53 protein-coding genes (1 of these 53 running past the window's edge) are annotated in these 55,448 nt (G+C 66.2%); 23 read left to right on the forward strand and 30 right to left on the reverse strand.

The genetic code is table 11. The annotated features are described in order from the left end of the window. Positions 1–122 precede the first annotated feature (122 nt). A complete protein-coding gene (locus ASE61_RS05750) occupies positions 123–554 on the reverse strand; it encodes a helix-turn-helix domain-containing protein (RefSeq protein WP_082617240.1) in 432 nt (143 codons plus the stop codon). Positions 555–880: 326 nt separating this feature from the next. Between ASE61_RS05750 and ASE61_RS05755 the strand changes: the two genes are divergently transcribed. After that, positions 881–1,684 (forward strand): DUF72 domain-containing protein, encoded by an 804-nt coding sequence (locus ASE61_RS05755; protein ID WP_061965669.1) that lies wholly within the window; start codon positions 881–883, stop codon positions 1,682–1,684. 3 nt (positions 1,685–1,687) lie between these two features. Here the strand turns inward: ASE61_RS05755 and ASE61_RS05760 are convergent, their stop codons facing one another. The 6 genes from ASE61_RS05760 to ASE61_RS05785 form a co-directional block, all read right to left on the reverse strand. Next, positions 1,688–2,176 carry a YbaK/EbsC family protein gene (locus ASE61_RS05760; protein WP_061965671.1) on the reverse strand — a complete coding sequence of 163 codons (489 nt, stop codon included), beginning with the start codon at positions 2,174–2,176 and terminating at the stop codon, positions 1,688–1,690. Further along, complete coding sequence (locus tag ASE61_RS05765; RefSeq protein WP_061965673.1) at positions 2,173–2,451, reverse strand: hypothetical protein; 279 nt, start codon at positions 2,449–2,451, stop codon at positions 2,173–2,175. Before ASE61_RS05765 ends, ASE61_RS05760 begins: the two co-directional genes overlap by 4 nt. A gap of 470 nt (positions 2,452–2,921) precedes the next feature. Continuing rightward, complete coding sequence (locus ASE61_RS05770) at positions 2,922–3,641, reverse strand: SDR family NAD(P)-dependent oxidoreductase (protein ID WP_061965675.1); 720 nt, start codon at positions 3,639–3,641, stop codon at positions 2,922–2,924. Positions 3,642–3,685: 44 nt separating this feature from the next. Next, on the reverse strand, positions 3,686–4,270 hold the full coding sequence (locus ASE61_RS05775) for a DUF6647 family protein (protein WP_156406995.1): 585 nt from the start codon (positions 4,268–4,270) through the stop codon (positions 3,686–3,688). A gap of 74 nt (positions 4,271–4,344) precedes the next feature. Continuing rightward, positions 4,345–4,605, reverse strand: coding sequence for a hypothetical protein (locus ASE61_RS05780; protein ID WP_156406996.1), 261 nt, complete (start codon positions 4,603–4,605; stop codon positions 4,345–4,347). Between the two features lie 538 nt (positions 4,606–5,143). Then, positions 5,144–6,214 (reverse strand): helix-turn-helix domain-containing protein, encoded by a 1,071-nt coding sequence (locus ASE61_RS05785; protein ID WP_061965681.1) that lies wholly within the window; start codon positions 6,212–6,214, stop codon positions 5,144–5,146. A 978-nt stretch (positions 6,215–7,192) separates the two neighbouring features. Here ASE61_RS05785 and ASE61_RS25870 point away from each other — a divergent pair. Then, positions 7,193–8,176: a winged helix-turn-helix domain-containing protein gene (locus ASE61_RS25870; RefSeq protein WP_082617241.1), complete on the forward strand. Its 984-nt coding sequence runs from the start codon at positions 7,193–7,195 to the stop codon at positions 8,174–8,176. A gap of 120 nt (positions 8,177–8,296) precedes the next feature. Then, a complete protein-coding gene (locus ASE61_RS05800; RefSeq protein ID WP_061965688.1) occupies positions 8,297–9,265 on the forward strand; it encodes an NADPH:quinone reductase in 969 nt (322 codons plus the stop codon). Between the two features lie 151 nt (positions 9,266–9,416). On the opposite strand, the gene ASE61_RS05805 is transcribed toward ASE61_RS05800, so the two are convergent. The 6 genes from ASE61_RS05805 to htpX all read right to left on the reverse strand — a co-directional run bounded on the left by ASE61_RS05805 (position 9,417) and on the right by htpX (position 16,775). Beyond that, on the reverse strand, positions 9,417–9,635 hold the full coding sequence (locus ASE61_RS05805; RefSeq protein ID WP_082617242.1) for a helix-turn-helix domain-containing protein: 219 nt from the start codon (positions 9,633–9,635) through the stop codon (positions 9,417–9,419). Positions 9,636–9,729: 94 nt separating this feature from the next. Further along, positions 9,730–10,908, reverse strand: coding sequence for a low temperature requirement protein A (locus ASE61_RS05810; protein WP_061965690.1), 1,179 nt, complete (start codon positions 10,906–10,908; stop codon positions 9,730–9,732). 74 nt (positions 10,909–10,982) lie between these two features. After that, entirely contained in the window at positions 10,983–12,575 is a 1,593-nt protein-coding gene (gene purH, locus ASE61_RS05815; RefSeq protein ID WP_061965692.1) for a bifunctional phosphoribosylaminoimidazolecarboxamide formyltransferase/IMP cyclohydrolase, read from the reverse strand. A 101-nt stretch (positions 12,576–12,676) separates the two neighbouring features. Continuing rightward, positions 12,677–14,395, reverse strand: a complete 1,719-nt coding sequence (locus ASE61_RS05820) for a heparinase II/III family protein (RefSeq protein ID WP_244492731.1) — start codon at positions 14,393–14,395, stop codon at positions 12,677–12,679. 84 nt (positions 14,396–14,479) lie between these two features. After that, positions 14,480–15,844 carry an RsmB/NOP family class I SAM-dependent RNA methyltransferase gene (locus tag ASE61_RS05825; protein WP_082617244.1) on the reverse strand — a complete coding sequence of 455 codons (1,365 nt, stop codon included), beginning with the start codon at positions 15,842–15,844 and terminating at the stop codon, positions 14,480–14,482. Between the two features lies 1 nt (position 15,845). Beyond that, positions 15,846–16,775, reverse strand: a complete 930-nt coding sequence (htpX, locus tag ASE61_RS05830; protein WP_061965694.1) for a zinc metalloprotease HtpX — start codon at positions 16,773–16,775, stop codon at positions 15,846–15,848. A gap of 116 nt (positions 16,776–16,891) precedes the next feature. Here htpX and ASE61_RS05835 point away from each other — a divergent pair, with 116 nt between their 5' ends. Next, positions 16,892–17,113, forward strand: a complete 222-nt coding sequence (locus ASE61_RS05835; RefSeq protein ID WP_061965696.1) for a DUF1674 domain-containing protein — start codon at positions 16,892–16,894, stop codon at positions 17,111–17,113. 84 nt (positions 17,114–17,197) lie between these two features. Further along, the gene (locus tag ASE61_RS05840) at positions 17,198–18,502 is read left to right on the forward strand and encodes a class I SAM-dependent methyltransferase (RefSeq protein ID WP_061966033.1); all 1,305 of its coding nucleotides are present in this window, start codon (positions 17,198–17,200) and stop codon (positions 18,500–18,502) included. Between the two features lie 83 nt (positions 18,503–18,585). Here the strand turns inward: ASE61_RS05840 and ASE61_RS05845 are convergent, their stop codons facing one another. Continuing rightward, complete coding sequence (locus tag ASE61_RS05845) at positions 18,586–18,903, reverse strand: DUF2853 family protein (protein WP_061965698.1); 318 nt, start codon at positions 18,901–18,903, stop codon at positions 18,586–18,588. Positions 18,904–19,143: 240 nt separating this feature from the next. On the opposite strand from ASE61_RS05845, the gene ASE61_RS05850 reads away from it, so the two are divergent. Next, positions 19,144–20,091 carry a 2-hydroxyacid dehydrogenase gene (locus ASE61_RS05850; RefSeq protein WP_061966035.1) on the forward strand — a complete coding sequence of 316 codons (948 nt, stop codon included), beginning with the start codon at positions 19,144–19,146 and terminating at the stop codon, positions 20,089–20,091. Between the two features lie 4 nt (positions 20,092–20,095). On the opposite strand, the gene ASE61_RS05855 is transcribed toward ASE61_RS05850, so the two are convergent. From ASE61_RS05855 to ASE61_RS05870, 4 genes are all read right to left on the reverse strand, one after another. Then, the gene (locus tag ASE61_RS05855) at positions 20,096–20,608 is read right to left on the reverse strand and encodes a L,D-transpeptidase (protein WP_061965700.1); all 513 of its coding nucleotides are present in this window, start codon (positions 20,606–20,608) and stop codon (positions 20,096–20,098) included. Between the two features lie 110 nt (positions 20,609–20,718). Beyond that, on the reverse strand, positions 20,719–21,543 hold the full coding sequence (locus tag ASE61_RS05860) for a heme ABC transporter ATP-binding protein (protein WP_061965703.1): 825 nt from the start codon (positions 21,541–21,543) through the stop codon (positions 20,719–20,721). Next, on the reverse strand, positions 21,536–22,615 hold the full coding sequence (locus ASE61_RS05865) for a FecCD family ABC transporter permease (RefSeq protein WP_061965705.1): 1,080 nt from the start codon (positions 22,613–22,615) through the stop codon (positions 21,536–21,538). The genes ASE61_RS05860 and ASE61_RS05865 overlap by 8 nt, the downstream gene beginning before the upstream one ends. Positions 22,616–22,638: 23 nt before the next feature. Beyond that, the gene (locus tag ASE61_RS05870; RefSeq protein ID WP_244492732.1) at positions 22,639–23,598 is read right to left on the reverse strand and encodes a heme/hemin ABC transporter substrate-binding protein; all 960 of its coding nucleotides are present in this window, start codon (positions 23,596–23,598) and stop codon (positions 22,639–22,641) included. A gap of 360 nt (positions 23,599–23,958) precedes the next feature. Between ASE61_RS05870 and ASE61_RS05875 the strand changes: the two genes are divergently transcribed. From ASE61_RS05875 to ASE61_RS05885, 3 genes are all read left to right on the forward strand, one after another. Further along, a complete protein-coding gene (locus ASE61_RS05875) occupies positions 23,959–24,306 on the forward strand; it encodes an antibiotic biosynthesis monooxygenase family protein (protein ID WP_061965707.1) in 348 nt (115 codons plus the stop codon). A gap of 10 nt (positions 24,307–24,316) precedes the next feature. Further along, on the forward strand, positions 24,317–24,838 hold the full coding sequence (gene hutX, locus ASE61_RS05880; RefSeq protein ID WP_061965709.1) for a heme utilization cystosolic carrier protein HutX: 522 nt from the start codon (positions 24,317–24,319) through the stop codon (positions 24,836–24,838). Positions 24,839–24,978: 140 nt separating this feature from the next. Then, complete coding sequence (locus ASE61_RS05885) at positions 24,979–26,436, forward strand: hypothetical protein (protein WP_061965711.1); 1,458 nt, start codon at positions 24,979–24,981, stop codon at positions 26,434–26,436. A gap of 3 nt (positions 26,437–26,439) precedes the next feature. Here the strand turns inward: ASE61_RS05885 and ASE61_RS05890 are convergent, their stop codons facing one another. Then, complete coding sequence (locus tag ASE61_RS05890; RefSeq protein WP_061965713.1) at positions 26,440–27,162, reverse strand: fused DSP-PTPase phosphatase/NAD kinase-like protein; 723 nt, start codon at positions 27,160–27,162, stop codon at positions 26,440–26,442. A 166-nt stretch (positions 27,163–27,328) separates the two neighbouring features. Between ASE61_RS05890 and ppa the strand changes: the two genes are divergently transcribed. Then, positions 27,329–27,865, forward strand: a complete 537-nt coding sequence (ppa, locus tag ASE61_RS05895; protein WP_061965715.1) for an inorganic diphosphatase — start codon at positions 27,329–27,331, stop codon at positions 27,863–27,865. A gap of 54 nt (positions 27,866–27,919) precedes the next feature. Here ppa and ASE61_RS05900 read toward each other — a convergent pair whose 3' ends face one another. Further along, positions 27,920–28,795: an HpcH/HpaI aldolase/citrate lyase family protein gene (locus tag ASE61_RS05900; protein WP_061965717.1), complete on the reverse strand. Its 876-nt coding sequence runs from the start codon at positions 28,793–28,795 to the stop codon at positions 27,920–27,922. Between the two features lie 91 nt (positions 28,796–28,886). On the opposite strand from ASE61_RS05900, the gene ASE61_RS27470 reads away from it, so the two are divergent. The 6 genes from ASE61_RS27470 (at position 28,887) to ASE61_RS05930 (ending at position 35,324) form a co-directional block, all read left to right on the forward strand. After that, positions 28,887–30,599, forward strand: a complete 1,713-nt coding sequence (locus tag ASE61_RS27470) for a serine/threonine dehydratase (protein ID WP_082617245.1) — start codon at positions 28,887–28,889, stop codon at positions 30,597–30,599. 74 nt (positions 30,600–30,673) lie between these two features. After that, positions 30,674–31,735 (forward strand): MaoC family dehydratase, encoded by a 1,062-nt coding sequence (locus ASE61_RS05910; protein WP_061965719.1) that lies wholly within the window; start codon positions 30,674–30,676, stop codon positions 31,733–31,735. A 154-nt stretch (positions 31,736–31,889) separates the two neighbouring features. Next, entirely contained in the window at positions 31,890–32,288 is a 399-nt protein-coding gene (gene sdhC / locus ASE61_RS05915; RefSeq protein ID WP_244492746.1) for a succinate dehydrogenase, cytochrome b556 subunit, read from the forward strand. 11 nt (positions 32,289–32,299) lie between these two features. Then, entirely contained in the window at positions 32,300–32,692 is a 393-nt protein-coding gene (gene sdhD / locus ASE61_RS05920) for a succinate dehydrogenase, hydrophobic membrane anchor protein (RefSeq protein WP_061965723.1), read from the forward strand. A gap of 4 nt (positions 32,693–32,696) precedes the next feature. Next, positions 32,697–34,529, forward strand: a complete 1,833-nt coding sequence (sdhA, locus tag ASE61_RS05925; protein ID WP_061965725.1) for a succinate dehydrogenase flavoprotein subunit — start codon at positions 32,697–32,699, stop codon at positions 34,527–34,529. Positions 34,530–34,538: 9 nt separating this feature from the next. After that, the gene (locus ASE61_RS05930; protein WP_061965726.1) at positions 34,539–35,324 is read left to right on the forward strand and encodes a succinate dehydrogenase iron-sulfur subunit; all 786 of its coding nucleotides are present in this window, start codon (positions 34,539–34,541) and stop codon (positions 35,322–35,324) included. A gap of 175 nt (positions 35,325–35,499) precedes the next feature. On the opposite strand, the gene ASE61_RS05935 is transcribed toward ASE61_RS05930, so the two are convergent. Together ASE61_RS05935 and ASE61_RS05940 are read right to left on the reverse strand one after the other, a co-directional pair. Further along, on the reverse strand, positions 35,500–36,741 hold the full coding sequence (locus ASE61_RS05935; protein ID WP_244492733.1) for an NAD(P)/FAD-dependent oxidoreductase: 1,242 nt from the start codon (positions 36,739–36,741) through the stop codon (positions 35,500–35,502). After that, a complete protein-coding gene (locus tag ASE61_RS05940) occupies positions 36,738–37,541 on the reverse strand; it encodes a glutamine amidotransferase (RefSeq protein WP_082617262.1) in 804 nt (267 codons plus the stop codon). Before ASE61_RS05940 ends, ASE61_RS05935 begins: the two co-directional genes overlap by 4 nt. Positions 37,542–37,790: 249 nt before the next feature. Here ASE61_RS05940 and ASE61_RS26765 point away from each other — a divergent pair, with 249 nt between their 5' ends. From ASE61_RS26765 to ASE61_RS05955, 3 genes are all read left to right on the forward strand, one after another. After that, positions 37,791–38,429: a TetR/AcrR family transcriptional regulator gene (locus tag ASE61_RS26765; protein WP_061965728.1), complete on the forward strand. Its 639-nt coding sequence runs from the start codon at positions 37,791–37,793 to the stop codon at positions 38,427–38,429. 65 nt (positions 38,430–38,494) lie between these two features. Continuing rightward, a complete protein-coding gene (locus ASE61_RS05950) occupies positions 38,495–39,676 on the forward strand; it encodes an efflux RND transporter periplasmic adaptor subunit (protein ID WP_061965730.1) in 1,182 nt (393 codons plus the stop codon). 11 nt (positions 39,677–39,687) lie between these two features. Then, a complete protein-coding gene (locus tag ASE61_RS05955; protein ID WP_061965732.1) occupies positions 39,688–42,909 on the forward strand; it encodes an efflux RND transporter permease subunit in 3,222 nt (1,073 codons plus the stop codon). Position 42,910: 1 nt separating this feature from the next. Here the strand turns inward: ASE61_RS05955 and ASE61_RS05960 are convergent, their stop codons facing one another. Continuing rightward, positions 42,911–43,429, reverse strand: coding sequence for a winged helix-turn-helix transcriptional regulator (locus ASE61_RS05960; RefSeq protein WP_061965734.1), 519 nt, complete (start codon positions 43,427–43,429; stop codon positions 42,911–42,913). Between the two features lie 100 nt (positions 43,430–43,529). Here ASE61_RS05960 and ASE61_RS05965 point away from each other — a divergent pair, with 100 nt between their 5' ends. Beyond that, positions 43,530–44,090, forward strand: coding sequence for a dihydrofolate reductase family protein (locus ASE61_RS05965; RefSeq protein WP_061965736.1), 561 nt, complete (start codon positions 43,530–43,532; stop codon positions 44,088–44,090). A gap of 9 nt (positions 44,091–44,099) precedes the next feature. On the opposite strand, the gene ASE61_RS05970 is transcribed toward ASE61_RS05965, so the two are convergent. Then, positions 44,100–45,002 carry a DMT family transporter gene (locus ASE61_RS05970; protein ID WP_061965738.1) on the reverse strand — a complete coding sequence of 301 codons (903 nt, stop codon included), beginning with the start codon at positions 45,000–45,002 and terminating at the stop codon, positions 44,100–44,102. Positions 45,003–45,168: 166 nt separating this feature from the next. On the opposite strand from ASE61_RS05970, the gene ASE61_RS05975 reads away from it, so the two are divergent. After that, complete coding sequence (locus ASE61_RS05975; protein WP_061965740.1) at positions 45,169–46,035, forward strand: LysR family transcriptional regulator; 867 nt, start codon at positions 45,169–45,171, stop codon at positions 46,033–46,035. Positions 46,036–46,079: 44 nt separating this feature from the next. Then, positions 46,080–47,123, forward strand: a complete 1,044-nt coding sequence (gene obgE / locus ASE61_RS05980) for a GTPase ObgE (RefSeq protein ID WP_061965742.1) — start codon at positions 46,080–46,082, stop codon at positions 47,121–47,123. Between the two features lie 15 nt (positions 47,124–47,138). Here the strand turns inward: obgE and ASE61_RS05985 are convergent, their stop codons facing one another. Beyond that, complete coding sequence (locus ASE61_RS05985; protein WP_061965744.1) at positions 47,139–47,915, reverse strand: hypothetical protein; 777 nt, start codon at positions 47,913–47,915, stop codon at positions 47,139–47,141. A gap of 7 nt (positions 47,916–47,922) precedes the next feature. Next, on the reverse strand, positions 47,923–49,059 hold the full coding sequence (locus tag ASE61_RS05990; protein WP_061965746.1) for a DSD1 family PLP-dependent enzyme: 1,137 nt from the start codon (positions 49,057–49,059) through the stop codon (positions 47,923–47,925). A 120-nt stretch (positions 49,060–49,179) separates the two neighbouring features. On the opposite strand from ASE61_RS05990, the gene ASE61_RS05995 reads away from it, so the two are divergent. Further along, the gene (locus ASE61_RS05995) at positions 49,180–51,000 is read left to right on the forward strand and encodes an ABC transporter ATP-binding protein (RefSeq protein ID WP_061965749.1); all 1,821 of its coding nucleotides are present in this window, start codon (positions 49,180–49,182) and stop codon (positions 50,998–51,000) included. 26 nt (positions 51,001–51,026) lie between these two features. On the opposite strand, the gene surE is transcribed toward ASE61_RS05995, so the two are convergent. The 4 genes in view from surE to ASE61_RS06015 are tightly spaced (at most 10 nt apart) and all read right to left on the reverse strand, a layout consistent with a single transcriptional unit that may run on beyond the window. Continuing rightward, on the reverse strand, positions 51,027–51,773 hold the full coding sequence (gene surE, locus ASE61_RS06000) for a 5'/3'-nucleotidase SurE (RefSeq protein ID WP_061965751.1): 747 nt from the start codon (positions 51,771–51,773) through the stop codon (positions 51,027–51,029). A gap of 2 nt (positions 51,774–51,775) precedes the next feature. Then, entirely contained in the window at positions 51,776–52,921 is a 1,146-nt protein-coding gene (locus tag ASE61_RS06005) for an MBL fold metallo-hydrolase (RefSeq protein WP_061965753.1), read from the reverse strand. A 10-nt stretch (positions 52,922–52,931) separates the two neighbouring features. Continuing rightward, on the reverse strand, positions 52,932–54,023 hold the full coding sequence (locus ASE61_RS06010; protein ID WP_061965755.1) for an ABC transporter ATP-binding protein: 1,092 nt from the start codon (positions 54,021–54,023) through the stop codon (positions 52,932–52,934). Continuing rightward, positions 54,011–55,448, reverse strand: partial view of an ABC transporter permease gene (locus ASE61_RS06015; RefSeq protein WP_061965757.1) — the 3' portion only. 275 nt of this gene lie beyond the right edge of the window; 1,438 of the gene's 1,713 nt are visible here — the last part of the coding sequence; its start codon lies off the right edge, out of view — the gene reads right to left on this strand; the stop codon is at positions 54,011–54,013. Before ASE61_RS06015 ends, ASE61_RS06010 begins: the two co-directional genes overlap by 13 nt.

Below are 55,448 nucleotides of genomic sequence, written 5' to 3' on the forward strand. Positions count from 1 at the left end.
AGCTCGTCAGGCTCATAACCTGAAGGTCGTCAGTTCAAATCTGGCCCCCGCAACCAAACACAAAAGCCCCGTCGCAATCGCGGCGGGGCTTTCGTGTTCGGGGTGCTGCCCTTCGGGAAAGGCTACTCCTTCCTCTGCTTTCTCAGCATCTTCGCATACTGGGCCTGCAGACTTTTCCGATCCATCGGATCGTGAAGCTTCCCGAGGTCGAGAAACATCCCCCGTTTCTGCCGTATGGCTAAGTCATCCGCGATCTCTGGGGTGCTTTGCGCCGTGTAGGGCACCTGGCTCTTAGCCTCGAAGCCGCTTCGTTCAAAAGGCGATGGCAACTCGGGCTGCCCAAATTCTTCGAAGCCCATTCCAGCAAGAGCTCCAACTTTCTCCAGTATCTCGCGTGGAACGCTGCTCATATTTTTTTCGTACTTCGAGATCTGCTGCTGACTAACGCCAACCAGGAGACCGAGCTCTGTTTGGGATAGCGTCAACGTCTCGCGGCAAGCCACGAGAAAGGCGCTTGCTCTTCGATCGCTTGGCCCCTTTCCAATCCGCGGCATGCTCCCCCCAACCGTTGCGGATTGAATGGATCGTGTGCGGCCGGTAAAGGTCTACGAGCTGCAGGTGGTCCGGACAGATCCCATCAATCTTGGGTTGCTCTTGCGGTGTCGTTGCCACCTGCGCCTGTTGCGCAGGAGATAGGGATCGCCGCATCATCAGGCCGTTCCTGGCCCAAGCCCGGTACCGAAGCTTCCGGGTTGGATCGTTCGGCGGTTCTCCTGACATTCGGCTGTCTCTTATCGGGCTAATGTCCATATCTGCCGAAAACGGGTGGCGCTGGACTGGTCGCTGCCGCCAATATCGGCACGGAAGAACGGAGCGAACCATGGTCCGCGAAGCAGGCAAGATCCATATCGGCATCGGCGGCTGGGTGTTCGAGCCTTGGCGCGGGGCGTTCTACCCGGACGGGCTGCCGCAGAAGCGAGAGCTGGAATATGCCGCGAGCAAACTCACCTCGATCGAGATCAACGGCACCTACTACGGCTCGCAGAAGCCGGAGAGCTTCGCCAGATGGCGCGAAGAGACACCCGACGATTTCGTCTTCGCCCTGAAAGGCTCGCGCTTCTGCACGAACCGTCGGGTGCTGGCCGAAGCGGGACCTTCGGTCGAGAAATTCCTGACCAGCGGTCTGACCGAGCTCAAGCACAAGCTCGGGCCGATCAATTGGCAGTTCATGCCGACGAAGCAGTTCGATCCCGCCGATTTCGAGGCCTTCCTTAAGCTCCTGCCGAAGGAGCTGGACGGGATCAAGCTGCGCCATGCCGTTGAGGTCCGACATGACAGTTTCCGCTCGCCGGATTTCATCGCGTTGCTGCGCGGCTATGGCGTGGCCGTCATCACCTCGGCCGATGCGGACTACACCCAGATCGCCGATGTGACCGCGCCCTTCGTCTATGCGCGGATCATGGGGACCAAGGAGGCGGAGCCGAAGGGCTATTCCGAGGCCGGGCTCGATCGCTGGGTCAAGGCCGCGCAGGTCTGGGCCCAGGGCGGCGTGCCGGACGACTTGGAGACGGTCGGTCCGGCTGCCAAGGCCGAGAAACGCGACGTCTTCCTCTATGTGATCAGCGGGGACAAGGTGCGCAATCCCGCGGCGGCGATGGAATTGATCGCCCGGACCCAGGGCTGAGCTTCACTCTGCTGCTGCGGCCGCCTGCACGGCCTCCTGGCAGGTATCGACCCATTCGGCCTGTGTCAGTTCGGCCATGCGCTGCGGCGCGATCCGCAGCGCGCTATGGGTCGAGCCTGCGGCCGGCACGACGATGTCAAAGGCCTTCAGCGAGACATCGCAATAGACCTTGAGCGGCGTCGCGAGCCCGAACGGGCAGACACCGCCCACGGGGTGGCCGGTCAGGGCCTCGACCTCTTCCTGGCCTAGCATGCGCGGCTTGCCGCCGAGCGCGGCCTTGGCCTTCCTGTTGTCGAGCCGGGCATCGCCGCGGGTGACGACGAGCACGACTTCGTCGCCGATACGCAAGGAGAGCGTCTTGGCGATCTGGCCGGGCTCCACGCCATGGGCGGCGGCGGCGAGCGGCACGGTCGCGCTGCTGTCATCGGTGACGATGACGGCGATGTCGGGTGCGTGCTGGGCGAAGAAGGCGCGGACGGATTCGAGGCTCATCGGGCAATTCGGGAGGTCAGCCACAGGATCAGCAGGCTGGCGACCGCCGGCACGCCGAAGACGACGAGGAAGATCGGCGCTTCCTCCATCACGGTATAGCCTGCGCTGATGACGCCGATCCAGAGATTGATCAGCGCGCCGGCGAACCAGAGCGGCAGGAAGAGTTTCACCGCGAAGGGGATCGGCCGCCCAGCGGAGATCGAGAGGCGCGGCGCCAGCACGAGCAGGATGCCGAGCAAGGCGAAGCCGATGCCGATGACCTTGATGGTATGCATGGACTAAACCTCAATCTCTCAGAAAGCGATTTATAATCAATTGATTACAGTTGAATCAATCCGACATAATCGACCTAAATCTACAAAGCAGCTACAGCTTTTCGCTCATGGCTGAAGTGCAGAGGACTGCTCGCGGTCACATGACGCCTGCCGGCATCACGCCGGATCTGATCCCGACACCGCCTCAGGATTAGAGAGGGCTTCGATTTGATCGTACTTCTGATCACGCCCAATGAGCTTTTGGCGGCGCTGGGGCTTTTCCTGATGCTCTTCGCGATAGCGGCCAACTGCCTAATCAGGGAATTCGGGGATCAATGACTGGCCTAGAACCAGGGGGCACCCTCGCGAATTGCGGGAGGGGGCCGTTCGCACGGAATTGAAAAACCGAGCTGACTTGAACCACCGTCGACCGTCCAACTCGACCCATAGCTGACTTTCGACGCGTCCGGTTCCGGGCAGCCAAGGCAGCCCTAGTATCTGGCCCGCCCGCCGGACATATCGAAGACGGCACCCGTATTGAACGCGCTTGCATCGGAGCAAAGCCACAATACTAGAGCCGCCACCTCCACTGGGTCGCCCAGCCGGCTGAGCGGGCTGGCGGCAACCATGGCGTCGACTGTCTCATTGCCCAAATCCCGGATCATTCGCGTGTCGATGGGTCCCGGCGCCACGCAGTTGACGCGGATGCCGGTATCATTGACTTCGCGGGAAAGCGCTTTCGTAAAGGCGATGACGCCCGCACTCGCGGCGGAATAGACGGCGAGGTTCGGCAATCCTTCCTTGCCCGCAAGCGAGCCCATGTTGACGATCCGCCCTTTGCCCGCAGCCCGCATCAACGGCAGAATCTGGTGTGTGACTTCTAGCATCCCAACGAGGTTCACTTGCAGGATTTGCTGCCACTCAGCCGGTTCTAAGCTCTCAAATGGCTGATAACGCCCGAGATGCCCCGCATCATTCACGAGAACGTCGACGCTTCTGCCTTCCAGAAGCGCCAGCCCGCTGGCGATCTTATCACGTTTGGTCACATCGACGGTAACGGACTGCGCTCCGGCAAGTTCGACGGGCTCGACGTCCCAGATCCAGACGTCGGCTCCACTTGCCACGAAGCTGGCCGCGATGGCTCTGCCGATCCCACGGGCACCACCCGTCACAATGACGGTCTGTTGTGAGAAATCGTATGTGACTTGCACCGCAGCCCCCTAATTCCCGAGAGGCGTTAACGAGCTGAAAGCTCTTACATTCCGCAGGATGTTCTTACCAGGAGCGTGAATGGGTCGATCTGGAACTCTTTCTCAAGCGACCCCCCAAATAATTTCAGCCACGTTTCCTGCAATTCGAAAGCCTTGGCTTCGCGTGCCGCGTCACATTCAAATTTGGATTGATGTGCCTCCTGAAAATGATGAACTAGCTCGTGCACGAGAACCGACAAATCAGCTGCCGTTGCGCCGGTCCATGTGTCCGCCAGATAAATGATCTTCTCGCGGGAATCGTAGATCGACAGGATATCTGGCCGACCGTGTTGCTGTATGATTTCGGACGCGTATTGCTTGAGCCGTAAAGCGGAAACTTGGCCAACCGGCTTGAATACGAGTTTCGGCAAGGACGTGGGTATCGACTGTCCCAGCTTCGCTCCGACCCACATAGCGAGGGCCTCCAGTAGCCGCCCTCCCGGATCAGGGTGGCTCTCCCCTATGACGATTTCGAAGCCGGAGCCGAGACGCAGGCGCTCTATTGTCTCGTCACGCGCAGGCGCTTCGAAATTCAGGGTCGCCGTAAGTAATGTTGCCCCAAAGAATAGATATCGACTGAGTGTTCTCATGGAACTAACCTGCATAAGCTGCAGATAACGGTAGAATCTATAGAATTCCTAGATTATATTGAACTAAGCGTGCATCAATCTCCGTGTACTTGATTTTTACTGAATGATTCGACCTCATCAGCTTCGTCGTCATAGAGAAGCTTCGTGAGCATGACATAGCGATTGAGGGACGCCATGCTAATGTCACGAGCACATCGCTCCCGCAGCTTGAAGGCTTCAACGCGAATGCCGTCACGCAGCTCTGCGGTGTTGAGGCTGAATAACTCGCTCCGCTCAAGCATCCGCGCGAGTTCCCTGTCCCAGGCAACACAGGCCCGAGCCTGACGCGTCGTCAATTGCGCGCCCTCCGCGAGGCCGCCCCACAGGATGCAGGCGCATATAGCGAACACTGAAGACCGTCCCATTTGCGCCTCTTTGAGTGCAGGCGTTTGGATTGAGTGGGCCCGGGTTTGTCCCGCCCGTTGCCGGTTAGCCTTCGTAGCAACGAAATTTTCGTTAGGTCATGATGGAGAAGCGATCGAATGCCGATATTTCGCCGATAGCTGTGTCATGCTGGGCGACAGGGGAGAAATTCTTTCGGTAATGAGCGAAGGTTCGTCGCCGAATTTGTCGAACCGCTGCCGAATTTGTCCATATCGCGCGAAATCTTGCAGTCGAAGCTGACGCGGAGAAGCTCCTCACTAAAGATATTTGGGTATCGTTAGCGAGCGGGACGTGGGAGATGTGGACGGAGATTCTGAGGACTCCGCCGGATAGTAAGCTGGATTCTTAAAGAGACGCTTGTCTCGATTATTTCTTTGAGAGCTTTGCCGGCCGGCGAATGGCTGGCCGCCAGCCCTTGCGCGCTGCCAGGATCGATCAAACCGCAACCGGTCATTCGTCTTTTGCAGGATCGTCGGAGGCCGGCGCCGTCCGTATGGACGCATATCGGGCGATTTCAATAGGAGTCTCACCGAATCGGCGATGAAAGGCGGTTCTAAAGCGTGCCGTGTTAGTGAAGCCGTATCGGCGGGCGACGGTAGCGACCGAGGCGTCGCGTATGCCCCGAGCCAGATCGGCATGCGCTAGATCAAGCCGGACAGCATGCAATGCAGCCAAAGGGGTGCTGCCGCGAAAATGCCTGAACACAGCCGTCAAGGTTCGCAAGCTGCAGCCTGCGGCCGCAGCGATATGTGACATACGGATAGGCTCCGCGCCGTGGGCGCGCATGAAGTCTTCCGCGCGTCGAACATAGGCCGGAATTGGGTTTCCGGCTGCATTTGCGAGTCGATCAGAGTAATTATGAGTGGTGCCACGCAAAATCAGCGAGACGAGTAGGTCCGTCAGCGACGCAAGTGCGACTGGGTTATTGGCAACACCGTCCCGCCGTTGAAATTCCTGTGTAACGAAATCGAGTTGGCTTTTCAGGCTGGCTGTAAGCCCGGTGCCCCAATCGAGGCTGGGCTCGAAAATCAGCGGCCGACGCAACCGCTCATCCAGCATGTGTTCAAGCGTGCTCTCGATATCCGCAGCCTTCAAGAAAACATTGGTGCGCGCGTTATCGTCGCTGATTAAAAGGCGACCGCCGGGACCGGGCCTCCAAGTGAGACCGGTTTGTTGTGTGGCTGTCGTGGATCTTCCCTTCTGTTCCAAGGTTATATGGCCCGCGAGCATCGTCGTGAAACAATACAGGCTCCCTTCATCGCCATCGACGGTGACCTCGGTGCTAAAACTGCTCGCGACAAAACTCGTCAGAAGAGAGCCGGCGCCACGTGTCGCAAGGGTAAAAATCGGCGGCTCGAAGCGTGGGTGCCAAAGAGCACGATCCTGCAATTGGTAGGTGTAGGTGCGGTTTGAGTGTGCGGCCCGTTCAATCACGCGAATCTTGCCGCTCGAATCCTCCAGAGCTTCGGCTCGGACAACGTCGAACATTGTCAGCACAGGGGTGCTCGTGCCCGCGGCCATAGGCGTCTCCGTCCAGCTTTCTTACTGTGACGCAAGCAATTTTAGACAAATTCGGCAACGGTCCGACAAATTCGGCGGCGCACTTGGAGCGTAGTTGAAAGCGTCGTTCCCCACCGCAGCAAACTTAGCACATATGGGTGACGCAGCGTTAGCGTCTTCCGCGCCACGGCTCCGCCTCAAGCTTAACCAGCTCAAATCCGACGAATAAGAATGTTAATGTAACTGGAGTTTTTGAAATGCTGGAGTTGATCGTGATCGTCGCTGGCTTCTTTCCTGCACTCGGAGAGATTTCCCGCCCTGTCTTGACGCAGGCTGCCCCGGCGAAATGCGTCGATCTGTCCTCTCGAACTGCTCCGCAGAATTCACGCCGTGGTGAGTTCGTCAACCAGATCGGTCCTGCGGGCTGCGACAGGGGCATCGTCATGCCGATCACAGCAAGGTCATCATGGCGAGCCGCAGGGAACTCCTCGTCCAGGGACCGGCTTTGAACAAAGCGCCGAGCAGGCCTCAGATCGCACAGGAAACGGTTGGCGTTCCATCCTGATGCCCGGCAATGCGCAAAATCCGCGACAGACAGGCGAAGGCCCGGACCGCACTGCAGAGCGTGAGCGCCGCCGTGATGAATTTGGCGGTGCTCATCGTCGCCTGCCGGCCGCGTAGCCGTTGTGATCAAGCCGCCTTCATTGCCCTGATTGCAATCAACTCGAGGCTCTGCTCGGCGAAATATCGCCGTGTCTGCTTAAAAATGCAGCGAACTGCCGCGCCAGATCGTCGATCGCGTGCTTGCTGGGGCGATACCATTCCGGCGACCAGTTCATCACCCCAAGGATGACGAGGCGCCCCGCCGCCAACCTCCGAAGTCGTTAATAGCGAAGAGCATTCCGTTTGGTCACGGTCAATGGGTGACGGAATGCCGATATTTCGCCTATAGTCGGCGGACGCAGTTCATCGAGCGGGCTAGGGTGGGAGCTAAGCACCATGGACCCGGCGCTTCCGAAACTTCTACAGTTCGACCGATTTGCGCTGGATTTGACGCGCGAACGCCTAAGAGCGGGCGATCAGGAGATTGCACTACGGCCCAAGGCGTTCGAGGTTCTCCGTCACCTTGCCGAGAATGCTGGACGGCTGGTGTCGAAGCGGGAACTGTTTGAGGTCGTATGGCCAAATGTCGCTGTCACGGATGACTCGCTCGTTCAGTGCATTCGCGAGCTGCGAGACAAGCTGGGTGACACCGATCATCTCCTGATCGAAACCGTACCCCGTCGCGGATACCTGCTGAACGTTGGCCACCCCCGCGCGGCCAAAGAGCACGACTCGCTGCCGCCACCCGAGCGATCTCAAACCCCGATTGTCGGGTCACCTGGTCGTCGCCTCGTTTTATGGTCGCCTGTACAGCGCAAACGGGCGTCTCTGGCGACGGCCGCCATTACCATCTGCTGCCTGGCTGCAGCTGGATATCTTACAGCCCACCTGTGGTTGCCATCGTCAGCCAACGCTCTCTTCACAGAAGACGACGCGCGGCGGATTACGGCAATTGCAGCAGAGAAGGAGCTTCCGCTTCCGCCATTCCAGATCAGCCGGATCGGGCGTGGTGTTCTCCCTGAACATCGCCGCTTCGTCGGCATCTGGGTCAGCAGCACCGGGTTCGTTAATTCGAACCGCCAATTCATGCTGGTCATCACCGGAGCCGAACCTTCCGGCATCGTGACGGGCTTTACAGTTCGGGGGCCTCCTCGGGCCCTGAGCCTTGTCGTCAAGCCGGCTGGCGCGACCCATTTTAAGGCCCGCGTCCTCGGCGATTCCTTTCGCTACAGTGGTCCAAACAGCGAGCGCGAGGTGGTGATGACAGCCGACCGGCGGCTTGAATTCAACGAGGTCTTCGACACGGGAGTGATCGTGCGTGTCGCTCTCGATCCGGTGTGGGCACTGGTTGAGGCCGAGCAAAAAGCTGCTCTGTGGTAGCCGGCGCGGCACAGCGAGCTCCATTGTCGCTATGGTCCGTCCGGCTGTCACTAGCGCTTGGCCGGGCCGCACAGAGCTATCGTTCTTCCAGGCTCTCACATTGCTGAGGGATACTGATCGATGCGTGCAGTATTCTATGAGACCAACGGGCCAGCGCGCGATGTGCTGCGCATCGGAGACGTTGAAACTCCAAGCCCGGGAGTTGGGGAGGTTCGCGTGCGCTTGTACGCGTCGGGGGTCAATCCATCCGATGTCAAAAGCCGCGGACACCGAAAGTCGCCGTTCCCGCTGATCATCCCACATAGCGACGGTGCTGGAGAAATCGAATCCATTGGTCCTGGCGTTGCGAAGTCACGCCTCGGCGAGCGGGTCTGGATCTGGAACGGGCAGTGGCAGCGCCCATTTGGAACAGCCGCCGAGTTCATTGCACTGCCGGCCGCGCAGGCCGTTCCCTTGCCAGCTGCACTTAGCTTCGAGGAGGGCGCCGCTCTCGGCATCCCTGCGCTGACGGCCTACCACGCTGTCGAGCTTGCCGGGGTCGGTCAGGGCACAACCTTGCTCGTATCCGGCGGCGCAGGGGCGGTGAGCCAGTTCGCCATTCAATTCGCCAAGGCTCGGGGCGCGACCGTGATCAGCACGATCTCATCGCCGGACAAGGCGATGGCAGCGCGCGAAGCCGGCGCCGACCATTGCATCGACTATAAGCGTGAAAATGTGGGCGACCGTATTGCTGATATCACGGGGAGACGCGGCGTCGACGCTATCACCGAGATGGACCTATCGGCCAACGCCGGTCTGATTCCGGCGGTACTCCAACCAAAGGGAAAGGTCATTGTTTACGGCACGGGAGCCGAAGCGACGATTCCTGCCTTTGCCTTCCTCGCCAATTCGATCCAGTTGAACTTCTTCCTGATCTATCAATTGGACGCGCAGCAGCGAGAACGTGCAGTGGCTGGCGTCACGCGCGCTCTTGCTCAGGGCGAAGCGATTGCCCGTATCGGACCGACATTCCCGCTCAGCGAAACCGCCGCCGCGCACGAAGCAGTTGAGGGCGGAACGATTGGCAATGTCATCGTCAAAATCGAGTAATCGCAGCGTGGCTAGGCGATCTCTTGCGCCTTCGATCCTTCGGCCCCTTCCTGATTGTCGAAGAGTTCCTATCGGTGTCGCCTACATTGGTTAGATTACCCGGCGCAGCCTCCCATGCGGCCTGTCGATTGCGATCCCACGTCGCGCGGCGTTAGAGGAGCCGCGATATCGTGCTCGGGCTTACATTGTAGCTACGGGCGATCTCTCGAACAGGTTCGCCGGCAGCTTTCCTAGCCAGGGCCTCTTGCCGCTGATGGTGGGTCATCCCGAACGGCCGGCCGAGTTTCACGCCTCGGGCCTTAGCGCGGCTAAGGCCCTCGCTGGTTCGCGCCAAAATCAACGAGCGCTCGAACTCTGCGAACCCGGCCATGATTGTTGTGACGAGGCGGCCATGAGGCGTTTCCCATCCATGTGCTCTAAAGGGCTCTTTCCGATTATCCAATGAAATTGATGGCGTGCATGGATCAGGCCTCCTTGGCCCGCAGCGAGACCGCTTCCCAGGCGGCGACCAGGACCAGGATCGCGGTCGCAGCCAGGCTGAAGCCCAGCGGTGGCAACACCGTCCAGGCCGGTGTCAGCACGGCGAGTAAGCCGAGGCCGACCAGATGGGACAGCGGATACCAGCCGGCCGTGATGCGTTTGAACAGCAGGTTGCCGAGCAGATAGAAGGCCGGGCCGGCCAGGACCGCGATCGCCGTTCTGCCATCGGTATGGCCGGTGGGATGGGCGATGACCAGTTCGTCGCCGACGGCGACCAGGATGATGCCGGCGACCAGCAGCACGTGCAGATAGGTATAGGCGATGCGTGCGATCCGGCCGGGGTCGTCGGAGCGTGCGATGTGATGGCTCGCCCGTTCGGCACCGATATGGAAATAAATCCACCACATCGCGACCGAGCTCAGGAAGGAATTGAGGAAGGCTGTCAGGTTGACGGCCGTCACCGGCAGCTTCGCGGCGGTCGCGCCCGTCATCAGAACGGATTCACCGAGCGCGATGATGATGAAGAGGGCGCAGCGCTCGGAGAGATGCCCGCCTTCGACATTCCAGTCGCTGGTGCGGGAGTGCCCAAGGCCCGGAACGCGGAAGCCGGCGGCCGGGCCGACATATTCGATGCCGAGCGCGACCAGCCAGAGGCCGAAGCGCAGGGGACCTTCGCTCAAGCCACCGGCGATCCAGAATGCGCCGGAGCAGACGAGCCAGATCGTGATGCGCTGGAAGTTGCGGTAATTGGCGGGCGAGGCGTCCTTGAGGCTCACCATCGTGAAGATCGAGCGGACGAGCTGGGCGGCGACATAGGCGCCGGCGAAGGCAAGGCCGTTCGCACCGAAGGCCTCGGGCAAGGCGCAGGACATCACCAGGCCGAGAAACATCAGGACGAAGAGCAGGATCCTGACCGGGGGGCGCTCGGGATCGAGCCAGTTCGTGACCCAGCTCGTATAGACCCAGATCCACCAGACGGCGCCGAGCAGAAAGGCGGCCTGCGCGACGCCGAGCGGGCTGAAATGCTCCAGCAGCGTGTGCGAAATCTGGGTGATCGCGAAGACGAAGACCAGGTCGAAGAACAGCTCGACGTAGGAGACCCTCGCATGCTGGTGTTCGACGCGCTCCCTGAGCAGCGCGCCGGGTTTGTGAGCTTTGGCCATGCAGACCCCTATCCCCTGCTGCGCGCTTTCGCGCGCAACCCGTCAGCGAGGGTGTCCTGCGGCCCGTGCCGCCGTCAATGGCGGAAGTGGCGGTGCCCGGTGAAGACCATGGCGAGGCCGGCTTCGTCGGCCGCCTTGATGACCTCGTCGTCGCGCATCGAACCGCCGGGCTGGATCACCGCGGTGGCACCGGCATCGGCCGCCGCCAGCAGGCCGTCGGCGAAGGGGAAGAAGGCGTCGGAGGCGACGACGGAGCCCTTGGCGAGCGTCTCGGGCAGGCCTGCCGCCTTCGCGGCCTCTGCGGCCTTCCAGGCGGCGATGCGAGAGGAATCGACGCGGCTCATCTGGCCGGCGCCGATGCCGACCGTGGCGAGGTCCTTGGCATAGACGATGGCGTTCGACTTGACGTGCTTGGCGACGCGGAAGGCGAAGCGCAGATCGGCGAGTTCACGCTCGCTCGGTTGGCGCTTCGTCATGACCTTCAGCTCCATGTCGTCGACGACGGCGTTGTCGCGCGACTGGGCGAGGAAGCCGCCGGAGACGGTGCGCAGCGACAGGCCGGGCGAGCGGACATCCGGCAGGCCGCCGGTCAGCAGCAGGCGCAGGTTCTTCTTGGCGGCGATCATGGCGATCGCCTCCTCGTCGGCGTCGGGCGCGATGATGACTTCGGTGAAGACCTCGACGATCTTCTTCGCTGCGGTCGCGTCGAGCTTGCGGTTCAGCGCGACGATGCCGCCGAAGGCCGAGACGGGGTCGCAGGCCAGCGCGCGCTCATAGGCTTCGAGCAGCGAGCCGCCGGCGGCGACGCCGCAGGGGTTGGCGTGCTTGACGATGACGCAGGCGGCCGAAGCCTCGGGGACGAACTCGGCGACGCATTCGAAGGCGGCGTCGGTGTCGTTGATGTTGTTGTAGGAGAGCTGCTTGCCCTGGACCTGACGCGCGGTCGAGACGCCCGGCCGGTTCTCCGGGGTGCGGTAGAAGGCGGCCCATTGATGCGGGTTCTCGCCATAGCGCATGGTTTCGGCCAGCGCGCCGCCGAGCGCGCGGAAATGCGGGGCGGTGTCGCCGAGCTCGTTCGCGAACCAGTTCGAGATCGCCGCGTCATAGGCCGCGGTGCGGGCATAGGCCTTCTGGGCGAGCTTGCGACGCAAAGTCAGCGTGGTCGCGCCCTTCTGGGCCTCGAGATCGGCGAGGACGGACGGATAGTCCGCCGGCTCGACCACGACCGCGACGTCATGATGGTTCTTGGCGGCGGCGCGGATCATTGCCGGGCCGCCGATATCGATGTTCTCGATGCAGTCGTCATAGGCCTTGCCGGCCGCGACGGTGGCTTCGAACGGGTAGAGGTTCACGACGAGCAGGTCGATCGGCTGGATGCCGTGGCCGAGCATCGAGGCCTGGTGCTCGGGATGCGAGCGGATGGCGAGCAGGCCGCCATGGACCTTCGGATGCAGGGTCTTGACCCGTCCGTCCATCATCTCGGGGAAACCCGTGAGATCGGAGACGTCGCTGACGGGGAGGCCGGCTTCGGCGATCGCCTTGGCGGTGCCGCCGGTCGAGACCAGCGCGATGCCGAGCTTGTGGAGGGCGCGCGCGAAATCGATCAGCCCCGTCTTGTCGGAAACGGAAAGGAGCGCGCGTTCGACGCGGCGAAGCTCATTCGGCATCGGGATCAGGTCCGGCTTTGATTGCGGAAAGGCAGTTTCGGCAGACGCGCGCGGGCTATCATGCTGCGCTGCAAAAGGCAAAAGCCGCCGTCGCAGAACCGTCACGCGTCGGGAGCGGGTTCCGCGGCTTCGCGCTCGGCGATCGCAGCGGCGACCGTCTTGCCGGCACGGGGATTGGCGGTGCTGATCCGGCTGAAGCGCCAGGTCACGCGCGGCGTCGCCACGGCATCGAAGGCGATCACGAGCTGCTCGGTGCGCCGCCGCCCGTCCGAGGAGGCAAGGAAGATGCTCTCCTCGATGGCGATGGTCAGGCCGCCGGCCTCGAAGCTCCAGACCTCGCCCGAGGCCAGCGCCAGAAGCGCGCCGCTGCCGTCCCGAACGAGGCTGGCGCGGACATTCGGATGCAAGTGGAAGCGTAAGGCGGACGCGAGCGCGGTGCGCGTCCCGGTCAGGGCGACCTCATCTTCGCCGGCCAGTGCGGCGCCGTCGCGGGCGAGCGTCAGGCGGCGGGTATGGGTCGCACCGAGGCTGCGGCGATAACCGTCATGGCTTGCGACCCATTCGGCGCCATCAGCGCCGTCCTGGCGGGCGACGCGGACATCGCGAGGGCCGGAGACGACGCGCATTTCGCCGAGAACCATGCCGAAATTGGCGCTGGAGCGATCGTCGAGGACGAGCGTCGAATGGGCGGCGGTGCTGCGCGCGGCGAGCTTCAATTCCGGGGGGCCGAAGCGGCTGGCGCCGCAATTGACGATGATGCGCTGCGGGCCGCTGGAGAATTCGAAGGCGAGGCAGCCGGCATGGGCCTCGACCGAATAGGCGCCGCGCGGCGGTGCGCCAGCATCGGTGACGACGATGCTGCGCTCGGCCGCGAGGCGGCTGTAGCCGGAATAGGCGGCATGTTCGGTCGGCCGGCCACGGGCATCGTCATAGGCCGCGAGCGTCGCCATCAGGTCGGGCGGGGTCGTGCCCATGCCGTTGAACAGGGCAAGCGCGCCGTCGCCGTGCCGGAACAGGCGTAAGTGCGGCATCATCCGCTCGATCGCGGTCATCACCCCACGCGGTGGCTCGAGCCCGCGAGCGGCGAAGGTCTCGCGCAAGGGCAGGAGGTCGAGCAGGAATTCGATCAACAGGCGTGGATTGCGCGAGAGATGGCCGCCATCGGGCAGGATCTGCTCGTCGAGTTCCTCGGACAGCAGGATCTCGATCCGGCGCCGGTGGCCATCCTGCCCGTCGAGGCAGATCGCGGCAAAGGCGATGGCGATCAGGCCGTTCAGCCGGTCGGCGCCCTCGACGGCGCCGGCCAGCGCCAGGCTGACCCGATCGGTGAGGCGCGAGACATGGCGCAGATAGCGCTCGTAGAAGGCATGGTCGGCGCCTTCCAGCAGCAGCGGGGAATGCGACAGGAAGGCGATCAGCCGACGTGCAGCGACCGCAGGGCGCCGCGCGATGTCATGGCGGTCGCGACGCCTGGCGATGAAATCCTCGACCAGGCTGCGGGCATTGGCGCGGGCGATCGCGGTGTCGGCGGCGCGCATATGGCGCAGCCAGCCGAAGCCGTAGAGCGCCTCGGCCCAGGCATCGCTCGGCGGCGTCGCGTCGAACGGCGATTCACCGTGGCTGCGCAGGGTGCGCCCGGCGAACGCGTAATAGCCTGCATAGAAATCGCCGGCCGTCGTCGGGTCGGCGGTGCGGAGGTCATGCGGGGCGAAGAGCAGGCGCGTGGCGTTGCTGCGGCCGAAGGGCCAGAGCCTGCGGGTGGCGCCGACGAACTGGCCGCGGGTTCGCCGCGCCGCCCGTCCGATCGCGGCCTGGGCCAACCCCCGTCGCTCAGCCCACCCGCTCAAATCCCCTGTCGACTCCGTGCCCGGGCGCGGCGGTGCGCCGCGCGAATCCTGGCTCCGTCATAGCCTGATCAGGCGGGTTGCGTAAAATCCCGCCCATCCCGAAAGGCGCGGGGTTTCGCCCTGCAATTGGTGCGGCAGGGTCCGGATATCGCCATTCGAGTCGATCGCATCAGCCAAACCGCCGATTTCCTCCGGGCGGACGGGTTCGCGACGAAACTGGGGATTGCGGGCGAGAAAGGCCGCGGTCTGTTCTTCGCCTTCCTGCCGTTCGAGCGAACAGGTGCAGTAGACGAGGCGTCCGCCGGGTTTCGTCAACGCGGCGGCGGCATCGAACAGACGCGCCTGAAGGGCAGCCAGCCGGTCGCGATCCTCGGGCAATTTGGTCCAGGCGACGTCGGGATGGCGGCGGATCGTGCCAGTCGCGCTGCAGGGCGCATCGAGCAGCACGGCGTCGAAGGGATCGGCCTTCCAGGTCACGGCATCGGCGGTGACCACTTCGGCGGAGAGGCCGAGCCGCGCCAGATTGGCCTTGAGCCGGCGCAGGCGCGGGCCGGAGCGATCAAGCGCGGTGACGCTCGCGCCGGCCGCGGCGATCTGGGCGGTCTTGCCGCCGGGCGCGGCGCAGAGATCGGCGATGCGCTCGCCGGGTTTCGGGGCGAGGAGCTTGACCGGCAGGGCGGCGGCGGCGTCCTGCACCCACCACGCGCCCTCATCGAAGCCCGGCAGGCCGGCGATGGCCTGGCGCTCGCGCAAGCGCACCGAGCCGATCGGCAGGGCGATGCCGTCGAGTTTTTCGGCCCAGCCGGCGGGATCGGCCTTGACGCTGAGGTCGAGCGGGGGCTCCTCGCGATGGCTCTGGGCCATCGCGGCGGCGGTATCCTCGCCATAGGCCGTGCACCAGCTCTCCACCAGCCAGTCGGGTGTATCGCCGAAGACCTCGGCTTGCGCCTCGGCGAGGACCGCATCGCGCTCGCGGGCGAGGCGGCGCAGCACCGCATTGCCGAGTGCGGCATAGCGGGCCGAGCGCGCGTCCTCGTGCAGGTGGCGGATGGCGAGGTCGACCGCCGCGTGGTCGGGCACGTCGAGGAACAGGATCTGGGCGGCGGCGGCCGTCAGGATCGGCTCGAACGGGCCGGATTTGCGCGGGCTGCCGCGCTCGAGGCGCGCGTCGATGGCGTGCTGGATCGTGCCGAGGCGGCGGAAGGCCGTGACAGCGATGGCGCGGGCGAGGCTCGCATCGGCGGCATCGAGCCCGGATTCCGGCAACATCCGCTCCAGGGTCTCATCGAGGGCGGTGCGGGCGCGCAGGACCTCGTCGATGACCGTGGCCGCAAGCCGGCGCGCCGGCAGGCCCGGGGCATCGTCGAGCTTGGGCGGCGTTTCCGGCCGAGCGGGGCGGCGCGAGGAGGATTGATCTGCCATCTCAGCCCCACGGGCCCGGCTGGCGCGGGGAATTGCCCCAAGGGCTGTTGTCGGCCTGGGCGGTAAAGCCCGCGCCCGTACTGCTGCGGCCGATGCCGAGCGCACGCGCCTGCTCCATCAGGGCGGCAATGCGGTTGCCGGTGTCGGGGTGTGTCGAAAACAGATTATCCATGCCGCCGCCGGTCAAGGGATTGATGATGAACATGTGCGCCGTAGCAGGCTTGGCCTCGGCTGTCTCGCTGGGGATGTGCTGAACGCCGGCCGCGATCTTGGCGAGTGCGTCGGCGAGCCAGACCGGATTGCCGCAGATCTGGCCGCCGAGCTTGTCGGCCTCGTATTCGCGCGAACGCGAAATCGCCATCTGGATCAGGGCGGCGGCCATCGGGGCGAGGATCGAGAGCAGGATCTGGACGATGAAGTTCGGGCGGTTGTCGCGCGAGCCGAAGAACATGCCGAAGGTGACGAGCGAGGAGATCGCGCCGGCGAAGGTCGCGGTGATCGTCATGGTCAGCGTGTCGTGGTTCTTGATATGCGCGAGCTCGTGCGCCATCACGCCGGCGAGCTCCTCATAGGTCAGCGTGCGCAGGATGCCGGTGGTCGCCGCGACAGCGGCGTTCTGCGGGTTGCGGCCGGTGGCGAAGGCGTTGGGCTGGTCTTCGTGGATCAGGTAGACGCGCGGCATTGGCATGTTCGCGCGGGCGGCGAGGTCGCGCACCATGCCGCAGAGCTCGGGCGCGGTCGCAGCATCGACCTCCTGGGCATTGTGGGCGGCCAGCGCCAGCCGGTCGGAATTCCAGTAGCTGAAGAGATTGGTCACGACGGCGAAGCCGAGCGCCATCAGCATGCCGCCGCCGCCGCCGAGCAGGTAGCCGACCGCGCCGAAAAGCGCCGTCAGGCCCGCCATCAACATACCGGTGCGCACGTAGTTCATCGAAATCCCTTCTCTGGCGCCATCTGGCGTCGGCCCTCGCATCTGCGAGCATCGTGCCCTATGTGGTGAGGGCAATCCCGATCCTGCAAGAGAATCCTGCAAGGAAACGCGCCGAAATGCCCGATAAGACCGATCAGGACAGGCCGACGGATGCGCCGGAAGCCAAGGTACTGTCCCCCGCCGCGCAGCGTGCTCTGGCGGAAGCGGCCGCGCGCCGCGCTGCAATCGATACCCATGCTGCCGAGATCGCCAGGCAACGCGAGGTCAATGGCCGCGGCGGGCTGGAGCCGGTGCGTTACGACGACTGGGAAGTGAAGGGCATCGCCAGCGATTTCTGATGGGCGGGGCTGCTATGGCCCCAAAACATTGCCAATCCGCGGCTCTGCGTCCAAACAGGCGCCGGATAGCAGCGGATGTGCCTCATGGATAGCAACGACAAGCGCCTCGCGGCCCTGCGCCGCCTTCTTGCCGAGGCGCATGACAAGCTCGGCCTGAAGCTCGGTTTCCGGCTCTGGGACGGGAGCATGGTTCCAGCTTCCTGGCCGGCGGACGGACTCGCCATCGCTATCGCCGACCCCGGCGTTCTGGCCGCGCTGATCCGCAAGCCCAAGCTCGATACGTTGCTCAACCTGCATATCGCCGACCGGCTCGCGATCGTGAACGGCTCGCTCTTCGATCTTGCCGCGGCGCGGCCGGAAGGGAAGGTCGGCAAACTCGCGCGCAACATCCCTAAGGGCGCGGTCTTCGATGTCATCAGGCGCTTCATCTTCGTGTCGGGAGCGGCCGAGGCCGCTGTCAGCCATCCCAAGGGCGACGAGATCGCGCGGGACGGCGCGCCGGCCACCAACAAGGCCAACATCGCCTACCATTACGACGTCTCGAACGATTTCTACCGGCTCTTCCTCGACGAGGAGATGGTCTACACCTGCGCCTATTTCAGCGAGGATCACGGCGATCTCGAGCGCGCCCAGCGCGACAAGCTCGACATGATCTGCCGGAAGCTGCGCCTGCAGCCCGGCGACCGCTTCCTCGATATCGGCTGCGGCTGGGGCGCGCTGGTCTGTCACGCCGCCCGCCATTACGGGGTCGAGGCTCATGGCGTGACGCTGGCGGAGGAGCAGCTCGCCCTGGCGCGCGAGAAGGTCGAGAGGCTCGGGCTTCAGGGCAAGGTCACGCTCCACCTCAAGGATTTCACAGAGATGGAGGGGGAGTTCGACAAGATCTCCTCGATCGGCATGTTCGAGCATGTCGGCATCCGCAACCATCCGTCCTATTTCCAGGCGGTGAACCGGCTGCTCAGGCCGCGCGGGCTCTATCTGCATCACTGCATCTCGCGCCGCGCCAAGAAGACCGAGAAGGCCTTCAACAAGATGCCGGCCGAGTATCGTGCGCTGGTGCGCTACATCTTTCCCGGCGGCGAGCTCGACCATCTGGGCATGTCGATCGCCAATCTCGAGCGCCACGGCTTCGAGGTCCATGACGCCGAGGGCTGGCGCGAGCATTACCAGCGCACGACGCGGCTGTGGTGGGAAAGGCTCGACGCCAACAAGGACAAGGCCGAGGCCGAAATCGGTCCGGAGCGGACGCGGATGTGGCTGCTCTATCTCGCCGGCTGTTCGCTGGCCTTCGAGCGCGGCGGGGCGCTGGTCAACCAGACGCTGGTCACGAAGCGGCGCAAGGGGCCGTCCGGCCTGCCGCTGACGCGCGCAGACCTCTATCGCGCCTGAACGGCACTTCGGCCGGCTTGATGCCGGCCTCCCGTCTTCTCCGATGTCGGGAAGGTCGCCCGGCGCGCGGCCGGGCCGAGGTCTTACTTCTTGACGAAGAGGTCGAGCTTTCCATGATGCTCGGCCAGCAGGTAATAGAAGGTCAGGCGGGACTTGGTCTTGTCGGCCTTCATGTGCTCGCAGATCGCCTTGACGGAGCCGTCGAGATCGCCGGACTTCAGGCCGAGCTTCTTCTTCAGGAAGTTTTCGCGGACGCGATCGAGTTCGGCCGGATCGGAGCAGGCGACGTAGCGGGTATCGGGTTTGCTCATCACCAGTGCATAGGATTTCGACATGCCGGCGAAGGCCGCTTCGTTGAGCGCCTTCTTGGCAAACTTCTTCACGTCGGCGAGATGGTCCATCTGGTAGCCCCTTCCTGGCCCGTACGGGAGTACGGGTGGTTACGTGTCGCGGGCGGAGGTTAACGCGGTTCTTTGCAGGGGGCGAGGGGGCAAAGGATGAGATTTCGAGATTTCGGAACCGCCCGGGCCAGCCTTTGGTCGAAGGCCGGGATTGCGTGGCGCGGATGACGGGGCCAACGCCAGCATGGGTTGAGCCGGCGCCGATCCGGTGCTGCGATGCAGCATCCCCGGAGCATGATGATGAAGCCGACGATCCTGATGATGCCGCGTCTCGCCGCCGAAGCGATCGCCCGCCTGAAGCAGAGCTACACCGTGATCGGGCCGGTTGATGGCGACGCCGCGGCCGCGATCCCGGCGGAGGCGAGGGACGCGCGCGTGCTGGTGACCTATGGCGGGCGCCGGACCGGCGCCGAACTGATGGACGCCTTGCCGAAGCTCGAGCTGATCGCCTGCTATGGCTCCGGCGTCGAGGGGGTCGATGCCGCCGCGGCCAAGGCGCGCGGCATCAGGCTCTGCAATGCCGCCGACGCCAATGCGCGCAGCGTCGCTGAATTCGCGATGGGCCTGATGCTCTGCGTCATGCGCGGCATCGGGCAGGGGGAGCGCTTCCTGCGCGACGGCCTCTGGGGCAAGCCGGGGCGCGATCCGGTCGCCAACACGCCGGACCTCGCCGGCCGCAAGGTTGGCATCTATGGGCTCGGCGCCATCGGCAGCCGGATCGCGAGCCGCGCCGCAGCCTTCGAGATGGAGGTGGGCTATCACAGCCGCTCGCCCAAGCCGGACCTTCCTTACCGCTTCCATGACAGCCTGCTCGGCCTTGCCGCATGGGCCGACGTGCTGGTGGTCGCTGTCCGGGCCAGTGCCGAGACCCGCAACGCCATCGACGATGCCGTGCTGAACGCGCTTGGGCCCGCAGGTTATGTCGTCAATATCGCGCGTGGCCTCGTCATCGATGAGGACGCGCTCTGCGCAGCGCTTGAACAGAAGCGGATCGCCGGCGCGGCGCTCGACGTCTTCGCTGCGGAGCCGCATGTGCCGGAGCGGCTCCAGGCGCTCGACAATGTCGTGCTGACGCCGCATATCGCGGCGAGTTCGCAGGATGCCAAGAAAGAGCAGTTGCGGATGCTGCTCGGCAATCTGGAGGCGTTCTTCGCGGGACGGCCGATCCTTTCGCCGGTCACCCTCTGAAGGATCAGGGCAGGACGACGACCGGGGTTCCCATCTGGACGCGTGCGTAAAGGTCGATCACGTCCTGGTTGTGCATGCGGAAGCAGCCATAGGATGCGGCCTTGCCGACGGTATTCGGCATGTTGGTGCCGTGGATCGCGTATTGCCCGCCGGGGCCGAGGCCGATGACGCGCGCGCCCATCGGGTTGCGCGGCGAGCCGCCGGGAATGACGTCGGGCAGGCGGGGATTGTCGCGCTTGACCTCGGCCGGCGGCGCCCAGGCCGGATCGACCTGCAGTTCCTCGACATATTTGACGCCGCGCCACTGCTTGCCGGCCTTGCCGACGGCGATGGTGTAGCGGATCGCCTCGCCGGGCGAGACGACGTAGTAGAGCTTCCGCTCGCCGGTGCGGATCACGATGGTGCCGGGGTCGAAGCGCCCGTCGCGCATTCCGACGACCTCGCGGGCCTGCGCAGGTAGCGCAGCCGCAATGGCGGCCGACAGGGCAAGGGGTGCGACAGCGATATGCCGGAACATGTCTGGAACTCCCTGGAAACTGCGGGAGTTGTGCCGCCGCAGCCGTGAAGCGCGGGTTGAGCGATATGGTGAAGCGATGATTCAGGATGAATCACCGGTGAATCAGCGCTTTAGGCCGCCGGCCGAGCCCGGTGCTGCTGCGGCAGCAGGAAGGGCAGGCCGGGCGCGGGCGCGCGGCTCAGCGTCAGGTCGACCTTGAAGACCTGGCGCAGCAGTGCGTCGTCCAGCGTCCTGGCCGGCGGGCCCTGCGCGATGATCCGGCCCTGATCCATCACGACGAGATGGTCGGCATAGGTCACGGCGAGATTGAGGTCGTGCAGCACGATCAGGACGGCAACGCCGCGGGCTGCGATGGCGCGGGCCATGTCGAGCAAAGCGAGCTGGTGGCAAAGATCGAGGCTGGCGATCGGCTCGTCGAGGAACAGCACCTGCCGCTGCGCGACGCTGCGGCCGGCTTCGAGCTGGCAGAGCACGCGGGCAAACTGCACGCGCTGCTGCTCGCCGCCGGAGAGCGTCTGATAACGCCGCCCGGCGAGATCGATCACGCCGGCGGCAGTGAGACTCTCGGCGACGATCGCCTCGCGCCGCTGGCGGGTCAGGGCCCGGCCGATGCCGTCGACACCGAGGCTCGCGACCTCGTAGACGCTGAAGGGGAAAGCGAGGCGGGCGTGCTGGGCCATCACCGAGCGCAGGCAGGCGAGGCGCCAGGCCGGAACCGCCGCGAGCGATTCGCCGGCGATGCGGATATCGCCGCCGGCCGGCTTGATCTCGCCGGTCAGCAGCTTGAGCAGGGTCGATTTGCCGGCGCCGTTGGGGCCGATCAGGATGGTCGTCGTGCCCCCGGTGAGCTCGAGGCTGGCATCGCTGACGAGCTTGCGCCCGCTGGCGAGGAAGCTGACGCCATGGCTGGAGAGGATCGGGTTCGCGTCAGACATCGATCAGGCTCGTGCGGCGGAGCAGCAGCCAGAGGAAGAAGGGCGCGCCGATCGTGGCGGTGACGATGCCGATCGGCAGTTCGGCGGGGACGACGATCAGGCGCGCGACGATATCGGCGCCGACCAGCAGCATCGCACCGCCCAAGGCCGAGAGCGGCAGCAGCAGGCGATGGTCCGGGCCGACGCAGAGCCGGATCAGATGCGGCACGACGATGCCGACGAAGCCGATCAGGCCGGCCGTGGCGACGCTGGCGCCGACGGCGAGCGCGACCAGCAGGATCGCCAGCGCCTTGATGCGCTGGACGGGGATGCCGAGATGGTAGGCCTCGGCCTCGCCGAGCATCAGCCCGTTCAGGCCGCGCGCCAGCAGCGGCATCAGGAGAAGCAGCGGCAGGATGATCGGCGCGACCACCGTCAGCTTCGTCCAGCTCGCGCCGCCGAGGCTGCCGAGCGACCAGAAGGTCAGGTCGCGCAATTGCCGGTCGTCCGACATGAAGGCGAGCAGGCCGGTCAGTGCGCCCGCGAGCGCACCGAGCGCGACGCCGGCCAGCAGCATCGTGGCGACCGAGGTGCGGCCGCCGCGGGTGGCGATGAGATAGAGCGCCAGCGTCGAGATCAGGCCGCCGCAGAAGGCGCCGGCCGGCAGGGCGGCGAAGGGCAGCTTCATCATCGTGCCGGCGAGCAAGCGGTCGCCCAGCACGATGGTGGTGGCTGCCGCCAGTGCCGCGCCGCTGGAGACGCCGACGAGGCCGGGGTCGGCAAGCGGGTTGCGGAACAGCCCCTGCATCAGGGCGCCGGAGACGGCGAGGCCGGCGCCGACGAGCAGGCCGAGAAGCACGCGCGGCAGGCGGATATTGAGGACGACGAGGACATCGCGGCCCTCGAGCAAGGTGGTGTCCCCGGAAAGCCGCGCCATCAAAATCTCGGCGACGCGGCCGGGTGCGATCGAGATCGCGCCCTGGCCGATGGCGACCACGGTCAGGAGCAGGCAGGCCAGGGCGAGCCCCGCCACCGCGAGCAGGCCGGTGCGGCGCCGGCTGGCGATCAGCGTCGTCAGAGGCGAGGAGGCCATGGCTGGGGACGGTGCCGCGAGGGTCACGGGGCGGCTGCGGTCTTGAGCGGCGGAATGGCGGCTTCCGGGTAGATCGCGGCCATCAGGTCGCGCGCCGCCATCGGCGTGCGCGGCCCGAAGCCGAGCAGATAGAGCCCGTCCATATGGACCAGCCGCTTGCCGGTCGCTGCCGGGGTCTGGGAGAAGGCGGGCATCGCGAAGAGCTCGTCGGGCGTGGTGTTATGAGCGCTGCTGTTGCGCATCATCAGCACCATGTCCGGCGCGGCGGCGGCGATCGCCTCGTCCGTCATCGGCTTGTAGCCCTCGATCGCATCGGCGACGTTGATGCCGCCGGCGAGCGAGATGATGCCATCGGCCGAGCTGTTGCGGCCGCCGACCATGGCGCGGCCGTTCTGGAGCGAGAGCAGGAAGAGGACGCGCTTCTTCTTGGCGATGCCGGAGCGCAGCGTGGCGAGCTCGTCGAAGCGCGCCTTGGTCTGTGCCGCCAGGCGCTCGGCCGGGGCGGCTGCGCCGATCGCGGCGCCGATCGCGGCGATCTTGCTGGTGACCCCGTCCGGAGTCAGTCCGTCATGGATGCGGGCGATCTTCACGCCGGATTCGGTCAGCAGCGAGACGGCATCGGGAGGGCCTGCGCCATCGATCGCCATGATCAGGGAAGGCTTCAGCGAAAGCACGCCCTCGGCCGAGAGCGCGCGGACATAGCCGACATTCGCCTTCTGCTTCAGCGCCTCCGCCGGGAACTGGCTGGTCGAATCGACACCGACGATGCGGTCCTGCAGGCCCAGCGCATAGATCACCTCGGTGATGACGCCGCCGGCGACGACGATGCGATCCGGCGTCTGGGCAAGTGCCACGCCCGGCAAGGCGGCGGGGAGTGCGAGCCCACCGAGGCCGAGCGCGCTCAAGGCGAGCGCTGCGGTCATCTCGCGACGGTTCGGCTGCCGCAGGCCGCCATGGGCTTTGGTGATGCGCGAGCCAGACATATCGCAACTCCGTTCGGGCCCAGACGGTGGATTCTACCGACGCGGGCGCCAGGCAAGAAGGTTGTAGCCAGTTTAAAATCATTCAATACAAAGTAGATCCTGTTTTTAATTATTCAAAACAAGATCTTCTTTGCAGTATTATTGACGCTGATATGAGGCTTTACTACAAGGGGTCAAGGGCAACGCCGATGCGCGGCCGGCTTCGTCGGGCGATCTCGCCGGATAGTCGCCTGCCGGCCATGTGCATTTCCGGGTCGAGCCCTCCTTCCGGAGGCGCTCGAACGGATGGCGGTTGCCCTGCCGCGATCGCGGCATCGTTCGTTTCCGCCGGCTCCGGCGCGTCAGATGCAGGGTTTACCGATGTTCATCGCCATGAATCGCTTCAAGGTCGTCAAGGGCGAGGAAGCCGCCTTCGAGACGGTCTGGTCCTCGCGCAAGACCCGGCTCGACGAGATGCCGGGCTTCCTCTCCTTCCATCTGCTGAAGGGGCCGGAGAAGGAAGATCACACGCTCTATTCCTCGCATACGAGCTGGGCCTCGAAGGAGGATTTCACGGCCTGGACCAAGTCCGAGCAGTTCCGCGAATCGCATCGCAATGCCGGCCAGCCGCGCCCGAAGCCGATGTATCTCGGTCATCCCGAATTCGAGGGCTTCGAAACCGTGCTGAGCGAGAGCAACCCGCACCTGCCCCGCCAGGCGGCCGAGTGAGGCTGACCCGATGACGACCGCCGACACCGTCGCGCAGGACCCGATGGAGCACGCGCGCGCTCTGCTCGCGGCCAAGCCGGACGGCCTGATCGAGGCCGTGGCGCGCGAGGCCAAGGTCTCGACGCGCGCAGTCCTCGAACTCCTGCCCGAGGCCCAGCGTCAGCTCGTGGCACCCGAGCGCTTCGAGGATGTCTGGAAGGAGCTGGCGAGCTGGGGGACGGTGCTCTTCCTGATGCACACGCCCGACATCGTGCTGGAATGCGAGGGCTCGCTGCCGGTCGGCAGCTTCGGCCATGGCTACTACAACATCCATGGCGACAGCCCGATCGGCGGACATATCAAGGCCGAGAACTGCCGGGCGATCTATCTGGTCGACCGCTCCACCGCGCAGGGCCGGCGCGCCTGCTCGGTGCAGTTCTTCAACGGTTTCGGCGAGGTGATGTTCAAGGTCTTCGTGCGGCGCGATGCCGCGCGGGAACTGCTGGCGGACCAGCTGGCGCGGTTCGAGGCGCTCAAGACAAAATTCGCCTGAGCCGCGAAAAAAACGCCATGGTGCGGTTTATGCTTCGCGCGGTACAAGCTGCGCGAAGCGGCATCAGTGACGGACATGAGCGAAATTAACCAATCGTTAACCATGTTGACGCAGCCTTCGCGGCAGAAGGCCCGTCGGGCATGACCGCATCGCGCGACCGCGAGCTCTCGGGCCACGCGGCGGCTACGCCCGACGAAAGGCTGTCCGACGGTTCGACGATGGGGGGCGATATGGCCGCGCATGTCACCATGGATCGGGCCCATCTGCCGCATGGCCGCCCCGAGCTGAGCATTGCGGCCGGGCGGAGGTTCGTGGCGAGGCGGGTTCCGGCTCTGCGGTCGAATCTGGGTTCGGCGCTCCTGCTCGGCCTGCGCTTCATTCAGGCCCGGCTGATCTCGGTCTGGGGCCTGATCATTGCGGCCGCCCTGTGCCCGCCTTTCGTCTTCGCCGCCTTCGCCGTCTTTTCATCGGCTGCGAACTTTATCTCGATCGCCTCGCTCCTGCGATTGGAGGCGGTGTTTTTCCGGAGCAGCGATCGCTTCCGGCTTGGCCTTGCCTTCCGGCTTGCCGCTGCCGTCGGGGTGGCCTTCCTGGCGATCACCACCCTGGTCCTGATCGGGCTCGCCGCGACTGGCTGGGTCGCGCCTGCCGTCGCCTTCTTCTTCCTGGTTTCGCTGGCGGCGCGTTCGGTCCTGCGTTTGCTCTGGTCCGAGGCGACGGCGGAGGGGGATTTCCGCGCCATCGGCAACAGCAATGTCGTGCAGGCGGTGGTCCAGCCGGCGATCATGCTGATCCTGATCGCGATCTTCGGGCCGAAGGCGCTGACCCTTTTCATGGCCGATGCGCTCGGGCATGTGCTGGCGGCGGCCTATCTTCTGCGGCGCCGACGGGATTCGGTCGCGGAGCTTGTTCAGCCGGGTCTGTGGTCATGGCGCAGCCTCGCCGAGGCGGCCATCCGCTGGCGGGATGCGCCGCGCGCGTTGCTGCCGTCGGCGCTGCTGGCCTATGGCTTCGCGATCGCGCCGCTGATGGCGCTGCCCTATGCCAGCAACACTGTGCTGGCCGCGCAGATCGCCCTGTCGATGCGGCTTCTGGACATGCCGACCCAGATGTTCGGCACCGTGTCGATCCCGCTCGTGCTGAACCGCCTGCGCGCCCATGCCGGCCCGCGGCGGCGTTTCTGGGCACGAATCATGGCGCTCGGCCTGATCGTCGGCGCGACGGTCCTGTTCGGCGTCATCGCCTTGGCCTCGCTCGTGGCGGATCATTGGCTGGACGGGACGCAGTGGCAGAATCTCGGTGAGGTCATCGCATTGCTGGCGGCGTTCTATATCGGCATTGCCGTGCTCGGGCCGCTGCAGGAAGTGGCGACACTTTCGCGCCAGCCATTCTGGCAGGTTGTGATCAACGGCGTCGCGCTGATCGCTATCGTGGCGGCGATGGCGTGGTTCCGCGCATTGTCGCCGGAGCTGCTGTTGACGATCGGCGCCATCTCGATCCTGCGGACGCTGACGCACACCATCTTCATCTGGCTGCATCTCGACGATTCCGCTGAAGCACCGACCGATGGCCTGGCCGCTTCGGGGGCTGCCCGCTGAAGGTTATTCTCTGCGGATCAGCTTGTCGGCGAGCAGCGAGGAGAGAAGACCCGGCTTGAACTCGCGCTCCAGCCGCTCCGGGTCGTAGATCGTGGCGACCCAGTCCAGGAAGGCGATGCCCTTCGCGTCGCCCTCGCGGCGATAGGCCTCGAAGAAGGCGTCGAGGATGCCAGTCTTGGCGAAGCGGAAATGGCCGTAGCGCAGCGAGAGCTGGCGCATCGCCTCGTCGAGCGGGCGCCCTTCATGGATCAGCAGGTAGAGCGCCGAGAAGAAGCCGGCCCGGTCGGCGCCTGATTTGCAATGCACCAATGCCGGCTCGTTGAGACTCTCGAAGAATGCCTTGGCACCGAGAATGGTCTCGCGCTCCGGGGCGCCACGCGAGCGCAGCACGAAATCGACCAGCTTGATGCCGTGGCGCTCGCACGCCTCCTTCTGGAGCGGCCAGGAGCCGTGCTCGCGCCCGCCGCGCAGGTTGACGATGGTCCTGACGCCTTTGCGCGCGAAGGTGGCGATCTGGCCGGGCGCAGGCTGGGCCGCGCGCCAGAGCCGTGGCGTGACCCGGTGCGCATTGAGATAGGCGAGCCGGAAGATGCCGTGGTCGACCAGCAGCATGTTGGCCCAGGCGCGCAGGCGCTGGCCGCGGCCCTCGATCGGCCGGTCCCAGCGGGCGATGCGGGCCATGCGGCGGGCATAGCGCTCTTCGTCGGGGCGCAGGCGGCTCAGCACGGCCTGATCTCGGGGCTGTTCATGAGGCGCCGGATAGCAGCGCGGGCGCGCCGGCGCAAATCATCAGGCGATGCGCAATCACGGAAGGGCTTGGACTTTTCGCCGCGAACTTGCATAAGGCCCGGCAAAATTCCCAAGCGAAAATTCCCAAGCGACAGGTTCCAGCATGCGCATCGACGCCATCTCCATCGGCAAGAACCCGCCCGAAGAAGTCAATGTCCTGATCGAAGTGGCGATCGGGGGCGAGCCGATCAAGTACGAGATGGACAAGGAAGCCGGCACGCTCTTCGTCGACCGCTTCCTCTACACGCCGATGCGCTATCCCGGGAACTACGGCTTCATCCCGCATACGCTCTCGGAAGATGGCGACCCCTGCGACGTGCTCGTCGCCAATACGCGCCCGCTGGTGCCGGGCTCGTATATCGCGGTGCGGCCGATCGGCGTGATGCTGATGGAGGACGAGGCCGGCGGCGACGAGAAGATCATCGCCGTGCCCGTGCCGAAGCTGACCAAGCGCTACGAGAACGTGCACAACTACACCGACCTGCCGCAGATCACGCTCGACCAGATCCAGCACTTCTTCGAGCACTACAAGGATCTCGAGCCCGGAAAATGGGTCAAGCTCAAGGGCTGGGGCGATGCCGCCATGGCCAAGAAGCTGATCACCGAGGCGATCGATCGCGCGAAGGCCGCGAAGGGCTGAGTCCGCTCGTCCAGACGCTTTGAAAGGGCCGCGCTCAGCGCGGCCTTTTTTATTTCAGGCCGCGATCGCGTCCGCCAGCGCGACCGTGCGGCGCGCCATCTCGGCATGCAGCAGTTCGACCATGCGGCCGTCGAGCTGGATCGCGCCCTTGCCCGCGTTCTCCGGCAGGTCGAAGGCGGCGATGACCGCCCGGGCCTTTGTCAGTTCGGCCTCGTCAGGCGCAAAGACCGCGTTGGCCGCCGCGACCTGCGAGGGGTGGATCAGCGTCCTGCCGTCGAAGCCGAGATCGCGGCCCTGCTCGCATTCGGCCAGGAAACCGGCCTCGTCCTTGATGTCGTTATAGACGCCGTCGAGGATGTCGATGCCATGGGCGCGGGCGGCGAGCAGCGCGCTCGTCAGCCAGGGCAGCATCGGGGCGCGGCCGGGCACGAAGCGGGCGCGCGTCTCCTTGGCGAGGTCGTTGGTGCCCATGACGAAGCAGGAAAGCCGCGTCACGGGATCGCGGGCGGCACGGGCGATGCGCTCGACATCGAGAATGGCGAGCGGGGTCTCGATCATCGCCCAGATCGCGATGGCAGGGTCCGCCCAGAGGCCGTTCAGCAGGCCGCCGACCTCGTGCAGGGTTTCCGGCGCCGAAACCTTCGGGATCAGGATCGCCTGCGGCTTCGCCTCCGTGGCGGCGGCGAGATCCTCAGTGAACCACGGCGTGCCGGTGCCGTTGACGCGGATCACCAGCTCCCGCCGGCCATAGCCGCCGGCCTTCACGGCGGCGCAGACCTGTTCTCGCGCTGTCGCCTTGGCGTCGGGAGCGACGGCGTCCTCGAGGTCGAGGATCAGGACGTCGGCCGCGATCTCGCGGGCCTTCTCAAGCGCGCGGGCGTTGGAGCCCGGCATGTAGAGGGCGCTGCGGCGGGGGCGTATCGTGCTCATCGTCTCTCCTGACACGGGCCGGCTTGTGCTGCGCTGCACAGTAGAGCAACGCAGATGCAATGCCAGCGCTGCGAAAGGCGGAGGAAACGGCATGGCGTGGCTTGCCGGCGTCGATGGCTGCAAGGGCGGCTGGATTGCGGCGATCGTGTCCAGCGAAGGGCGGGGTGCGCTGGTGATCCGTATTGTGCCTTACTTCGCCGATCTCTTCACGAGCGAGATCGTGCCCGATCTCGTCGCGGTCGACATGCCGATCGGCCTCCCCGACCAGGTGAAGGGCTCCGGGCGAGGGCCGGAGCAGGCGGTGCGCGCGCTGCTGGGCGACAGGCAATCCTCGGTCTTTTCCATTCCAGCGCGCCGGGCCGTCGAGGCGACCGACTACCGTGAGGCCTGCGCACTGGCGCTCGCAGCCTCCGATCCGCCGCGCAAGGTCTCGAAGCAGGGCTTCCACCTGTTCCCGAAAATCCGCGAGATCGACGGCTTGCTGCGCTCCGAGTCCGGATTGCGGGAGCGGGTCTACGAGGTTCATCCCGAGCTCGCCTTCCGCACGATGCGAGGCGCACCGCTGGTCCATCCCAAGAAGATCAAGGGCGTGGTCAATCCGGAGGGCGTGGCCGAGCGGCGCAGCCTGCTGATGGAGGCCGGCATTCCGGCCGAGACGGCGAACTCCCGTCCGCCGCGCGGGGCTGCAGCCGACGACCTTCTCGATGCGCTGGCGGCGCTGGTCGTCACCCGGCACATTGCCGCCGGGCGTGGGTACCCCTTTCCCGATCCGCCGGGACGCGATAGCCACGGTCTTCCGATTGCGATCTGGACGTTTCGTCCAGCCTCCGAGCCTCGTCAGGATATCGTCATGAGCGCACGCCCCGTCACCCGTCCGATGATCGAGGAAGCAGCGGCGCGCATCGCCGGCCATGCCCGGATCACGCCCGTGATGCGATTGGGCACAGGGGCTTTCGGCTCCGTGGCGGATGTCTCGCTCAAGCTCGAATGCCTGCAGCACGCCGGCTCGTTCAAGACGCGCGGCGCCTTCAACAACCTGCTCTCGCTGCCGGTGCCGGCCGCCGGTGTTTCGGCTGCGTCGGGCGGCAATCATGGCGCCGCGGTAGCCTATGCCGCGATGAAGCGCCGGGTGAAGGCGACGATCTTCGTTCCGGAAATCTCGCCCGCCGCCAAGATCGAGGCGATCAAGCGCTTCGGCGCCGATGTCGTGGTCGGCGGTGCCCAGTATGACGACGCACAGGCGGCCTGCGACCGGTTCGTCGGCGAGACCGGAGCGCTCAAGATCCATCCCTTCGCTGCGGCGGAGACCATCACCGGCCAGGGCACGCTCGGCCGCGAATGGGACAGCCAAGAGCCCGATCTCGACACCGTGCTCGTCGCGGTCGGCGGCGGCGGGCTGATCTCGGGCATCGCGAGCTGGTTCACTGGGAGCAAGGTCAAGGTCGTCGGCGTGGAGCCGGAAGGCTCGCGTGCTTTGCAGGCGGCGTTCGATGCGAAGGGCCCGGTCGAGGTCAAGGTCGCCTCGGTGGCGGCGGATTCGCTGGGCGCCCGCAATGTCGGTCAGCTCGTCTATGACGTGACCCGGGACAGCGTCGATCACGTCGCTCTGGTGCCGGATGCGGCGATCACGGAGGCGCAAGGCGTGCTCTGGCGCGATTTCCGCCTTGCGGTCGAGCCCGGCGGGGCGGCGGCGCTGGGTGCTCTGCTCTGCGGGGCCTACAAGCCTGCGCAGGGCGAGCGGCTCGGCGTGCTCGTCTGCGGCGCCAATGTCGACCTGGCGAAGCTCGCTGCGATCGTCGGCTGACGTTCGGCCTTTCGTCGGGGCTGGACGCGGAGCTTCGTTGCAACGCACACTTGCCCGCGATCAGGAGGCGATGCATGCCCGGCTCGACGCCAAAGACCAGTTCCGGCCGTTTCTTCGAGGATTTCCACCTCGGCGATACCATCGTCCATGCCACGCCGCGCACGGTGCGGGCCGGCGACGCGGCGCTCTATTCGGCGCTCTACGGCTCGCGCTTCGCGGTGCAGTCCTCGGACGCCTTCGCTGGCGCGATCGGCTATCCGACGGCGCCGATTGACGACCTGCTCGTCTTCCACATCGTCTTCGGCAAGACGGTGCCGGATGTCTCGCTCAATGCGGTCGCCAATCTCGGCTATGCTGATGGACGCTTCCTGAGGCCGGTCTATCCCGGCGACACGCTCTCGACCACGTCAGAAGTGATCGGGCTGAAGCAGACCTCGGCCGGCGATGCTGGCATCGTCTATGTCCGCTCGATCGGCCGCAACCAGCGCAATGAGATCGTGCTGAGCTATGCGCGCTGGGTGCTGGTGCGCAAGCGCGAGCCGGGCACGCCCGCTCATGCCGAGCAGGTGCCGGAGCTGGCCAAGGCCGTGCTGCCGGAGCAACTCGGCGAGGGTTGCCCCCGGATCGAGCTCGCTGCTTACGACGATGCGTTCGCCGGCTCGCGCTTCCGCTGGGGCGATTATGCCGTCGGCGAACGGATCGACCATGTCGATGGCATGACCGTCGAGGAGGCCGAGCATCAGCTTGCGACGCGGCTCTACCAGAATACGGCACGGGTGCATTTCGATGCCCACGCGGCGCAGGGGACCCGCTTCGGCAAGCGCCTGATCTATGGCGGCCATGTCATCAGCCTGGCGCGGGCGCTGTCCTTCAACGGGCTCGGCAACGCCTTCCATATCGCGGCGATCAATGGCGGGCGCCATGTCGCGCCGCTCTTCGCCGGCGACACGGTCTATGCCTGGAGCGAGGTCCTGGGCAGCGCCGAGATTCCGGGGCGCGGCGATGTCGGGGCGCTCCGGCTTCGGCTGGTCGCGACCAAGAACCGCGCTTGCGCGGATTTCCCGCTGAAGGCCGGAGATCAGTATGATCCGAGCGTGATTCTCGATTTGGACTATTGGGCGCTGCTGCCGCGGTAAGCTTTTCGTAAGAAAATGACGATTTTCAGAATCTGTAACTTCGTTATGCGCATGCCGCATTGCAGCGCCGGGACGGTTTCGTTAGACAACCAGTCACTCTAGAATGATCCCAAATGGGTCCGTCCCTATCGACGGACCGCTTGATCGGAGAACGATATTGGCCGAGGTCAAGCCCGCAGCCCGCCCGCTTTCGCCCCACCTGCAGATCTATCGCTGGTCCTGGACGATGGCGATGTCCATCGCCCACCGCGTCACCGGCACGGGGCTTTATCTCGGCACGGTGCTGATCGCTGCCTGGCTGGTCGCTGCCGCGTCCGGCCCCGCCGCCTTCGACATGGCGCAGGCGATTGCCGGCTCCTTCCTCGGCCGGGTCGTGCTCTTCCTCTACAGCTTCTCGCTGATCCACCACATGGTCGGGGGTCTCCGTCACTTCGTCTGGGATATGGGCAAGGGCTACGAGCCCGAGACCCGGATGAACATGGCGAAGTTCTCGCTGGTCGCCTCGGTGAGCCTGACGGTCCTGGTCTGGATCGTCGTCCTGGTCCTGCGCTGAGGAGCCCCGCCATGCTGTCCAATTCCTCGATGCGCACCCCGCTCGGCCGCGTCCGCGGCCTCGGTTCCGCCAAGTCCGGCACCGGCCATTTCTGGCTGCAGCGCGTCACCGCCGTCTCGAACCTGATCCTGACGGTGATCTTCATCGGCGTCGTCATCGCGCTGGTCGGCCGGCCCTATCCGGCGGCGATCGCGCTTCTGTCGAACCCCTGCGTCGCGATCCTGATGCTGCTCTTCATCCTCTCGGCCTGCATCCATATGCGGATCGGCATGCAGGTCGTCATCGAGGATTACATCCATGGCGAGGGGGCCAAGGTCCTCGCCGTCATGGCCAACACCTTCTTCGCCATCGCCGTTGGCGCCGCCAGCGTCTACGCGGTGCTGAAGCTGTCTTTTGGAGGCTGATCCGATGGCGATCACAAAATCCCGTCCGGTCCCGGCCTATACCGGCACCGCCTATCCGATCACCGACCACACCTTCGACGTCGTCGTCGTCGGCGCCGGCGGCGCTGGCCTTCGCGCCACGGTCGGCTGCTCGCAGGCGGGCCTGCGCACCGCCTGTATCTCAAAGGTGTTCCCGACCCGCTCGCACACCGTCGCGGCGCAGGGCGGCGTCGCCGCCTCGCTCGGCAACATGGGCAAGGACACCTGGCAGTGGCACATGTACGACACCGTGAAGGGGTCGGACTGGCTCGGCGACCAGGACGCCATCGAATATCTCGTGCGCAACGCGCCGGCCGCCGTCTACGAGCTCGAGCATTGGGGCGTGCCCTTCTCGCGCACCGAGGACGGCAAGATCTATCAGCGCCCCTTCGGCGGCATGACCACTGAATTCGGCGAGGGCCCGCCGGCCCAGCGCACCTGCGCCGCGGCCGACCGCACCGGCCACGCCATGCTGCACACGCTCTACGGCCAGGCCCTGCGCTACAATACCGAGTTCTTCATCGAGTATTTCGCCATCGACCTGATCATGGACGAGGACGGCCATTGCCGCGGCGTGATCGCGCTCAAGCTCGATGACGGCACGCTGCACCGCTTCCGCGCCCAGCAGACGATCCTGGCGACCGGCGGCTATGGCCGCGCCTATTTCTCCGCGACCTCGGCCCATACCTGCACCGGCGACGGCGGCGGCATGGTGCTGCGTGCCGGCCTGCCGATGCAGGACATGGAGTTCGTGCAGTTCCATCCGACCGGCATCTACGGCTCGGGCTGCCTGATCACCGAAGGCGCGCGCGGCGAGGGCGGCTATCTCACCAATTCCGAGGGCGAGCGCTTCATGGAGCGCTATGCCCCGTCAGCGAAGGACCTCGCCTCGCGCGACGTCGTCTCGCGCTCGATGACGATGGAAATCCGGGCCGGCCGCGGCGTCGGTAAGGACAAGGACCACATCTACCTGCATCTCGACCATCTCGATCCGAAGATCCTGCACGAGCGCCTGCCCGGCATCTCGGAGAGCGCCAAAATCTTCGCCGGCGTCGACGTGACCCGCGAGCCGATCCCGGTCCTGCCGACCGTGCACTACAACATGGGCGGCATTCCCACGAACTTCCACGGCGAGGTTCTGACCAAGGTCGGCGGTGATCCGGACACGGTGGTGCCCGGCCTGATGGCGATCGGCGAGGCGGCCTGCGTCTCCGTGCATGGCGCCAACCGCCTCGGCTCGAACTCGCTGATCGACCTCGTCGTGTTCGGCCGCGCGGCCGGCCTGCGCTGCGCCGAGACGGTGACGGCGGGCGAGAAGCAGCCTGAATTGCCGAAGGGTTCGTCCGACCTCGCGCTGACCCGCCTCGACAAGTACCGCAACGCTTCGGGCGGCACGCCGACCGCGGTGCTGCGCGACCGTATGCAGCGGACGATGCAGAACAACTGCGCCGTCTATCGCGAGGGCGACACGCTGGAAGAAGGCCACAAGCTGATCCACGAGGTCTGGAACGGCATCACGGATATCGGCACCACGGACCGCTCGCTGATCTGGAATTCCGACCTGATCGAGACCCTGGAATTCGACAACCTGATCACCCAGGCGGTCGTGACCATGGATTCGGCGCTGAACCGCCCGGAAAGCCGCGGCGCCCATGCCCGCGAGGACTATCCGAATCGCGACGACAAGGACTGGATGAAGCACACGCTCGCCTGGATCGACGACGAGAAGCGGACGATCACGCTCGATGACCGGCCGGTGCACACTTACACGATGTCCAACGACATCGAGTACATCAAGCCCAAGGCGCGGGTGTACTGAGGGACTCCGATGGCTGAATTCACTCTTCCGAAGAACTCCCGCCTCGTCGAGGGCAAGGCCTGGCCAAAGCCGGCCGGGGCCAAGAAACTGACCGAGTTCAAGGTCTATCGCTGGAGCCCGGACGACACCGAGAATCCGCGCACCGACACCTATTATGTCGACCGCGACGATTGCGGGCCGATGGTTCTCGATGCGCTGATCTGGATCAAGAACAAGGTCGACCCGACGCTGACCTTCCGCCGCTCCTGCCGCGAGGGCATCTGCGGTTCCTGCGCCATGAACATGGACGGCAAGAACGGGCTGGCCTGCACCACCGGCATCGACGAGTGCGGGGCCAAGGGCAAGGTCGCGATCTATCCGCTGCCGCATATGCCCGTGGTCAAGGATCTCGTGCCGGACCTGACGCGCTTCTATGCCCAGCACGCCTCGATCGAGCCCTGGCTGAAGACGACGACGCCGGCTCCCGAGAAGGAATGGCGCCAGGCCAAGGACGACCGCGAGAAGCTCGACGGTCTCTACGAGTGCATCCTCTGTGCCTGCTGCTCGACCTCCTGCCCGAGCTACTGGTGGAACGGCGACCGCTATCTCGGCCCGGCCGCGCTGCTGCAGGCCTATCGCTGGCTGATCGATAGCCGCGACGAGGCGACCGGCGAGCGCCTCGACGATCTGGAAGATCCCTTCCGGCTCTATCGCTGCCATACCATCATGAACTGCGCGAATGCCTGCCCGAAGGGCCTGAACCCGGCCAAGGCGATCGCGGAAGTGAAGAAGATGATGGTGGCGCGTCAGGTCTGACGACGCGTGTCATCCCGTGCGCGCTGCGGCACGTCAGTGCTGCTGCGCAGACACGGGACCGTTTTCCGCTAAGGGCGCGTTCTCGTGAGGGAGCGCGCTTTTTCGTTGAAGGGTGCCTTTTCCTGAAGACGGTCCCGCATCTGCGCAGCAGCAGCGCGTGCGCGAAGACAGTGCGTCAGCGGATGTAGCGCCCCGGCCGGAACGGCGTCGGGTCGATCGGCGGCTTCTCGCCGCAGACCATGGCGGCGATCATCTCGCCGGTGATCGGGCCGGTCGAGAAGCCGATATGCTGGTTGCCGAAGGCGAGCCAGAGCCCGGGATTGCGGGGCGCCTCGCCGATCATCGGCAGGGAATCCGGCAGGGTCGGACGGGCGCCGCGCCAGGTTTCGCCGACGACCTCGCCGAGCGGGAAGGCTTCACGCGCCGCTGCCGTCGCGCCGTCGATCTGGCGGTGCTGGTCCGGTGCGTCGCGGAAGGAGAGATCGACGCCGCTGGTGACGCGAAAACCCTGCTCCATCGGCGCCATGTAATAGGCCCCGTCGACATCGTAGATCGGTCGCGACAGGCCGGTGCCGGCTTCCGGCTTGAGATGGCGGTGATAGCCGCGCTCGACATCGAGCTTGGGATCGATCCCGAGCGGCTTCAGCAGGTCGCCGCTCCAGGGGCCGAGCGCGACGATCGCGATATCGGCGTCAAAGCTGCCCGAGGCGCTGCTCGCGCGCCAGCCAGTGCCGTTGCGGGCGAGCCCGGTGATCGCAGCCTGCTCGATCCGGCCGCCACGCTCGGCGAAGAGCGCCGCATAGGCCTCGGTGACGGCGCCGGGGGAATCGACCGAGCCGACGCAGGGGATCAGGAGCCCGGCCGGGAAAATCGGGTTTAGGCTGGGCTCGATGCCGGAAATGCCTTGCCGGTCGAGGATCTGCGATTCGATGCCGTGGCTTTTCAGGAAATCATGCTCGGCCCGGGCGGCCTCATGGCCGGCCTCGGTGCGCCAGAGCTTGATCGTGCCGGTCTCGCGCAGGCGGTGCGACACGCCGGCTTCAGTCATCAGGGCGCGGTGGCGCTCGACCGTGCTCGCCGTCAGCGCCTGCAAGGCGGCGATGCGAGCTGCCCCCTGCGAGGGGCGGGCCTCCCAGAGGAAGCGCAGCAGCCAGCCCGGCCGGCTGAAGGCGCGGCGCCAACTCAAATTAAGCGCCGGATGGCGGTTGCCGAGATAGCCGGCGATCTTGGCGTAGAGCGAGGGGTTGTTGAGTGGAGCGATCGAGGAGGCCGCGAGCACGCCGGCATTGCCGTAGGAGGTTTCCCGGCCGGGCGGCTTGCGGTCGATCAGCGTCACCGTGATACCGCGCTTCTGGAGCGCGAGCGCGCAGGAGACGCCGACCATGCCGGCGCCGAGAACGAGAGCTTTGCGGGTCAAGGCGATGTCGTTCCGGCTGCCGCCGGCTCCTTCAGCCAATGGTCGAGGAAGGCGTCGAGCCAGAGCCGGATCGCCGGATCGTGCTGGAACCAGCCGGGCACATGGGTATGGCCGAGCTGTGCGCCGGGCATCAGCGTGCGCTCATAGCCGCGCACCGACCAGCGATACATCATCGCCGGCGTCACCTCGGGGTGGAACTGGAGGCCGTAGGCCTTGCTGCCGGCGCGGATGGCCTGCACGGGGAAATCCCCACCGGTGGCGAGGCATTCCGCCCCGTTCGGGCAGTCGAAGCCGTCGCGATGCCATTGATAGACCGTGCCGGGCCATGTGAAACCGGCCGCCGCAGCATGGCTGTGGCCGTTTTCGGTGATCGCGAGCGGATAATAGCCGACCTCGGCGCGGCCTTCGCCATGGGTATAGACCCGCGCGCCCATATGCTTCGCCAGCATCTGCGCACCCAGGCAGATGCCGAGGAAGGCGGCGTCCTCCTTCAGGCAGGTGCCGATCCAGTCGATCTCGGCCTTGACGAAATCCTCGGGATCGTTGGCGCCCATTGGGCCGCCGAAGATCACGGCGCCGGCATGCTCGCGCATCGTCCGCGGCAGGGGATCGCCGAAGCGCGGCTTGCGGATGTCGAGCGCGTGGCCGCGCGCCTGCAGCAGGCGGCCGACGCGGCCGGGCGTCGAGTGCTCCTGATGCAGCACGACCAACACCGGCTTCGGTGCGGGCCTCGGCCTGCGGGCGGTGAGGGGGGAGCGGGTGCGGCGAGCCGGACGCAAGGGGAAGGCGTGGTCGTTCATCACGAACTTCGAGGTCGCTCGCGCGTCGACATCGGAAGGGACGGCGCGCGGAGCCATGCCAGGTCACTTTCAAACATGCGGTTCCAGTCGGAACGAAGCAAGCAATTTATACGCGGGAATGCGGCAATGATCCGGCCATTCCTGCATGGCCCTGTCGCGACACTGGCGACCGCAAGGGCGATTCGCTTGACGGGCGCTGCCTAATCTGAGATGAGAATGAACATTCATTCTCATTCATGCCGAGTCCTGATGCCGCCCCTGGTTTCCGCATCGCAGCCCGTTGCCGCCCTGACCGAGCGCCATATCCGCATCCTCGATGCGGCCGAACGCGTCTTCGCGCGCGCCGGTTTCCATGCCGCGACGATGCAGGATGTCGCGGCCGAAGCCAGCATGAGCCCGGGCAATCTCTATCGCTATTTCTCGTCCAAGGACGCGATCATCGAGGGGATGACCGAACGCGACCGCAGCCTGATCGCGGAGGATTTCGGCAAGCTCTGTCCGCGGAACGGCTCGCTGCTCGACCAGCTCGAGGAGCTCGGCCGCAAGCATCTCGTGCATCAGCCGCGCGAGAAGGCCGTCATCGCCGTGCAGATCTGGGCGGAAGCGGCGCGCAATCCCGGGATGGCGCGGATGTGCGCGGATATCGAGGGTACCGTGATCGAGGGGCTTGCCGCGGCGATCCGCGAGGCCAAGGCCAATGGCGAATTGCCGCCACGGCTCGACGAGGGCCGCTTCCTGATGGCGATCTCGATGATGGCGGACGGATTCTTCTGCCGGCGCGCGATGGACCCGAATTTCGACATCGCTGCTGCGGCCGACACGCTCTTCATCGGCATGCGCCAGCTTTCCCAGACAATGCTCCTGCCCGAAACGGAGACGCAGCCGTGATCTCTGCTCCTGCCGGGCCTGCCCCGTTTCCGACCGGCCGCGTGGCCGCAACAGGATCGTTTCCGATGTCCCTTCGTTCGATCGTTCCGCTGAACGCGATGATCGCGCTGGTCCTGCTGGCCGCGCCGCTGCCGCTGCAGGCGCAGACCGCCGGGCAGGCCGCAGCCGCGGCTGCCGGACCCTCCGTCACGGTGACGCAGGCGCAGAGCACCGAGATCGTCCAGAGCGTGGTCGTCTCCGGCTCGATCGTCGCGCGCGACGAAATCCTGGTCGCGCCGGAAGTCGACGGGCTCTCGATCGTCGAACTGCTGGCGCAGGAGGGGGACAAGGTCGCGCGCGGGCAGGTCCTCGCGCGGCTGGACCGGACGACACTCGAGGTCCAGAAGGCGCAAAACGACGCCCAGATCGCACGGGCGGAGGCGCTGATCGCTCAGGCCAAGGCCCAGATCGCCGAGGCTGACGCCAATCTCGTCCAGGCCAACAATGCCTTCGACCGGACCAAGGCCCTGCGCGAGAGCGGCAATACCAGCGTCGAGACGTTCGACCAGCGCGCCGCCGCCGCACGGTCCGGTCAGGCACGCGCGAATTCCGCCCGGCAGGCACTGGCGATCGCCAGTGCCGATCTCGCTCTGGCCCAGGCGCAGGGCAAGGACATCGCCGTCAAGCTGGAGCGCACCGAGATCAAGGCGCGGCGCGCCGGCATCGTCAGTCGCCGGACGGCGCGGCTCGGCGCGATGGCGAGCATGCTGCCGCAGAGCGAGCCGCTGTTCCGGATCATCGCCGACGGCGCGGTCGAGCTCGAGGCGCAGGTCGCCGAAGTCGAGCTTCCCAAGCTCAAGCTCGATCAGGGCGTGGCGGTCCTGCCGGCCGGCGCCAGCGAGGCGCTGGCGGGCCGCATCCGGTTGATCGCGCCGGAGGTCGACAAGGCGTCGCGGCTCGGTCGCGTGCTCGTCGCGCTCGACGGCGATCCGCCGGTCGCCATCGGTTCGTTCGCGCGCGGGATCATCGAGACCGGCCGCAAGCGCGCCCTGACCCTGCCGCTTTCGGCCATCACCTATAACGGGTCGGGCGCGACCGTTCAGTCCGTCAAGGACGGCAAGGTCACGACCAAGCCGGTGACGCTCGGGCTGGTCGGCCATGGCCGCGCCGAGATCGCCAGCGGCATCACCGAGGGCGAGACCGTGGTGGCGCGCGCCGGCACCTTCGTGCGCGATGGCGACATCGTCACGCCGGTCGCGACGAACTGACGGGCAAGCGCATGAACGTCAATTTCTCCGCCTGGTCGATCCGGAAGCCGGTTCCGGCCATCCTGATCTTCGTCGTGCTTTGCGTCCTTGGGCTGCTCGCCTTCTCGAAGCTGCCGGTGACGCGCTTCCCGAATATCGATATCCCGCTGGTTTCGATCACCATCACACAGTCGGGCGCGGCGCCGGCCGAGCTCGAAAGCCAGGTCAGCAAGCGCGTCGAGGACACGGTCGCCAACATCACCGGGGTGAAGCATGTCACCTCGACGCTGACCGACGGCCAGGTGCTGACACTGATCGAGTTCCGGCTCGAGACCAATACCGACCGGGCCGTCAACGACGTCAAGGATGCGGTCGCCAAGATCCGCGCCGACCTGCCGCGCACCATCGACGAGCCGATCATCCAGCGCATCGATGTCGAGGGGCAGTCGATCCTGACCTATGGCGCAGCCTCGACCGGCATGACGCTGGAGCAGCTCTCCTGGCATGTCGACGATGTCGTCGCGCGCGAATTGCAGGGGCTGAAGGGCGTGGGCCGGGTCGAGCGCTATGGCGGCGTCGACCGGGAAATCCGCATCTCGCTCGATCCCGACCGCCTGCTCGCGCTCGGCATCACCGCCGGCGAGGTCAACCGCCAGGTCCGCGCCACCAATGTCGACCTGGCCGGCGGGCGCGGCGAGGTCGGCGGGCAGGAGCAGGCGATCCGCACGCTGGCCGGCGCGCGGACCGTCGCGGAGCTGGCCGAGACCAAGATCACGCTCTCGGGCGGGCGCGAGGTGCGCCTGAAGGAGCTCGGCCGCGTCGAGGATTCGAATTCCGAGCCGCGCGCCTTCGGCCGCCTCAACAAGAGCCCGGTCGTCACCTTCGCGGTGTTCCGCTCGAAGGGATCGAGCGAGCTTTCGGTCAAGGACATTGTGGCGCAGCGCGTCGAGGAGCTGAACAAGCGCTTCCCCGACATCAAGATCACGCCGATCGACGACGCCGTCGCCTATACCCACGGCAACTACAAGGCGGCGATGGAAACGCTGCTGGAAGGTGCGGGGCTCGCCGTCCTTGTCGTCTTCCTGTTCCTGCGCAACTGGCGCGCGACGCTGATCACGGCGGTGGCGCTGCCGCTCTCGGCCATTCCCACCTTCTGGGCGATGGAGCTGATGGGCTTCTCGCTCAACCTCGTCAGCCTGCTCGGCATCACGCTGGTGACCGGCATCCTGGTCGATGACGCCATCGTCGAGATCGAGAACATCGTCCGGCACATGAAGATGGGCAAGTCGCCCTATCGTGCCGCGATGGAGGCGGCCGACGAGATCGGGCTTGCGGTCATCGCGATCACGCTGACCATCGTCGCGATCTTCGCACCGGTCTCCTTCATGGGCGGTGTCGCTGGCCAGTATTTCCGGCAGTTCGGCCTGACGGTGGCGGTCGCCGTGCTGTTCTCGCTGCTCGTCGCGCGCCTGATCACGCCGATGATGGCGGCCTATCTGATGAAGCCGGTTCACCATGCCGATCCCAGGGACGGGTTCGTCATGCGCGGCTATGTCGGCCTGCTCAAGGGCACGCTGAAGAAGCGCCGCATGCCGTTCTTTCCGCGCTTCGACGGCACCGGGCGCTGGCGGACCCTGCCGTTCAACACCGCCTATGCGACGCTGGTGATCGGCTTCATGTTCCTGATCGGCTCGATCCAGGCAACGCAGATGCTGCCGACCGGCTTCATCCCGGACGAGGATACCTCGCGCGTCGTCGCCTCGGTCGAATTGCCACCCGGCTCGACGCTGGAGGATACCCGCGTCACCAGCGACAAACTGGTCGATGCGCTGAAGACCATCCCCGAGGTGCGCGACGTCTTCGTGCTCGGCGGGGCCTCGCCGACCGGCCAGCGCGAGGTGCGCCGGGCCGCCGTCTTCATCCTGCTCAAGCCCAAGGCCGAGCGCGATATCGCCCAGAAGGAGCTCAAGGTCACCATCGCCGAGAAGCTCGCCAGCGTGCCGGACGTGCGCGCCTGGTATGTCAACGAGCGCGGCGAGCGCGAGATGGCCTTCTCGATCCTGTCGAAGGACGGCGAGGCGCTTGATGCAGCCGTCGCCAAGATCGAGGCGCGGATGCGCCAGGTCGACGGCTATCTCAACGTCGCGACCGCCGGCTCGCTGAGCCGCCCGGAACTGCGCGTCACGCCGAAGCTCGAGGAGGCCGCCACGCTCGGCGTCACGCCGGAAGCGATCTCGGAAGCCGTGCGCGTCGCCACGATCGGCGATGTCGGGCCCAACCTCGCGAAGTTCAATGCGGGCGACCGGCTGGTGCCGATCCGTGTCCAGCTCGACGAGGCCGCCCGCACCGACATGCGCAATATCGCGGCGTTGCGCGTGACCAATGCGACCGGCGTCTCGATCCCGCTGACGGCGGTGGCCGCGATCGGCTTCGGCGAGGGGCCGAGCTCGATCGACCGCTATGACCGCGTGCGCCGCGCCCAGATCGGTGCTGACCTGAAGCGCGGCTTCGAGCTCGGCACCGCCCAGGACAAGTTTAACGAGATCGTCAAGGAGGTCGGCCTGCCGGATGGCGTCTGGATCGCCGCGACCGGCGATGCCGAAATCCAGGGCGAGGTCGTGCAGGGCTTCGTCACCGCGATGACGACCGGCCTGATGCTGGTGCTGGCGGTGCTGATCCTGCTGTTCGGCTCGGTCTTCCAGCCGATCACGATCCTGCTCTCGCTGCCGCTCTCCTTCGGCGGCGTGGTGATCGCGCTCCTGGCGACCAACAACGCCGTCTCGATGCCGGTCTATATCGGCCTGCTGATGCTGATGGGCATCGTCACCAAGAACGCGATCATGCTGGTCGATTTCGCGGTCGAGGAGGTCGGGCGCGGCAAAGACCGCTTCACGGCGTTGATCGAGGCCGGCCGCAAGCGCGCGAGGCCGATCCTGATGACCACGATCGCGATGGCGGCGGGCATGCTGCCCTCGGCCTATGGCGTCGGCGATGGCGGCGAGTTCCGCGCGCCGATGGCGATCGCGGTGATCGGCGGCCTGATTGTGTCGACGGTGCTCTCGCTCGTCTTCGTGCCGTCCTTCTACATGGTGATGGACGATCTCTCGCGAGCGACCGGCTGGCTCTTCGGCCGCTTCTTCGGCAAGGCCGAGGACGAGAGCCAGTGGGAGCCGATCGAGGAGCACGCGGCGCCGGCGATCGCGACGGCGGAAGCGATGTCGAAGCCGGCCACGCCGCGGCTGGCGGCGGAGTGAGTCAAGCCGGGGTCGCAGGGACCTCGGCCGCCTGACGCCGCGCCATCGCATCCCGATAGGCCTGCGTCAGCTCGTCGAGCACGGACTGCTCGGGCCGGGCTGCGTCGAGATGGAGATGCCTCAGCTCCTGCATGAAGCGCTCCCAGAGGGCCGGGCCGCCCTCGCTGAGGAGTTGGGCGCGGATCGAGAGTTCCTCGGTCACGGCTAAGAAGGTTCGGCCCCACTCGCCCATCGCGGCGAAGACGGGCACGAGTGCGATGCCCATCTCGGTCAGGCTGTAGATCGCCTTCTGCTTGTGCGTGGCATCGTCGCGGCGCGAGAGCAGCCCCTTTTCGACGAGGCGCTTCAAGCGGTCGGCGAGGATGTTCGAGGCGATGCCCTCGTCCGATTTCGCCAGCATCTCGCGAAAATGCCGGCGGTTGCCGAACATGATGTCGCGCAGCACGATCAGGCTCCAGCGATCGCCCAGGATTTCCAGCGTCAGATTGATCGGACAGCCCGAACGGCCGGTCTCGCGCATGCTCGTCTCCAAAACCGCTTGCAATATAGGATCGGTTTCGCTACCCATCAACTGGTTGCAAATCGAAACTGGTTTTAATCGAGCACAGCAGGAGGCTGCGATGGCCAAGGTGATCGTCTGGAATCTGATGACGCTGGAAGGGTTCTTCGAGGGCAGGGAGAAGTGGGATCTCGGCTTCCACCAGGATGCCTGGGGCGACGAGCTTGCCGCGCTCAGCAGCGAGTTCGGGCGCAAGGCCGGGCTGCTCGTCTTCGGCCGCGTCACCTATGAGGGGATGAAGGCCTATTGGACCTCGACGGAAGAGGAGGGCGAGACCAAGGCCTTCATGAACGCCCTGCCGAAGCTTGTGGCGTCACGCGATCTGACCGGCTCGGACTGGAACAACACGACGGTGACGGCGGATATCGTCGGGGAGATCACGCGCCGGAAGGCCCTGCCGGGGAAGGACATCTATGTCTTCGGCAGCGCCGAACTTACGGAATCGCTGCTGGCGGCCAGCCTCGTCAACGAGATCATGATCGCGATCGCGCCGGTCACGATCGGGCAGGGCACGCCCTTGTTCAAGCCGAACGCGGAGAAGCGCCACTATGCGCTGCTCGCGGCCCGCCCGCTCACGAACGGCACCGTGATCCTGCATTACGGCGTCAAGCCGGCGGCCTGATCGCCCAGGTCAGCCGCGGCGGACCATCAGCACGGCGGCAAGGATGGCGACGCCGCCGAAGGCCTGGACCGGCGTCGGCTGCTCGCCGAACAGCGCCCAGGCGGCGAGCACGCTGACCAGAGCCGGCCAGACCATGACGAGCGAGGCGGCGCCGGCCCCATAGCTGCCGAGCGAGAGCGTGATCAGGCCCTGGCCGAGCGCATGCGAGACGAGGCCGAGCGCGGCCACCGCCAGCCAGCCCTGTAGGCTCATCGGAATGACCTGCTCGCCCAGCATCAGTGCGGCCACAAGGCAGAACACGGCGCAGATCGCGCTGGAGACGAGGCTGACATAGCCCGCCCCGGCCCGGTCGCGGGCGCGGCGCACTGCAAGAATATAGGCGGCATAGGAAAACGCGGCGCCGACGGCGAGGCTGTCGCCGAAGAGATTGCCGGTGACCTGCTCCGCGCCGGTGAATTTCGGCAGCACCAGCAGGATCGCGCCAGCGACCGCCAGCATCAGCGCGCCGAGGATGCGTCGCGAGGGCTTGTCGCCAAGCAGCAGCCAGCCGCCGAGCACGACACCGACCGGGGAGAGATTGCCGAGCAGCGAGGCATTGGCGATCGTGGTATGGCCGAGCGCCGCGTTGTAGAGCGTGACGTCGATGCCGAAGGTCAGGCCGGCCAACGCAACCGCGATAAAGGCGCCGCGGCCGATCTTCTCGCTCGCCGGCCTGCGCTGCTCCAGCGCCGTCCAGGCGACCAGTACCGGCAGCGCGAAGAGCATCCGCCAGAAACCGGCGGCCGCCGGGCCGACATCGGCAAGGCGCACGAAGATGCCGGAAAAGCCGATGCAGGTGGCGCCGATAAGCAGCGCGAGGAACATCGCCAGCGCGGGCGATGCGGGCCGGACGGGGATCGCGGGAGCGGACATGGTGTCTTCTGATGGATCGTGAGGCCAGCTTCGGTCGCGACGGCGCGGCCGGCTCAGCCTCGTTCAGCCGAGGATATAGTGCGCTTCCATCGATCGGAAAAACGGATTATTCTGATTTAACCATTCTTAAAACCGATGGATCTCGCGCGTCCCAAGGAGGCACGTCATGACCGCCCATTTCGACCTCGCCGCGCTCGGCATGCTGGTGGCGGTGGCGGAGACCGGTGGCTTCACCGCGGCCAGCGCCCGGCTCGGCCGGACGCAGTCGGCGATCTCCGTGCGCATCCAGGATCTGGAAAGCCAGCTCGGCCACAAGCTGCTGGAGCGCTCGCGCCGCGGCGTCACCCCGACCGATGCGGGCGAGCGGCTGCTCGCCCATGCGCGGCGCCTGCTCGCGGTGGAGCGCGAGGCCCTGGCCGACCTTGCCGGCGAGACACCGACCGGCCGGCTGCGCATCGGCGTGCCCGACGATTATATGGACGCCTATCTCAGGCCATTGATCGCGCGCTTCGCGGCGGAGCATCCCAAGGTCGAGCTTGAGGTCCATTGTGATCTCTCGAAGCGGATCGAACCTGCGCTCAAGGCCGGGGAGCTCGATCTCGCGGTGGTCTCGCAGGATCCGAGCCGGCCGATGGGCGAGGTGCTCCGGCGCGAGCCGATGATCTGGGTCGCGGCGCGCGGCCACCGGCCGGAGCTGCAGGAGACGCTGCCGCTCGCCCTGTTCTCCGAGGGCTGCCGGGCGCGCTCGCGCATTCTCGGGGCGCTGAACAGTGCGGGGCTGGCGTATCGGCTGGTCTTTTCCTGCTCGCATACCTCAGGCGTGCTTTCGGCGGTGGAAGGCGGCTTCTGCGTCACCGCGATCACGGAAAGCGCCGTGCCGCCCTCGCTGCGTCGCCTCGGCGCGGCGGAAGGGCTGCCGCCGTTGTTCGAACTGACGGTCGGCTTGCTCATGGCGCCGCGTCCGGGCCTGGCGGCGCAGCGCTTCGCCGATGCCCTGCGCGAGGAGATGAGCGCTTTCCGGCAGGCGGCGTGATCCGGTCCATTGCCCTTTCCTCCGCTCATCACTAGTGAAACAGCATGAAATTCCTCGACCAGGCCAAGATCTATGTGAAGGCGGGTGACGGCGGCGCCGGCTGCGTCTCCTTCCGCCGCGAAAAGTTCATCGAGTTCGGCGGGCCCAATGGCGGCGACGGCGGGCGCGGCGGCGACATCGTCATCGAATGCGTGCAGGGGCTGAACACCCTGATCGACTTCCGCTTCCAGCAGCATTTCAAGGCCCGCACCGGCGAGCACGGCATGGGCAAGGATCGCCATGGCGCGAATTCGCAGGCGATCGTGCTGAAGGTGCCGCCGGGCACCGAGATCCTCGAGGAAGACGGCGAGACCAAGATCGCCGACCTGACCGAGCCCGGCCAGCGCTTCGTTCTGTGCAAGGGCGGTAATGGCGGCTTCGGCAACGCCTATTTCAAGACGGCGACCAACCAGGCGCCGCGCCATGCCAATCCCGGCCTTCCGGGCGAGGAACGCTGGGTCTGGCTGCGCCTGAAGCTGATCGCCGATGCCGGACTCGTCGGGTTGCCCAATGCCGGCAAGTCGACCTTCCTCGCCACCGTCACGGCGGCGAAGCCGAAGATCGCCGATTATCCCTTCACCACACTGCATCCCGGCCTCGGCGTCGTGCGCGTCGACGGGCGCGAGATGGTGCTCGCCGATATCCCCGGCCTGATCGAGGGCGCGCATGAAGGCCATGGCCTCGGCGACCGCTTCCTCGGCCATATCGAGCGCTGCCGCGTGCTGCTGCATCTGGTCGAAGGCACCAGCGAGCATGCCGGCAAGGCCTACAAGACCGTGCGCGAGGAGCTCGAGGCCTATGGCGAGGGGCTGGCCGACAAGCCGGAGATCGTCGCGCTCTCCAAGGTCGACGCGCTGACGCCGGAAGTGCTCAAGGAGCAGGTCGCACGCCTGAAGCGGGCGGCCAAGCGCATGCCGATCATCCTCTCGGCCGCTTCGGGCGAGGGCGTCGATGCCGCGCTCAGGGCACTCTTCGCCGTGGTCGAGGAAGCCCGCCGCGTGGAAGAGCGCGAGAACGCGCCGGTCGAGGACACCGGCTGGCGGCCCTGAGGCTGGGCCGGCGCTCTAGCGGAAATCCCGCCAGGCGCCGACGCGGTGGGTGCTTTCGCGGTCGCGTTCCGCTTCGCCGAAGGGCGCCACCGGCCAATCCCAGCTTTCATCCGGAGCGGGAAGCGCGACGCCGCGCGTGAGATCGAGGCGATCGGTGATCGCGCCCGCACGGTCGCGCTCGACCATCTCGACATCGCTGAGCAGGACGACACGGCCGTCGAAGCGGCGGAGATCGGCGAGATGCCAGGCGATGCAGCGCGCCGGCAGGTCGACCGGTAGCTGTCCAGCACGGTCGGGGTGATCGTCCAGCCAGTCCTCGACGGGCCAGGCGAGCTGCGACATCAGATTGGCGGATATGACGAGATCGAGGCTTGAGTCGGCGGCCAGATCGTCCAGCGGATCGATGCGCCCGTCGTTCTCCTCGGCCAGCCAGCCCATGACGCCGGTGAGGTCGCGGGTCAGGAGCATGACCTTGGGCCGGACGCGCATGCGCAGCCGGATCTGCGGCAGGTGGACGGCATCGACCAGCAGAACCTGCTCGAATTGGCGGCACAGCAGGTCGAGCGGGATGTCGCGCAGCAGACCCGAGCCGAGAACCGCCACCTTGCGGCGCTGCGACAGCTCCGTGACAGCCTCAGCAACCACGCTGCGGCAGCGTTCGTGATGCGGAGCCCACGCCCGGCGCTGGCGGTTGCCACGCGACCAGAGCGCGACGCTTTCTCCGACGAGGCCCAGCCGGCGGGTCATCCGCGCGGCTGGTGTCGTCAACCGCAGGATGAGCTCCGCGAGCATCGCCCGCTCAGATCAGGGCACCGCGCGCAGCCACCGGCCAGAGGGCCTCGACATGGGCGTCGGGGCCATGCAGGCCGCGGACGCAGACATACCAGTCGTGCAGGTTGACCGTCGGGTCGCAATGGCCGGGGATCAGCAGCAAACTGTCGCCGCGATGCGGCATCGCGATCGGGTCGCCGGTGAGGACGCCGTGCTCGTCGGAGGGTTTGGTATAGATCACGCCCTCGCGGCGGAAGGGCACGGGCATGCCCGAATCGACCGCCGCCGACTTGTGGCCGGCATCGACGATGGCGCGGTCCGGCACCGGCTTGCTCATCACCCCGGCGAGGACGAAGAGAGAGTGTTCAAAGGTGCGGAAGGGCGTGCCGTCGGCCTGGCGATTGCGGGCGTAGTCGGCGTCCATGAAGATATAGGAGCCGGCCTGGATCTCGTTCCAGATGCCGGACTGGGTCTCCAATTCATGGGTGCCGGTGCCGGCGCCGGTGACGATCTCGCATTTCAGGCCGGCATGGCTGAGCCGTTCGACCGTGTTGCGGGCGGCGAAGCCAGCCCGTTCGATCGCCTCGCGGCGCTCGTCGATCGAACGCATGTGCTGGGCGGAGCCGTGATAGGCGTGGATGCCGGCGAAGCGCAGGGTGTTGGAGCGTGCGATCGCCTCGGCCAGCCGGACGGCGCCCTCTCCGGGCGCGACGCCGCAGCGCCGGCCGCCGACATCGATCTCGACATAGACATCGAGGGTCACATCGTTGCGGGCCGCCGCTTCCGCCGCCTCGCGCACGCCGTCGGGATGGTCGACGCAGAGGCCGATCTTCGCGCTGCGGGCGAGGCGGGCCAGACGGTCGAGCTTGGCCGCGCCGACGATCTCGTTGGTGACCAGCACGTCGCCGACGCCGCCTGCAACCAGCACTTCGGCTTCGCCGACCTTCTGGCAGCACTGCCCGACCGCGCCATGGGCGATCTGCCGCAGCGCGATCTCCGGGCTCTTGTGCGACTTGGCATGGGGCCTGAGCCTGATGCCATGGGCCTGGGTGAAAGCGGCCATGGCGACGAGATTGCGCTCGAACGCATCGAGATCGAGCACGAGGGCGGGGGTTTCGATCTCGGCGAAGCTCTGGCCGGGCTGGGCCGGCGGGGATAGCGGCATGAAGTCTCCTGAATCGGTTATGGCCATGGGAAGACAGCTTCGTGTCCGTAGCAAGGCCCCCCTGTCGCAGCCAGCCATGCACCAGTGGCGCTTGTCGGGCTGTCATGATAGGCCCCGGCCATGAAGATCGGCCGCGTCACCGACGACACCCTTGCGCTCTTTGCCCGTGTCTGGCGTGAGCAGATCAGATCCTACCTCCCGCAGATGCTGATGATTCTCGGCCTCGTCGTGATCATTGCGGCGACGACGAGCTTCTATCCGCTCCTGATCAAGGCGGCGTTCGACGCCTTCGCCGATCCATTGATGGCCGAATCGACCGGCTTCGTCCGGCGCATGGAGCGATTGGTCTCGAAGTCGATCGGCTACGAGATCGGCGTCATCAACGCGGTCGCGACCGTCGTCGTGATCGTCACCGCCATCAAGGGTTTCTCGCTGCTCGCCCAGACGGTGATGACCAACAATGTCGTCAGCCGCATCGAGGCGGACATGCAGACGGCCCTCTACGGCCATCTGATCGATGCCGACCTGGCGCAGCTGCAGCGGGAAAATCCGGCCTCCCTCACCCAGCGCTTCACCACCGATTTCACCTTCGTCAAGGAAGCGCTGACGCGCATCGTCAACATCGCCATCCGCGACGTCGTCACCGCGATCGCGCTGGTCGGCGCGCTGATCTGGATCGACTGGCAGATGACGCTGGTCGTGCTGCTGATCGCACCGGTGATCGCCCATCCGATCGGCCGGATCGGGCGCAAGCTCAGGCGGATGGCCAGCTCCCAGCAGGAACAGACCGGCCTGATGGCCAACCTCGTCACTGAGAGCCTGCAGGGCGCACGCGTCGCCAAGACCGACCGGCTTGAGCCCTATCTGAAGATGCGGGCGGCCAATGCCTTTGAGACGATCCGGGCGCTGAAGATGAAGGCGGCCAATGCGCGCGGGCGCCTCGACCCCCTGCTCGAGGTCGGCGGTGGTCTCGCGGTCGCCGGCGTGCTCGCCGCCATCGGGGTGCGCATCACCGCCGGCAATTCGACGGTCGGCGATTTCACCGGCTATGTCTCGGCGCTCCTGCTCGCGGCCCAGCCGATGCGCTCGCTCGGCAATCTCAACGCCATCGTCCAGGAGGCCGGGGCCTCGTTGAAGCGCTACTACGCGCTGATGGACGAGAAGCCGCAGGTTCTCGACCGTTCGGAAGCGAAGCCGCTGACGGTCAGTGCCGGCGAGGTCGCCTTCCGCCAGCTGCGCTTCCGCTATCGCGAGGACCAGCGTGCGCTGGAGGGCATCGACCTCGTCGCGCAGGGCGGGCGGACGATGGCGCTGGTCGGCCGTTCGGGCTCGGGCAAGTCGACGCTGCTGGCGCTGGTGCCGCGGCTCTACGATCCGAGCGAGGGCCGGATCGAGATCGACGGGCAGGATCTGCGCAATGTCACGCTGAGGAGCCTGCGCCGGCAAGTCGGTGTCGTCAGCCAGGATGTCGTGCTGTTCGACGACAGCGTGCGGGCGAATATTGCTTTCGGACGACCGGATGCCTCGCTGGACGAGATCGTCGCCGCGGCGAAGGGCGCCGCCGCGCATGATTTCATCATGGCGATGCCGGGCGGCTACGATGCTTCGGTCGGCGAGCGGGGCCACAAGCTCTCGGGCGGCGAGCGCCAGCGCATCGCGATCGCCCGCGCCATCCTGAAGAACGCGCCGATCCTGCTGCTCGACGAGGCGACGAGCGCGCTCGACACCGAATCCGAACGGCTCGTCCAGCAGGCGCTGGCGGCGCTCATGAAGGGGCGCACCACCATCGTCATCGCGCATCGGCTCTCGACCATCCGCGAGGCCGACATGATCGTCGTCATGGACGAGGGCAAGGTCGTCGAGACCGGCAGCCATGATGAGCTGTTGGCGCGCGACGGCGCCTATGCCCGGCTGCACCGGATGCAGTTCCTGGAGGGGTGAGCCGACGGCTCAGCTTGCAGGCTGTTTCAGCGCCTGTTGAACTCAGCAGCGAAACCCGCATCCAATGGCGCGCCGTCGCTCCAGCAATGGCGGACGATGGCGATACGGCCTGAATCGATCAGGCTGTTCTCGTCGCCCGGCCGGCTGGTATGCGGCCGGCCGCGCCGGATGCGCCAGACAATGCGGTCATTGTCTTCCGAGACGATATCGGCGGCGCTCGCGATCTTGTCGCGACCGATGCCGGCGAGGCCGACCTCGGCCGGCAATTCCTTCGGCAGGTTGACGCTCAGGAATGTGCCCTCGCGGGTCCATTGCGTGCGCGTCCGCCAGAGGTTTTCGATCAGGGCCGCGAGCGCGGCGATGTCGCGCTCCTCCGACGTGCCGCCCTTGGTGCGCGAGAAACCGATGGCGGGGAGGTTCCAGAAGCTCGCCTCGCGGGCGATCGAGAGCGTGCCGGAATAGGCGGCGTCCTCGGCGGCGTTGCGTCCGTCATTGACGCCGGAGAGTACGAGATCGGGCATGCCGCCGTCGCGGAACAGCACGGTCATGGCCGCGACGACGCAATCGGCCGGTGTGCCGTTCAACGCATAGACCTGCGGCTCGCGCCGGCTGAGCGTCAATTCCTTGTCGAAGGAGAGATGATGGCTCGCTGCCGTCCATTTCCGCTCGGGCGCGACGACCCAGATATCGGCTGCTACGCGCGCGGCGGCTTTACGCAGCAAAGCGATGCCGGGAGCATCGATGCCGTCGTCATTGGCGATGAGGATGCGCATGATCAGATCTCGATGGTATCGCCGGGCTTGAGGCCGGTGACGAGCTTGGGGATGCCGGCAGCCAGCGTGGCAGCGGTCGCGGCATCGCAGGAATGGGCGAGGATGCGGCCGGCGCCACTTGCCGCCGCGATCGCGATGTTCTCGGGCAGTGTCGGATGCGTCGGGAAGCGCAGCCAGTCGGCCTCGCCTGCAGCCAGCATGAGATCGGCCGGGCTGCCCTTGGGAATGCCGCCGGTCAGCAGGACCGGATGCTTCTCGCGGCGGGCCTGTGCGAGCGCGGCTTTGGAGGGCCCCGCGAGCCCCATGCCGTCATCGACGAGCAGTGCGGCGTGCGGCAGAGCCTGCCCCTCTTCCCAGAGCAGCGCCTCGGCGAAGCGCGTCGAGAGGACATCGGCCGCACCGGGCTTCAGCCATGTCGAAGCGGCGATCTGCTGGGCCAGAGCCTCGCGCATCGAGGGATGGATCGCGATCGGGCCCTCGATCAGGCCGATCAACTCGACGGAGCGGCCGGAAAGGGGGGTCGGCAGGACGGTGCCCTGCGGATGGGCCGCGAGCCAGCCCTTGATGGCTGCGCCGCGCTCGATGGCGGGGATGCGGTCGGGGCCGTAAGAGGCATCGATCAGCAAGAGATCGCTGGGCGGCAGGGCGTCCATGGCGAAGACCGGGCTATCCGGCACGACGTCGCCGCAATAGCCGAGCCTACGGCCTCCTGCGCTCAGATGACACCAGATGCCGCCGACGACATGGCCGCTGCGGCCAGTCCGGATGGCGATCGGGCCGAGCGCGAAATCGGTGCCGGGCGCGATGATCTCTGCGGTAGCAGCTTGGGCAAGCGCCCTCTCGTGCGGCGTGGCGTAGGCGGCAAGTGTGGCGTCCGTCTCGGCGACCGATTCCGCGGTCATCAGGATGCGGCCGGAAAAGCCGTTGGCGAGACACCAGCCGAGCGCCGCGACATGATCCTCATGCGCATGGGTGACGATGATCGCGTCGATGCGTTCGAGTTCGGCGCGCGTGATCGCCGGATGGTAGGCGGTGCCCTGTGCGCTGGTGTCGACGCCGACATCGAGCAGAAGACGCGTTCCACCATGTTCGATGCCGACGCAGGTCCGGCCTTTTTCGCCGATCCCGCCATGGACTGTCAGTTTCATGGCGCCGGTCTCACGCAGCCTTGTCCAGGGAGGCGCTCTCCGGGATGATCCAGCCGTCGGTGATGGCGATGCGGATGGCCTCGCCGGCCTGGGCCGGGGCGGGCTCGTTCGCGTCGAGATGCAGGACGATGTCCTGGCTGGCGGCAGGTCGTACCTCCATCCGGAAGAAGCCGCCCTGGTAGGACAGACGCTCGACCGTGGCGGCGAGGCCGCCTTCGCCGGCCGAGGCGATGCCGATGTCGCGGGCGCGCAGGCAGAGTTTCGCCTGACCGGAGATCGCCTGATCGGGCCGGCAGCGCACGATAGCCTCGACGCCGAGCACGCTGACCTTGCAGTGGCCGGCCTGCGGCGAGGAGAGGACGGTCGCCGGCAGCACCATGCCTTCGCCGATGAAGCCGGCGACGGTCACGTTGGCGGGCTCGCGGAACAGCAGCGAGGGCGTGGCGAGCTGGAGCAGGCGGCCGCGATCCATCACGGCGATGCGATCGGCCAGCGCCATCGCCTCGGCCTGGTCATGGGTGATGTAGACCATGGTCGTGCCGGTGCGTTCGTGGAAGCGGGAGAATTCCTCTTCCATCGAGGCGCGCAGGTGCACGTCGAGATTGGCCAGCGGCTCGTCGAGCAGCACCAGCGAAGGCTCGGTGACGAGGCAGCGGGCGAGCGCGACGCGCTGGCGCTGGCCGCCGGAGAGCAGGCCCGGCCGGCGCTCGGCGAAACCGTTCAGGCCGACGAGATCGAGCGCGGCGGCAACGCGCTTGGCTCGCTCGGGATCGCGCACGCCGGCGACGGTCAGGCCATAGGCGACATTCTCCGCCACCGTCATATGCGGCCAGAGCGCATAGGACTGGAAGACGATGCCAAGCTTGCGATGCTCCGGCGGGATATGGGTCTGCGCCGATGAGACGAGCCGGTCGCCGATGCGGATCTGGCCGCCGTCGAGCTTGTCGAAACCGGCGATCTGGCGCAGCAACGTGGTCTTGCCGCAGCCGGAGGGGCCGAGAACCGCGAGGAACTCCCCATCCTCGACCGCGATCGAGACGTCGTCGAGCGCGAGATAGGAACCGAAGCGCTTCTGCGCCCGGTCGATGGTCAGTCGCGCCACGGCAGGACTCCCTGGGGCAGTTTATGGGCGAAGAGGGTGGTGGAGGCCATCAGGCTGATGGTGACGAGCACGGTCACGGCCGCCAGCGCCGAGGCATAGGTGGAATCGCCGCCCTGCTCGAAGGAGAAGACGACGACGCCGAGCGTCTCGGCGCCCGAGGACCAGAGCAAGGCCGAGACGGTGAGCTCGTTGAAGGCGGTCAGGAAGACCAGCAGCGCGCCGGCCACTGCAGCCGGGGCGACCAGCGGGAAGATGATGGTGACGAGCCGGCGCGGCAGGCCGGCGCCGGCGATCTGGGCGGCCTCCTCCAGCGTGCGGTCGATCTGGAGATAGCCGCTGATGACGGGGCGCAAGCCCAGCACGAGGAAGCGGGCGAGATAGGCGAAGACGATGATCCAGACGGTGTTGTAGAGCGAGACGTTCAGCACCGGCAGCGGCTTGAGGAAGAGCAGGATCGCGGCGATGGCCAGCACGACGCCGGGCATAGCGTAGGGCAGTTCCGCTGCCAGATTGAGCAGGCGCAGGGCGCGGGACTTCTTCCAGACGATGAAATAGCCGAGCGGCACGCAGATCAGGACGATCAGGGTGGCCGCACCCGCGGACATCAGGAAGGAATTGACGAAGGCGCGCTTCGAGGCGGCGTGCTCGAACAGGACATAGGCGTAGTTGGCGAGCGTCGCGGTCCCGGCGTTGAGCGGCACGCCGAAGGCGGGGATCAGCGAGGTCGTGAGCAGGCCGAGAAAGGGCAGCGCTAGCACGAGAATGGCGAAGCTCCAGAGCCCGATCTCGACGGGTCGGCGCCAGCGGCCAAGCTCGAAGGGGCGGGCCGCGCTCGAGGTCGTGGTGATCCGGAAGTCGCGGCGGCGCAGCATGAAATCCTGCATCAAGATGCCGATCATCGCGATCAGGCCGATCAGCAAGGAGAGGATCGCGACCTCCGAGAGTACGCCCGGGCCAAGGCCGGCGAGGCGCTGGTAGATCAGCGTCGGCAGGACGAGGAAATTGCCGGGAATGCCGAGAAAGGCGGGAATGCCGAAATTCCCGAGGCAGGAGACGAAACACAGTGCGATGCCGGCGACGAGCGGCGGCGTCATCAGCGGCAGCACGACGGTGCGCAGCACGGTGAGGGGGTGCGCGCCGGCGGCAAGGCCGGCCTCGATCAGCTCCTTCGGCAGGGCGCGCAGGCCGGCGCGCAGGGTCAGGAAGACCAGCGGCGCATATTGCAGGCCGAGCAGCAGGATGATGCCCTCGCGCGAATAGAGCGGGTTGCGGCTGCCGAGCGGCGGCGCCATGCCGATCAGCTTCAGCAGCGTGCTCGATGGCCCGAAGATCTGCAGCCAGGCCAGCGCCGTGACCTGCGGCGCGATCATCAGCGGCAGGACGAAGCAGAAGGTGAAGGCATTGCGGGCGCGAATATCGGTCAGC

This window comes from Allobosea sp. Root670, from assembly GCF_001429415.1.
In the GTDB taxonomy this organism is placed as follows: domain Bacteria; phylum Pseudomonadota; class Alphaproteobacteria; order Rhizobiales; family Beijerinckiaceae; genus Allobosea; species Allobosea robiniae.

Excerpts from the sequence above, each read along its gene's own strand:
- ASE61_RS05750 (WP_082617240.1), bottom strand. The coding sequence starts at position 554 with ATGCCGCGGATTGGAAAGGGGCCAAGCGATCGAAGAGCAAGCGCCTTT.
- ASE61_RS05805 (WP_082617242.1), bottom strand. The coding sequence starts at position 9,635 with ATGGCCGGGTTCGCAGAGTTCGAGCGCTCGTTGATTTTGGCGCGAACC.
- ASE61_RS05755 (WP_061965669.1), top strand. The coding sequence starts at position 881 with ATGGTCCGCGAAGCAGGCAAGATCCATATCGGCATCGGCGGCTGGGTG.
- ASE61_RS05930 (WP_061965726.1), top strand. The coding sequence starts at position 34,539 with ATGGCTGAATTCACTCTTCCGAAGAACTCCCGCCTCGTCGAGGGCAAG.
- obgE (WP_061965742.1), top strand. The coding sequence starts at position 46,080 with ATGAAATTCCTCGACCAGGCCAAGATCTATGTGAAGGCGGGTGACGGC.
- ASE61_RS05865 (WP_061965705.1), bottom strand. The coding sequence starts at position 22,615 with ATGGCCTCCTCGCCTCTGACGACGCTGATCGCCAGCCGGCGCCGCACC.
- sdhA (WP_061965725.1), top strand. The coding sequence starts at position 32,697 with ATGGCGATCACAAAATCCCGTCCGGTCCCGGCCTATACCGGCACCGCC.
- ASE61_RS05840 (WP_061966033.1), top strand. The coding sequence starts at position 17,198 with ATGGATAGCAACGACAAGCGCCTCGCGGCCCTGCGCCGCCTTCTTGCC.
- ASE61_RS06005 (WP_061965753.1), bottom strand. The coding sequence starts at position 52,921 with ATGAAACTGACAGTCCATGGCGGGATCGGCGAAAAAGGCCGGACCTGC.
- ASE61_RS05850 (WP_061966035.1), top strand. The coding sequence starts at position 19,144 with ATGAAGCCGACGATCCTGATGATGCCGCGTCTCGCCGCCGAAGCGATC.
- ASE61_RS05800 (WP_061965688.1), top strand. The coding sequence starts at position 8,297 with ATGCGTGCAGTATTCTATGAGACCAACGGGCCAGCGCGCGATGTGCTG.
- ASE61_RS05975 (WP_061965740.1), top strand. The coding sequence starts at position 45,169 with ATGACCGCCCATTTCGACCTCGCCGCGCTCGGCATGCTGGTGGCGGTG.
- hutX (WP_061965709.1), top strand. The coding sequence starts at position 24,317 with ATGACGACCGCCGACACCGTCGCGCAGGACCCGATGGAGCACGCGCGC.
- ASE61_RS05825 (WP_082617244.1), bottom strand. The coding sequence starts at position 15,844 with ATGGCAGATCAATCCTCCTCGCGCCGCCCCGCTCGGCCGGAAACGCCG.
- ASE61_RS05950 (WP_061965730.1), top strand. The coding sequence starts at position 38,495 with ATGTCCCTTCGTTCGATCGTTCCGCTGAACGCGATGATCGCGCTGGTC.
- ASE61_RS05990 (WP_061965746.1), bottom strand. The coding sequence starts at position 49,059 with ATGCCGCTATCCCCGCCGGCCCAGCCCGGCCAGAGCTTCGCCGAGATC.
- ASE61_RS25870 (WP_082617241.1), top strand. The coding sequence starts at position 7,193 with ATGGACCCGGCGCTTCCGAAACTTCTACAGTTCGACCGATTTGCGCTG.
- ASE61_RS05955 (WP_061965732.1), top strand. The coding sequence starts at position 39,688 with ATGAACGTCAATTTCTCCGCCTGGTCGATCCGGAAGCCGGTTCCGGCC.
- ASE61_RS05835 (WP_061965696.1), top strand. The coding sequence starts at position 16,892 with ATGCCCGATAAGACCGATCAGGACAGGCCGACGGATGCGCCGGAAGCC.
- ASE61_RS05870 (WP_244492732.1), bottom strand. The coding sequence starts at position 23,598 with ATGTCTGGCTCGCGCATCACCAAAGCCCATGGCGGCCTGCGGCAGCCG.
- ASE61_RS05940 (WP_082617262.1), bottom strand. The coding sequence starts at position 37,541 with ATGAACGACCACGCCTTCCCCTTGCGTCCGGCTCGCCGCACCCGCTCC.
- ASE61_RS05960 (WP_061965734.1), bottom strand. The coding sequence starts at position 43,429 with ATGCGCGAGACCGGCCGTTCGGGCTGTCCGATCAATCTGACGCTGGAA.
- purH (WP_061965692.1), bottom strand. The coding sequence starts at position 12,575 with ATGCCGAATGAGCTTCGCCGCGTCGAACGCGCGCTCCTTTCCGTTTCC.
- htpX (WP_061965694.1), bottom strand. The coding sequence starts at position 16,775 with ATGAACTACGTGCGCACCGGTATGTTGATGGCGGGCCTGACGGCGCTT.
- ASE61_RS05860 (WP_061965703.1), bottom strand. The coding sequence starts at position 21,543 with ATGTCTGACGCGAACCCGATCCTCTCCAGCCATGGCGTCAGCTTCCTC.
- ASE61_RS05995 (WP_061965749.1), top strand. The coding sequence starts at position 49,180 with ATGAAGATCGGCCGCGTCACCGACGACACCCTTGCGCTCTTTGCCCGT.
- ASE61_RS05970 (WP_061965738.1), bottom strand. The coding sequence starts at position 45,002 with ATGTCCGCTCCCGCGATCCCCGTCCGGCCCGCATCGCCCGCGCTGGCG.
- ASE61_RS05875 (WP_061965707.1), top strand. The coding sequence starts at position 23,959 with ATGTTCATCGCCATGAATCGCTTCAAGGTCGTCAAGGGCGAGGAAGCC.
- ASE61_RS05785 (WP_061965681.1), bottom strand. The coding sequence starts at position 6,214 with ATGGCCGCGGGCACGAGCACCCCTGTGCTGACAATGTTCGACGTTGTC.
- ASE61_RS27470 (WP_082617245.1), top strand. The coding sequence starts at position 28,887 with ATGGCGTGGCTTGCCGGCGTCGATGGCTGCAAGGGCGGCTGGATTGCG.
- ASE61_RS05810 (WP_061965690.1), bottom strand. The coding sequence starts at position 10,908 with ATGGCCAAAGCTCACAAACCCGGCGCGCTGCTCAGGGAGCGCGTCGAA.
- ASE61_RS05855 (WP_061965700.1), bottom strand. The coding sequence starts at position 20,608 with ATGTTCCGGCATATCGCTGTCGCACCCCTTGCCCTGTCGGCCGCCATT.
- ASE61_RS05985 (WP_061965744.1), bottom strand. The coding sequence starts at position 47,915 with ATGCTCGCGGAGCTCATCCTGCGGTTGACGACACCAGCCGCGCGGATG.
- surE (WP_061965751.1), bottom strand. The coding sequence starts at position 51,773 with ATGCGCATCCTCATCGCCAATGACGACGGCATCGATGCTCCCGGCATC.
- ASE61_RS05775 (WP_156406995.1), bottom strand. The coding sequence starts at position 4,270 with ATGAGAACACTCAGTCGATATCTATTCTTTGGGGCAACATTACTTACG.
- ASE61_RS26765 (WP_061965728.1), top strand. The coding sequence starts at position 37,791 with ATGCCGCCCCTGGTTTCCGCATCGCAGCCCGTTGCCGCCCTGACCGAG.
- ASE61_RS05845 (WP_061965698.1), bottom strand. The coding sequence starts at position 18,903 with ATGGACCATCTCGCCGACGTGAAGAAGTTTGCCAAGAAGGCGCTCAAC.
- ppa (WP_061965715.1), top strand. The coding sequence starts at position 27,329 with ATGCGCATCGACGCCATCTCCATCGGCAAGAACCCGCCCGAAGAAGTC.
- ASE61_RS05760 (WP_061965671.1), bottom strand. The coding sequence starts at position 2,176 with ATGAGCCTCGAATCCGTCCGCGCCTTCTTCGCCCAGCACGCACCCGAC.
- ASE61_RS05900 (WP_061965717.1), bottom strand. The coding sequence starts at position 28,795 with ATGAGCACGATACGCCCCCGCCGCAGCGCCCTCTACATGCCGGGCTCC.
- ASE61_RS05765 (WP_061965673.1), bottom strand. The coding sequence starts at position 2,451 with ATGCATACCATCAAGGTCATCGGCATCGGCTTCGCCTTGCTCGGCATC.
- ASE61_RS05910 (WP_061965719.1), top strand. The coding sequence starts at position 30,674 with ATGCCCGGCTCGACGCCAAAGACCAGTTCCGGCCGTTTCTTCGAGGAT.
- ASE61_RS05965 (WP_061965736.1), top strand. The coding sequence starts at position 43,530 with ATGGCCAAGGTGATCGTCTGGAATCTGATGACGCTGGAAGGGTTCTTC.
- ASE61_RS05885 (WP_061965711.1), top strand. The coding sequence starts at position 24,979 with ATGACCGCATCGCGCGACCGCGAGCTCTCGGGCCACGCGGCGGCTACG.
- sdhD (WP_061965723.1), top strand. The coding sequence starts at position 32,300 with ATGCTGTCCAATTCCTCGATGCGCACCCCGCTCGGCCGCGTCCGCGGC.